Raw genomic sequence first — 45,526 nt, forward strand, 5'->3', positions numbered from 1 at the left:
AGGCAATGCCGCGTAGAATGCCCCTCTGTTCTGATTCCTGAGGTTGCAGTGGTGGATTTACCGCAGGGCTTCGTCCTGACCCGGCATTGGCGTGATACGTCGGCCGGCACCGAAGTCGAGTTCTGGTTGGCGACCGACGCCGGGCCACGCCGTGTGCGCCTGCCGCATCAACCGTCGGTGGCGTTTATCCCTGCCGAGCAGCGCGCCGCCGCCGAGCGTTTGCTGCACGACGAGAAGAACGTCGAACTGCGTCCGTTGGCCCTGCAGGATTTCCAGCATCGCCCGGTGCTTGGCCTCTATTGTCAGCAACACGGCCAGTTGATGCGCCTGGAAACCGCGCTCAGCCGCAGCGGTGTCGACGTCTATGAAGCCGACGTGCGCCCGCCGGAACGCTACCTGATGGAGCGTTTCATCACCGCCCCGGTGTTTTTCAGCGGGACAACGGATGCCGACGGCATCCTGCTCAACGCCCAGTTCAAACCAGCGCCGAGTTACCGGCCGAAGCTGCGGCTGGTCTCGCTGGACATCGAAACCACCGAAACCGGCGATCTGTATTCCATCGCCCTCGAGGGCTGCGGCCAGCGTCAGGTGTACATGCTCGGTACGCCCAACGGCGACGCGAGCATCGTCGACTTCGACCTCGAATACTGCGACTCGCGCACGCTGATTCTGAAGAAACTCAACGACTGGTTCGCGCTGCACGACCCCGACGCAATCATTGGCTGGAACGTCGTGCAGTTCGATTTGCGCATCCTTCACGAACACGCGCGGCGCCTCGGTGTGCCGCTGAAAATCGGTCGTGGCGGCGAAGAGATGCAGTGGCGCGAGCACGGCAGCCGCAATCATTACTTCGCCTCGGCGGCGGGGCGGCTGATCATCGACGGCATCGAATCCCTGCGTTCGGCGACCTGGAGCTTTCCGTCGTTCAGTCTGGAAAACGTTGCGCAGACCTTGCTCGGCGAAGGCAAAGCCATCAACAACCCGTACCAGCGCATGGACGAGATCAACCGCATGTTCGCCGAGGACAAACCGGCGCTGGCCAAGTACAACCTCAAGGACTGCGAACTGGTCACGCGAATCTTCGCCAAGACCGAGCTGCTGACGTTTTTGCTCGAACGCGCCAGCGTCACCGGACTGCCGGCGGATCGCAGTGGCGGCTCGGTGGCGGCGTTCACCCATTTGTACATGCCGTTGATGCACCGTCAGGGGTTTGTTGCGCCGAATCTGGGCACCAATCCACCGCAGGCCAGCCCCGGCGGCTTCGTCATGGATTCGCAACCGGGCCTGTACGAGTCGGTGCTGGTGCTGGATTACAAGAGCCTGTATCCGTCGATCATTCGTACGTTTCTGATCGACCCGGTCGGGTTGATCGAAGGTTTGCAGCATCCGGACGACGCCGATTCCGTGCCGGGTTTCCGTGGTGCCAGATTCTCGCGCACCCGCCATTGCCTGCCGTCGATCGTCTCGCGGGTGGCCGAAGGTCGTGAGACCGCCAAGCGCGACCACAACGCTCCGCTGTCGCAAGCGTTGAAGATCATCATGAACGCCTTCTACGGCGTGCTCGGCTCCAGCGGTTGCCGCTTCTTCGATACGCGGTTGGCCTCGTCGATCACTCTGCGCGGTCACGAAATCATGCTGCGCACGCGCAAGCTGATCGAAGAGCAAGGCCACGCGGTGATATACGGCGACACCGACTCAACGTTTGTCTGGCTGCGCCGCCCCCACGGCCAGGAAGAGGCGGCAGAGATCGGCCATGCGCTGGTCAAGCACGTCAATGATTGGTGGCGCGAGCATGTGCGCGACGAATATGGGCTGGAAAGCGCCCTCGAACTGCAGTTCGAGATTCACTACAAACGCTTCCTGATGCCGACCATTCGCGGTGCGGAGGAAGGCAGCAAAAAGCGTTATGCCGGCCTCGTCACCCGCGCCGATGGCCGCGACGAAATGGTCTACAAAGGCCTGGAAACCGTGCGCACCGATTGGTCGCTGCTGGCCCGGCAGTTTCAGCAGGAACTCTACGAGCGGATTTTCCAGCGCAAGCCCTATCAGGATTACGTGCGCGACTACGTGCGTAAAACCCTCGCCGGGGAATTCGATGATCGCCTGGTCTACCGCAAGCGCCTGCGCCGCACCCTCGATGACTACGAACGCAACGTGCCGCCGCATGTGCGCGCGGCGCGGCTGGCCGACGACTACAACGCGCAACACGGGCGCCCGCGGCAATACCAGAACGGTGGCTGGATCAGTTACGTCATCACCTTGGCCGGCCCGGAGCCGCTGGAAGTGCGCCGCGCCGCCATCGACTACGACCACTACATCACCCGCCAACTGCAACCGGTGGCGGACGCGATCCTGCCGTTTGTCGACGACGATTTCTCAACACTGATCGGTGGGCAACTGGGCCTGTTTTGAGTCGAGCAACTGCAGCGTCCATTCATCGAGGATGCCGTGGAAGTAGCGCTCCAGTGCCTGAGTGAACACGCTGTCTTCAGCGGTGAACTGCGCAAACAACGTCATCGATGAATGAAATTTCAGGTCATCGGGATGGCCGAAAATCTGCGCAATCGAACGCTGCTGCACAGCCAACACTAATTGCGTGCAGGTGCGCAGCCGTGCGCCCAGCAGTTCGTGAGCCAGATAGGCCTGCGCTTCTTCGGCCGAGCCGATGGCGAAGCGCCGCGACATCTCGCTGCCGCCCAGGCCGGCAAACTGCGGAAAGACAAACCACATCCAGTGGCTGCGTTTGCGGCCCTCGTCGAGCTCACGCTGCACGCGCTCGAACACCGGGTCCTGGGCCTGGATAAACCGTTGCAGGTTAAACGGGTCGTCCTGATCAGTGCTTCTCATTGCGAAGCCTCGCCAGTCCGCAGCGGCTCAGACCATGGCCAGCCGCTGCTTGCGTTGTGGCGCTTTGAACACGTGGTCGAGCGCCGCCAGATCCCCGGCTTCCAGTTGCAGCTGCGCCGCTTGTGCATTGAGTTGCACGTGTTCGGGTCGCACAGCCTTGGGAATCGCAATCACGCCATCCTGACGCAGAATCCACGCCAGCGAAACCTGTGCCGGGGTCACGCCATGACGAGCGGCGATTTCTTTCAACACCGGCTCGGCGAGCATCGCACCGCCCTGGCCGATCGGACAGTAGGCCATCAGCGGCATGCGCTGGTGCTGGCACCACGGCAACAGATCGAATTCGATGCCGCGCTCTTCGAGGTTGTAGAGCACCTGATTGGTCGCGCAGACCGAACTGGAGAGTTCTTCGAGGTCATCGACATCGAAATTCGACACGCCCCAACGACCGATCTTGCCGTCCTCGCGCAGGCGTTCGAAGGCTTCGACGGTTTCCTCCAGCGGATACTGACCGCGCCAGTGCAGCAGATAGAGATCGATGTAATCGGTGTCGAGCCGGCGCAGACTGCGCTCGCAGGCCTGCGGGATGCCTTTGCGGCTGGCGTTGTGTGGGTAGACTTTGCTGACCAGAAACACTTGATCGCGAATGCCGGCGATGGCTTCACCGACCACGCTTTCGGCGCCGCCCTCGGCGTACATTTCCGCGCTGTCGATCAGGGTCATGCCCAGTTCGATGCCCGTGCGCAGGGCCGCGACTTCACGCTTGTGCGCCGAACGATCCTCGCCCATGCGCCAGGTGCCCTGACCGATCACCGGAACCTGCACGCCGGCCAATTCAAGGGTACGCATTCAAACCTCCTAGTTGAAAGTGTCGATACCTTTAGTGGGCAGCAGGATAGACCAGATCGTTCCCACGCTTTGCGTGGGAACGCCTAAATGGACGCAGAGCGTCCCGGGCTGCATTCCCACGCGGAGCGTGGGAACGATCAGGCGGAGCGGGGCGGGTTATTTTGCGGAGAACTTGAGAATCACGCTGTGGCTGTAGCTCTGCCCCGGATCAAGCCGAGTGCTTGGGAAGTTCGCTTGATTCGGCGAATCCGGATAGTGCTGGGTTTCCAGCGTGAACGCGCCCCAGTGCGGATAGACCTTGCCGCCCTTGCCCTTGACGGTGCCGTCGAGGAAATTGCTGGTGTAGAACTGCACGCCCGGTTCCGTGGTGAACAGCTGCAGCACGCGACCGGACTGCGGATCACTGACCTCGGTGGCGACTTTGCTGATATCGCCTTTGGTGTCCAGCGCCCAGTTGAAATCGAAGCCGCCCTGTTTCGGTTCAGCGAATTTCAGCTGCGGGTGATCCGCCTTGATGTGCGTGCCAATCGCCGTTGGTTTGCTGAAATCCATCGGCGTGCCGGCCACGGGCGCCAGTTCGCCGGTTGGAATCAGTTTGGCCGTCACCGGCGTGTAATGGCTGGCGTGCAGGGTCGCGACCTGCTTGAGGATGTCGCCATTACCGGCACCGGCGAGGTTGAAGTAGCTGTGGTTGGTCAGGTTGAGCACGGTCGGTTTGTCGGTGCTGGCCTTGTAGTCGATGCGCAGTTCGTTGTTGTCGGTGAGGCGGTAGGTCACTTCGGTGGTGAGGTTGCCGGGGAAGCCCATCTCGCCGTCCGCCGACAGGTACGTCAGGGTCACGCCGACGGAATCCTTGTCTTTGGTTTCCTCGGCCTTCCAGACTTTCTTGTCAAAACCTTGAGTGCCGCCGTGCAGCGCGTTGGACTTGTCGTTCTGCGGCACTTGATAGCGCTTGCCGTCGAGTTCGAACGCGCCTTCGGCGAGGCGATTGCCGAAGCGGCCAATGGTCGCGCCGAAGTAGGCGGTGCCTTTCTGGTAGCCCTGCACATCGTCGAAACCGAGCACCACGTCGTCGAACTTGCCGTGCTTGTCCGCCACTTTCAGCGATTGCAGCGTCGCGCCGTAGGTGATGACGGTGGCTTGCATGCCGTGGCTGTTGCGCAGGATGTATTGCTCGACGGGTGTGCCGTCATTGGTTTTGCCGAAGGCTTTGTGTTCGGCGGTCAGGCCCGCCGCGTTGGCGGAAAGGGTGGCGATCATCAGGGACAGTCCGAGGCCGGAGAGCAGGTGACGGGATTGAAGCATGGTTGACCTTCCTTTTTGTTGTTGTTTTCAAAACGGCACAACTAGTCATTCTATTTACGTTTGCAGTGAAGATTTATAGTTGATTAATCGTTTACTTCAACAATAAAGACAGACTAATTGGCCTGAGGTCGATGCCGAAGGTCGGCTGGCCGTGCGCACCACTGCACTTTTTCGCAATCGGCGGCTCTATCCATGGCCAGGATGCGGTGACTCCCGCCGCACAGGAACGTGCCTGATCGAGAATTCATGCCGAGCGCTTTTCATCTGATTGCCCCTTTTTTCCGTCGTCCGTGCGTGTTGCTCGTCTGTTTGTCGTCGCTGTTGTTCAGCGGTTGCAGCCATCAGGACGGCAACGGTTTCTTCACCCAGATGCGTGACGGCAAGCCGCAGGAATTCTTGCAGACCAGCGTCGACCGCATGGCCACCCTGGCGATGCGCGACAACCTCAACAGCCTTTACCGCTTGCAAGCCAAGCTGTACCTGCGCAACCCGGAGGAGCTGCGCAAGTCGGGCTTTCTCAACATCCATGCCGCGGTGAAACAGGTTCGGCTGGCCATCGAGCAGCAACAACCTCTGCCGGTGCTGGGTGGCAGAAAGGATCTGGCAGCGCTCAGCTATGCGATGAGCCCGGAATTTCGCGGTGACCGTGTCGGCGCGTTCATCTATGCGATCGGCAGCATGCTGGTCACCGCCCACGGCAATCGCACCGAGTTCTACATGACCGACGCGATCAACCCGACCTTCGTCCACAACGCCGCGCGCAATATCGAAAAAGCCACGTGGATTCTGTCGCAACGGCAAAACACCGCCGGCCAGCCACTGTTGTTTTCCAATGAGATCTCGGAGGAGGGCACCAACCTGAGCTTCGCCACCGAGTTCGGTAAGATCGTCGCGCGACTGGACTTGATCACGCAGATGCTTGATGAGCGTTATCGGCGGATCGGCCTTAACTACGCGCAGAGCCTGCTCTTCCTCAATTTCCTGCCGGTGCAGTGAATTCCACGCAAGCCTGTGGCGTGCAGAGATCCATGTGGGAGCGAGCCTGCTCGCGAAAGCGGTAGATCAGTCACCGCTTCCATGCCTGAAAGACTGCATTCGCGAACAAGCTCGCTCCGACATTGATCGAATAATCAAGGTTATCTTTGTATACAATCCATCACCGTTATTGATCAAAATGGAGCTGCACCTGTCATGACCGACCCCGCAAGCGCCGATTTCACTCGCGTCGACCAAACCGTACGCGCTGACAAATTGCCCTACGCCGCGTTACTGGCCTTCGCCATGACCGGTTTCATCGCCATCCTCACCGAAACCCTGCCTGCCGGGCTGCTGCCGCAAATCGGCGCCGGGCTCAACGTCAGCGAGGTGCTCGCCGGGCAACTGGTGACCCTGTATGCGTTGGGCTCGATTGTCGCGGCGATTCCGCTGACGGTCGCTACACGCGGCTGGCCGCGGCGGCGAGTGTTGTTGATGACGGTGGGCGGGTTTCTGGTGTTCAACACCGTCACCACGTTCTCAAGCCATTACGGCCTGACGCTGGCCTCACGCTTTCTCGCCGGGATGGCGGCGGGGCTGTCATGGGGGATCATGGCCGGCTATGCGCGTGGCATCGTGCCGGTGCATCAGCAGGGGCGAGCACTGGCGATTGCCATGCTCGGCACGCCGGTGGCGTTGTCTCTGGGCACGCCGGCGGGAACGTGGCTGGGCAATCTGATCGGCTGGCGTGCGTCGTTCGGGATCATGTCGGCGCTGGCCCTGGTGCTGGCGGCGTGGATCGTCATCGCCGTGCCGGATCGTCCGGGACAAACCAGCGAGGAACGTCTGCCGCTGCTCGAATCGTTGCGCTTGCCCGGCGTGCGACCGGTGTTGTTCGTGGTGCTGACGTGGATGCTCGGGCACAACATTCTCTACACCTACATCGCACCGTTTCTGATGCAGGCCGGCCTCTCTGATCGGGTCGATCTGGTGCTGCTGGTGTTCGGCCTGTGTTCGCTGGGCGGGATCTGGATCATCGGCTTGCTGGTGGACCGCTGGTTGCGCTGGCTGACGCTGATCAGCCTCGCGGTGTTCGCCTTGACCGCATTGGTGCTGGCGCTGGCCGCGCCGTCACCGATGGTTATTTATGCGTGCATGGCGGTGTGGGGTTTGTCGTTTGGCGGCTCGGCAACCTTGTTGCTGACTTCGGCGGCTGACTCGGCGGGAGATCACGTCGACGTGGTGCAGGCGATGCTTACCACTTCGTGGAACGTGGCGATTGCCGGCGGCGGATTGTTCGGCGGGTTGCTGCTGGATCGGGCCGGGGCGATGTCGTTTCCGTGGGCATTGTTGATTCTGTCCGTGATCGCCCTGGCCACCGTGTGGATCAACAAAACCCACAGCTTCAAGCCGGGACGAAGGGTGCATTGATTCATCAGCCACCCCACAACCGCTGTGGGGTGGTGAGGTCGATATGGCATAACGATAGACCGCATCGATATATGTGGTTATATGAAAAATCGCTATGCTGCGGGCCAGATTTTTCCTGTCGTTTTCTGGACGTGTTAATGGAATTGGCGAATTTCGGCCTGGTGATTGCCGGGCTGGTGGTGGGTTTTATTGTCGGCATGACCGGTGTCGGCGGTGGTTCGTTGATGACGCCGATCCTGCTGTGGTTCGGCATCAACCCGGCAACGGCGGTCGGCACCGACCTGTTGTACGCCGCCATTACCAAATCCAGTGGCGTCCTCGTCCATCGCAAGAACAAGAACATCGACTGGGCCATTACCGGTTGGCTGACCCTCGGCAGCGTGCCGGCGGTGGCCATGACTTTGTGGTTTCTCAGCACCCTGCACACCGCGCCGGATGCGATGAACGCCATCATCAAACAGGCTTTGGGCTTTGTATTGTTCGCCACGGCGCTGGCGATTTTCTTCAAGAAGCGCTTGCTCGAATTCGCTCATAAACGCGCGGGCGGCAACTACAACCCGAGCGGTTCGCGGCTGAATGTGCTGACGGTGATCACCGGTCTGGTCCTCGGCACCATGGTCGCCCTGACCTCGATCGGTGCTGGCGCCCTCGGCACGGTCGCGCTGTTCATCCTTTATCCATTGCTGCCAACCCGCCGTCTGGTCGGCACCGAAATCGCCCACGCCGTACCGCTGACCCTGGTCGCCGGTCTGGGCCACGCGAGCATGGGCAACATGGATTGGGGCGTGCTGGGCTTTTTGCTGGTGGGTTCGTTGCCAGGCATCTGGCTAGGCAGCCACCTGACCGGGCGCATCTCCGATGAAGTCCTGCGCCCGTGCCTGGCGACGATGCTGGTGTTGATCGGTTACAAACTGGCGTTCTGAGTGGTGTATTTCATCACCGTCACCGGCAAGTCCTCGTACACCAGCTCTTCAACCACCTCCCAACCCAGTCGCGCATACAGCGACTGCGCCGCATCGGTGTACAGGTACAACTCCCGCACACCCAGCGCCGTCGCTTCAGCAACCACTCGATTGACCAGTTGCGAAGCGACGCCGCGACCGCGTTCCTCAGCCTTCACATAAACCCCGGCCAGCCAGGGTGTGAGATTGGGCCGCAGTTTCAGATCGCTCTCGATCAACAACGCACCACCGAGCAAACGCGAACCGTCCAGCGCGACTACGACGCTGGGAATCGCGCCTTTGCCGCAGGACGCGCGCATGTGCTCGATGCGGTCCCCGACGGTTTGCCCGGGACGAAACTCGCCCCATTCCTCAAAGTTGAGCGTGGCCAGTTCTTCGATCAATTCGGGGTGATCGCACAGGTAATCGATGTGCATGCGGGTGAACTCCATTTCGTTTGCGGAGCAGCCACCCTAATGCGGTCATAAAAGGTAATCAAATCCGGGTTGCGATCATGTCTGTGATGTTGCGCAATGTCGCGCCTGTCCTAAGCTTCTGACTGGGCGAGACATATTTGCCGGTTAGCCCCGGAACAATCGCCACGATGCGCAATCATTAGAGCGTGGATATCAAAAGGAGATGCGCATGCTCATCAGGTCACTGACCCTGACACTCTTGCTGGCGATTGCCGGCCCCTTGTTCGCCGCTGACAACGATTCGCCCATTGCTGGAGATCTGGGCCGCGCCCGACCGCTGATCGTGATCGCACAAAGCACCGTCGACCCCGTGTGGGTGAGCCTGAAAAAATCGCTGGAAGATCCCGCGAACAAAAAAGGCGTCACCGACCGCAACATCAAGGTCTACACCATCCTCAACATGTCCGGCCAACTCGACGGCAAGGACATGGGCCAGCAAGACACCATGGCGCTGCTGCGCTCGCTGAAGCTGGGCGCCGGGGCGTACCCGAAAGTGTTCCTGGTGGGCAAGGACGGCGAAACCAAACTCTCGGCGTCCGGCGATGAAGCGAAGGCGCTGGACCTGAAGAAAATCTTCGACACCATCGACGCCATGCCAATGGCCGAAAAAGAAGCCGCGGCCGCGGCCGCTGCTGCGGCTCAGGCACCAGCCGCTGCCGAGCCGGAACCGGCGAAAGGCGCGAAGAATGCCAAACCGACCAAGCCTGCTAAACCGACCAAGCCGCCGGAAATGCCGGATGACTGATCGCATAAGCGAGCAATGAAAAAATGGGCGATCTCCGCAAGATCGCCCATTTTTTTGCTCTTTATTCAGCTACAGCACTGAGGATTTTGTGCGCGATCTTCACCCGCTCGGGAATCGGAAAGTTCTTGTTAGCCATGATCACAATGCCAACATCCTTGCTCGGCACAAACGCTACGTAAGTCCCGAAGCCGCCTGTCGAGCCGGTCTTGTTGATCAGCACGTCATGCGGCTGCGGTCGCGGCGGATTCAGCCACTGCACTTTGTGCGCTTCCATGGCCATTTCTGTCGAGTTGCCGGCGAGCAAGCGGTCGAGGCTGATCGGGTAACGATACATTTCCCAGCCCAGGCCTTGGGTCATGTCGCCAACGCTGTAGTAACCGGTGTGAGTGTTGGCGATGGTTTTTTGCAGTGGCGCTTCCAGCGTTTCCGGCCTCAGGTTGGCCTGCACGTAACGCAGCATATCCACGGCGCTGGTTTTCACGCCGTAAGCCTGCGAATCCAGTGCGCCGGGGCTGACGCGCACCGGTTTGCCGTCCTTGTTGTAGCCCTGCGCATACAGGCCCATTTGTGCAGAGGGCACGCTGAGGTAGGTGTGCTGCAGACCGAGTTTCGGCAGCAGGGTTTGCGTCATCGCTTGATCAAACGGCTGGCCGAGGCTTTTTGCGGCCAGATAGCCGAACAGCCCAAGGCTCGGGTTGGAATACTGGCGATGGCTGCCGGCCGGATAGATCGGTTTCCACTGCTGGAAATAGCCGAGCATCTTGTCGGACGAATCCGCGCTTTCAGGGAATTGCAGCGGCAAGCCGCCGGCGCTGTAGGTGCCCAGTTGCAGCACGCTGATGTTGTCGAAGGCACTGCCTTTCAATTCCGGCCAGAGCTGGCTGGCGTTGGTCGACAGGTCCAGTTTGCCGGTGGCCTGGGCGTAGCCGGCGAGGGTGGCGGTGAAGGTTTTGCTCACCGAACCGATTTCAAACAAGGTGTTTTCGCTGACTTTCTGCCCGGTGTCTTTCGCCGCCACACCGTAGTTAAAGTAATGCGCCTGGCCGTTGATGGTCAGGGCCACGGTCAGCCCGGGAATGTCCTGTTGTTGCATCACTGGCGTGACCGCGTCGTTGACCAGCGCTTGAAGTTGCGCGTCGGTGGGCACGGCGGCCAGGCAGGACGCGGCGCCAAACAACAGGCCGAAAGCGCCGCAGGAAATGACTTTGCTCGCTTGAATGGATGACATGAATGAACCACTCTCCATGAGTGTTGATGGTGTTATCCCGCTACACTGCGGGCGATTTGTTCGGTGGGCGGCTGATAGCGCCGTCAATTTAGGCAGTGTCGCGAGGTTCGGCAAACGATGAAATCTCGCACGAGCCATTAGAAAAATTTGGGACTGGGCATGATTCGACCTCAATTGCCGCTCAACGCACTGCGCGCCTTCGAGGCCTCGGCGCGTCACCTGAGCTTCACCCGCGCGGCGGTGGAGCTGTGTGTCACCCAAGCGGCGGTCAGCCATCAGGTGAAAAGTCTGGAGGCGCAGCTCAACGTCACCCTGTTCAAACGCTTGCCCCGTGGGCTGATGTTGACCAGCGAAGGCGAGACGCTGCTGCCGGTGCTGAGTACCTCGTTCGATCATATCGCGCAGATGCTCGAGCGCCTCGCCGGTGGCCAGTACCGTGAGGTATTGACCGTTGGCGCGGTGGGGACGTTCGCGGTGGGCTGGTTGTTGCCGAGGCTGGCGGACTTTCGGGCGAAACATCCGCTGATAGATTTGCGCCTGTCGACCAACAATAACCGCGTGGATGTGGCGGCAGAAGGGCTGGATTACGCGATCCGCTTTGGCGCCGGGGCGTGGCATGGCATCGAGGCGACGCGTTTGCTGGAGGCGCCGCTGTCGGTATTGTGCGTGCCGGAAATCGCCCGGCAATTGCAGTCGCCGGGGGATCTTCTGCAGCAGACATTGCTGCGTTCCTATCGCACCGATGAATGGCCGGAATGGTTTCAGGCTGCGGGGCTGGCGACCCAGGCGGCGCCACCGCAGAGCATTGTGTTCGATTCGTCGCTGGCGATGATGGAAGCGGCGTTACAGGGTGGTGGGGTGGCGTTGGCGCCGCCGCTGATGTTCGCTCGGCAACTGGCGGCAGAGGCGATTTGTCAGCCGTTTGCGATTGAGATCACGACGGGGAGTTACTGGTTGACGCGGCTGCAGTCTCGGCCTGAAACAGCGGCGATGCTTGCCTTTAAAAACTGGCTGCTGCAGATCTCTGGTTAATACAAATTCCCCTGTGGGAGCGAGCCTGCTCGCGAAAGCGGTGTGTCAGTCGACAGACATGTTGGCTGTTGTACCGCATTCGCGAGCAGGTTCGCTCCCACAGGGACGTCAGTGGATTGGAGATCGAATTCAGCGCACCAGACACGGCCGCTTGTTATCAAACTTCCACCCCGGAATCAAAAACTGCATCGCCACGCTGTCATCCCGCGCGCCGAGGCCCATGCCTTTATACAGTTCATGAGCCTTGGCCACCTGGTCCATGTCCAGCTCGACCCCCAGCCCCGGTTTTTTCGGCACTTGCACGAGTCCGTCTACGATTTGCAGCGGCACTTTGGTCAACCGCTGGCCGTCCTGCCAGATCCAGTGAGTGTCGATCGCGGTGATGTCGCCCGGTGCGGCAGCCGCCACGTGAGTGAACATCGCCAGGGAAATATCGAAGTGATTGTTGGAATGTGAGCCCCAGGTCAGGCCCCACTCGTGGCACATCTGCGCCACCCGCACCGAACCCTGCATGGTCCAGAAATGCGGGTCGGCCAGCGGAATGTCGACTGACTGCAACTGGATCGCGTGACCCATTTCGCGCCAGTCGGTGGCGATCATGTTGGTGGCGGTTTTCAGGCCGGTGGCGCGACGGAATTCGGCCATCACCTCGCGCCCGGAATAACCGTTTTCCGCACCGCACGGATCTTCGGCATAGGCGAGGACCCGATGCTGATCGCGGCACAAACGGATGGCCTCTTTCAGTGACCAGGCGCCGTTTGGGTCGAGGGTAATCCGCGCGTCCGGGAAGCGTTCGGCGAGTGCGGTGACTGCTTCGATTTCCGCGTCGCCGCTGAGCACGCCGCCCTTGAGTTTGAAGTCCTTGAAACCGTACTTCGCATGGGCCGCTTCGGCGAGGCGCACCACCGCTTCGGCGGTCATCGCCTCCTCGTGACGCACGCGGAACCAGTCGTTGTCGGCGTCCGGTTCGCTGCGATAGGCGAGGTCGGTTTCGCGCTGATCACCGACGTAGAACAGGTAGCCGAGCATCTTCACTTCGTCGCGCTGTTGGCCTTCACCGAGCAGCGCCGCGACCGGCACATCAAGGTGCTGGCCGAGCAAGTCGAGCAGGGCGGCTTCAAGGCCGGTGACGGCGTGAATGGTGATGCGCAGATCAAACGTCTGCAAACCACGGCCACCAGCATCGCGGTCGGCGAAGGTCTGGCGCACCTGATTGAGGATCTTCTGATAGGTGCCGATCGGGCTGCCGACCACCAGGCTGCGCGCGTCTTCCAGCGTCTGGCGGATGCGCTCGCCACCGGGCACTTCGCCGACGCCGGTGTGGCCGGCGTTGTCCTTGAGAACGACGATGTTGCGGGTGAAAAACGGCCCGTGGGCGCCGCTCAGATTGAGCAGCATGCCGTCGTGGCCGGCCACCGGGATGACTTGCATGTCAGTGATGATCGGGGCTTTGGCAGTGTCGTGTGCGGTCATGTTCTTGTCCTTCTGATAAAGAATTCAGGCGTGCTTTGGCGCCGCTTCAACCACGGCAATTTCAGCAGCAGCTTTCGGCTGCGTGCGGGCGAAGAAGACAATGATCGCGGCGATGATCGAGGTCGCGGCCAGACCATAGAGGCCGCCCTGAATCGAACCGGTATGTTCTTCGAGCAGGCCGAATGTGGTCGGGGCGACGAAGCCGCCGAGGTTGCCTACCGAGTTGATCAGCGCGATCACCGCCGCAGCGATGCGGGCATCCAGATACGCCTGGGGAATCGGCCAGAACAACGACGAGGCCGATTTGAAACCCAACGCGGCAAAGCAGATCGCGACAAAGGCGAAAATCGGGCCGCCGGTGGTGGACATGAACATCCCCGCTGCGGCGATCAACAGCGCAGTGGCGACCCACGCTTGCTGGTGTTTCCACTTGGCCGAGAACGAGGCGAAGGCGTACATGCCGATGATCGACAGCAACCACGGAATCGAGTTGAACAGGCCGACCTGGAAGTCGCTCATCTCGCCCATTTTCTTGATGATGCTCGGCAGCCAGAACGTCGCCGCGTAGATGGTCAATTGAATGAAGAAATAGATCAGGCAGAACAGAATGATCTGGCGATCCTTGAGCAGTTTGCCCATCGATGGCCGGATCGGCGTCGCGGCTTCGCGGGCCTTTTGTTCGTCGTCGATGGCGTTGACCAGTGCGTCCTGTTCGGCGCGGGTCAGCCATTTCGCGTCATGGGGTTTGGCGTCGAGCCAGAACCACACGAACACGCACAGACACACCGAGAACATACCTTCAATGAAGTACATCCACTGCCAGCCGTGCATGCCCAACCCGTTGATTTGCAGGAGCAGGCCGGACAGCGGGCCGGAGATCAGCGAGGCCACGGCGGAGCCGCTGAGGAAGATTGCAATCGCTTTGCCGCGTTCGGCACCCGGCAGCCAGCGAGTGAAGTAGTAGATCACTCCGGGAAAGAACCCGGCCTCGGCCACGCCGAGCAAAAAGCGCAACACATAAAAGTGGGTTTCGTTCTGGATAAACGCCATGCCAGCGGCGACCAGACCCCAGGTGAACATGATGCGGGTCAGCCAGATACGTGCGCCGACTTTCTGCAGAAGCATGTTGGAGGGGACTTCGAACAGCGCGTAACCGATGAAGAACAGACCGGCGCCGAAGCCGTAAGCGGCGGCACCAATACCGAGGTCGTGTTCCATGTGGGTGCGGACGAAACCGATGTTCACCCGGTCAATGTAATTGACGATGAACATGATCACGAACAGCGGCAGGACGTGGCGTTTCACTTTCGAGATGGCCGACGCGAGTGTCGAATCGACGCCCTCGTTCATCCCGGAGACGGAGGTTTTCACTTGGTTTTCTCCCACTGATTATTTTTATGCGGGGTAGGGCTTTGTACTGCGTTGTTGATAGACATCATACAACTGAGATTTTTTGTCCTACAAGTGGGGTTGACCGATTAATTTTGTCTGGATCGGCGGCTTGTTATGCTTTTTTGTGGGCGTGTCCAATGTTTGTTGGCTTTTAAGGCTTGCGGGTCGCACTGCATCCCGACGGTTGCTCGCGAACAATCATCAGGATCATCCGACTTTTCTCCGCTGATCCTGAGTGTTGTCATACAAGTTGAGGCGCTAAAATCAATCTCAGCAACCCTCCGGGCGATGCTACGATCCGCAAGCCCCGATCACCGGAACCGACCATGCAAGAAGACCTCGACGCTCCCGCCCGCAAACGCGCGCACAACCTTGCCCATGACTTGGTGGAAAAACTCACCCAGAGCATCCTGCTTGGCCAGCTGTCGCCCGGCGACAAACTGCCGTCGGAGAATTCGATCGTTCAGGAACACGGCGTCAGCCGCACGGTGGTGCGCGAAGCAATTTCCAAATTGCAGGCTTCGGGACTGGTCGAGACGCGGCACGGCATCGGCACATTCGTGATCGAACGCGCAGCGGAGCAGGGCTTGCGCCTGAATGTCGATACTGCGCTCGGTGTGCGCAGCATTCTTGAACTGCGCCTGGGTCTGGAGACGCAAGCGGCGGCGTTGGCAGCGCAACGACGTAGCGAGCAGCAAGTGCTGCAAATGCGTCAGGCGCTGGACGACTATCAGCGCCTGCTGGACAACAACGACAGTTGCGTCGAGGCCGACCGGCGCTTTCATCTGCTGATTGCCGAGGCCACCGGCAACGTCTGCTTCAGCGAGATCATGCAGCACCTGGGCACTGCGATGATCCCGCGCAACCGCCTCAACGCTGCCGAACGAGGCGCGGCGGACCTGAGCAAACTTGGACAGTTGGCCCATCTGGAGCACGAGGCGATCCTGAATGCGATCAAGCGTCAGGACGCCGACGCCGCGCGCGCAGCGATGTGGCTGCACCTGACCAACAGCCGCGACCGCTTCTCTGCGCAGGGCTGATCGCCGTTGGTCTGTTCGATAGCACGCCGCGTAAGGCCGGGCTTCCAAGGTGTACGGCCCGGGTATTCCGGACCTCCTTGGTGAGGTGTGTCATGGCTAACGACTTGCTGTTTCAGGGTGGTGTTCTTCCCACTGATCCGACCCGGCCGATGCCCGGAACCGACGAGCCGACATTGGCTGATCAGGATTCGCCGATGGGAATGCCACCGGGGCGCGACCCGCTGAGCGATGCGGACCGGCCGGAAGACTGGAAGGATCCTGCGCCGGATGATGAAGACGTGCCGCCGGCGGATGAACCGACGCCGTTGTCGGATGATCGCCGCTAGGGCTTGAGTGTTGTGTTGAGTTGGCCGGCCGCTTCGCGAGCAGGCTCGCTCCCACATTTGAATGCATTCATCTGTGGGAGCGAGCTTGCTCGTGAAGACGGCATAAGCCTCATACCTATGCTGGATCAGACCTCTCCTCAGGCAACGCCTAAATCGCGCATCAACAACCCAAATCGAAATTCCACCACCTCCGGAATCGGCAGATACACCGTGTGCCCATCCCCCGGCGCCACGTTGATCGCTTGCCCGTGAGCGCTCTGCAACTCATGTAGATCAAAATGGAAATTGCCCTTGGGCGTCATCAATTCCATATGATCGCCGAGAGCAAAGCGGTTCTTCACTTTGACTTCGGCGAGCCGGTCACGCTGTTCGCCGGTCAACTCACCGACAAATTGCTGGCGCTCCGAGACCGGGCTGCCGTTCAAGATTAGCGTGATCGAATTCGTTGTTGCGCTCCCGCGCCTCGTGTAGATCCGCAACTATGCTCCATGAATAAAGATGGCACTCGCGCGCGCGCAGGTTGACTAAGGGTCGGGGCGTGCATGACGCCTGACTGAACATGGATCGGACATGAACGAAAAAAGCCTTCAATTCAAATCTCTCACCGTGCTGCTGGTGCTGGTCACGGTGGCGTTTATCTGGATCCTCTTGCCGTTCTACGGCGCAGTGTTCTGGGCGGTGATTCTCGGCATTCTGTTTGCGCCGATGCAACGCCGGCTGCAGGCGAAATTCGGCTGGCAGCGCAACCTGACATCCCTGTGCACCTTGTCGGTCTGTCTGGTGATCGCGATTCTGCCGGTGATCATCCTCAGTGTGTTGCTGGTGCAGGAAGGCGCCGCGGTTTACAAGAATATCGAAAGCGGCGAGCTGGACATCGCAGCGTATCTGGCGCAGTTCAAACACAGCTTGCCGCCGTACTTTCAGCATTTGCTCGACCGCTTTGGCATGGGCGAACTCAATGGCCTGCGCGAGAAAATCGTCAAATCGGCGATGCAGGGCAGCCAGGTGCTGGCGAGTCAGGCGTTCAGTTTTGGCCAGGGTACGTTCGAATTCGTGGTGAGTTTCTTCATCATGCTGTACCTGCTTTTTTTCTTTTTGCGTGACGGCGCAGATCTGGCGCGCAGGGTGCGTACTGCTGTGCCACTGGAAGAAAATCACAAACGTCGTCTGCAATTGAAATTCAATCGGGTGGTGCGAGCGACCGTGAAGGGCAATCTTGTCGTGGCGATCACGCAGGGCGCATTGGGTGGGGCGATTTTCTGGTTTCTCGACATCCCCAGCGCGCTGCTGTGGGCGGTGTTGATGGCGTTTCTGTCGCTGTTGCCGGCGGTCGGCGCGGGGATTGTCTGGGCGCCGGTCGCGGTTTACTTCCTGCTCAGCGGGATGATCTGGCAGGGCGTGGTGCTGGGGCTGTTCGGGGTGTTTGTGATCGGCTTGGTGGACAACGTGCTGCGCCCGATTCTGGTGGGCAAGGACACCAAAATGCCCGATTACATGATCCTGATCTCGACCCTTGGCGGTCTGGCGGTGTTTGGCCTCAACGGCTTTGTGATCGGGCCGTTGATCGCGGCCCTGTTCATGTCGAGCTGGGCGCTGTTCGCCGAAACCAAGCCCAAGGTGCAACTGCCTTAGGCGTGAAAGGCAGCGCTGACCATCTGTTGTGACAAGGCCTGCGCGGCAGGTAATGAAGTGAGCGGGCCGCTGATCGGCTCTCCGTCGCGCACCAGGTACCAGCAGGCGAGCAATCCCGACGCTCTGAGCGAAGCCGGAACGGCGCTGCCGATGACTGACATGATTTGAACCTGAGCCATGAAAAGTACCTCCATCAATCTGTGGGGCTACCTTAGGGACTCGGCGGGTTCAGCGACAATCAACTGTTTCGATAGTGGTCATTGATGCCAGTGAGGTCTGGCGTCAGTCGACCACTTGATCGAGCATGTGCATGACTTCGCGCTCGTTGAGCAGGCCTTTGTGTACAAGGTTTTCAGCCAGCAGCGAAAGAAATTTCGCGCAGCGGTGGCCTTCCAGGTGCTTGAGCTCGGTCAGCGCGCCATACACCTTGCTGGAGGTGCACAGGCCGACGATGCGGTGCGGGTTTTGTGTTGGCATGCGGTCGTCCTTGTTGTTATCAACCTGTTGTTTACGGACGGATTCAGAGTGCGGTTCCGTCATGACAAAGCGATGACCGTTTTGTGCAAAGGTACATAACGGTCAATCCATCATGCCGACTTTAGCCGCTGAAACTGTCCTCACAGCGACCTTGGCGAGATTTTTTCAGACGTTGGCCGACCAGCGGTCATAAAAAAGCCCCGCTATTAAAGCGGGGCTTTGTGTTTCGGTTACCAGCGCGGGCCACCGTAGTAATGCGGACGACCGTAGTAGCCACGAGGCGGGCCGTAATACACCGGGGCCGGTTGTACGTAGACCGGTTGTTGCACATACACCGGCGCTGGCTGGTAGTAGACCGGCGGCGGAGGCTGTTGCACATACACCGGTGGTGGCGGGGCGGCATACACCGGCGCCTGCTGCACATAAACCGGGCGATCCTGATTGATCAGTGCCGAGCCGATGATGGCCGAGCCGACGATCGCGCCAAACACCGCCGGACCCTGCCAGTAATTGCCGCCATGGGCTTCTGCTTGCCCTGCGACAGCGAATGCACCAATCAGCAGGGCCACGATAGGGAGTTTACGAATCATGATAATTCCTCGGTTCTTCGACCCGGCGGCAGGGCCTGCACCAGGCCCACAGTTGTCGCGGGGATACTTCTAAGACAGCGAAATTCTGAAATTCAGCACAGCCGCTGGGTAAATTTTGTGTAAGGTCTGTACCGGCTTCTTTACCGGGCCGTGCAAGGGCCGCGGAAACGTTTAAAACAGGCCTCTATGATCGTTCAGAACCCGATGGGCTGGCTAATCCCGTCTATCCGAAAGTGCGCTTGAAGGAGAAGTTTCATGCAGATGAATCCGAACAAAGACACCCAGCTGTGCATGTCCCTGTCCGGACGCCCGGGTAACTTCGGTCTGCGTTTTCATAACCATTTGTATGAGCAGTTGGGCCTGAATTTCTATTACAAGGCGTTCAGCAGCCAGGATCTGACCGGCGCTGTTGCCGGGATTCGCGCGCTGGGGATTCGCGGTTGCGGGGTGTCGATGCCGTTCAAGGAAGCCTGCATTGCGCTGGTCGACGAACTGGACGCGTCTGCTGCGGCGATCCAGTCGATCAACACCATCGTCAACACCGACGGTCACCTCAAGGCTTACAACACCGATTACATCGCCATCGAGCAGTTGCTGAAAACCCACGCGGTGCCCAAGGAATCGACCTTCGCCCTGCGCGGCAGCGGCGGCATGGCCAAAGCCGTGGCCAGTGCCCTGCGCGATGGCGGCTATAAAAACGGCTTGATCGTTGCGCGCAATGAGCGGGCAGGGCGGGCGCTGGCAGAATCGCTGGGGTATCGCTGGCAGGCGGAGCTGGGCGATGAGCAACCACAAATGTTGATCAACGTGACGCCAGTGGGCATGGACGGCGGGCCGGAGGCAGGGTTGTTGGCGTTTGAGCCCGACGTGATCAAAGCGGCGGATACCGTGTTTGATGTGGTGGCGATTCCATCGGAGACGCCGTTGATCGTGCGTGGCCGGGCTGAGGGTAAAAAGGTCATCACCGGGCTGGAAGTCATCGCGATTCAAGCGCTGGAGCAGTTTGTGCTGTACACCGGCGTGCGCCCGAATGAAGCGCAGTTTGCGGCGGCGGTGGCGTTTGCCCGCAGTTGATTTTGCGTTGAATTGACTGGCCTTATCGCCAGCAGGGCTGGCTCCCACACGGGATCGTGTTCACAACATCAATCCCTTGTGGGAGCCAGCCCAGCTAGCGATGACGGTGTGTCAGTCACATATTATTTGCATGCGTGGACGCCAGCGCTAGCAGGGCAAGCTCCCACAGGGGGTGCGCGGTGACTATTCGAGGCGGGCCAGGCGTTCTTCCAGCGCTGCGATCCGCGCTTCCAGTTCTTCGATGCGTTCTACGGAAACGCCGCTGCTTGAGCGCTCCTGCGGATTCTGCCGCGCCGCCATGATCGCCTCGATATCCGCCGGATCACCCAGCGCATGGGTGTAGCGATCTTCACGTTGCCCGGCCTGACGCGGAATCAGCACCGCCAAGCCACGCGCGATCAGGCGTTCGAGCTGATGCACCACTTGTTCGGCATCTTCGAAGTCATGCATGCGGCCGCTGCGGGTCAGCAGCTCATTGACCGTTTGCGGGCCGCGCAGAAACAGCAATCCGCTCAGAATGACCTGGGCCGGCACCAGTTCCAGCGCCTTGTCGACCTTGTGCTCCCAGCGGTCGGCGCGACTGCCCATCACCAGTTTGGCGAAGCCGCGACCTTCGAGGGCGCGCAGGCTCTGGCCGACCTGACCCTGGGTCAGGTTCATCACGGGTTCGCGGCTGGTTTTCTGATTGCACGCCGTGACCAGTGCGTTCAGCGTCAGCGGATAGGTTTCCGGGCTGGTCGCCTGTTTCTCGATCAACGAGCCGAGGATGCGGATTTCCGTGGCATTGAGCCGCGGCTCGTCGAAGGTGGATTCTGGTTCTGTGGTCATCGCGCGTTCCCTCTGCAGTCGAAGGCGCCTAGCCTAATCCTTGCCAAACAAAAGGCAAGCCGTGTGGTCATCAAGCATGGCTATAATCGCCTCCTTGTTCCACCCAGCCACCACACGAGACTGCCATGACCATTTCCCTGTACGCCGCATCCGTCCCGGTTTTTCAACAAATGCTCAACGCTCTGAGCGATGTTTTGAAAAAGGCTGAAGCCCACGCCACCGAGAAAAACATCGACCCGAACGCCTTCCTGCAAGCGCGTCTGTTCCCGGACATGTTCCCGCTGACCCGTCAGGTACAGATCGCCGTGGACTTTGCCAAAGGCGTTTCCTCGCGTCTGGCTGAAGTCGAAGTGCCGAAATACGAAGATACCGAAACCACTTTCGCCGAGCTGCAAGCCCTGATCGCCAAGGTGCTGGCCTACATCGGCGAGATCAAGCCAGAGCAGATCGACGGCAAGGAAGGCATCGAAATCGTCACCCGTCCGGGCACGCCTAAAGAGAAGCGCTTCAGCGGTCAGGCTTACCTGCTGACTTACGGTCTGCCGCAATTCTTCTTCCACGTCACCACCACGTATGCGCTGCTGCGTCATAACGGTGTTGAAGTGGGTAAACGCGATTACATGGGCGCGTTCTAAAACACCCAGATACACAAAAGCCCGCCAAGGTTTGCGCCTTGGCGGGCTTTTGTTTTCCCCTTTGGGAGCGAGGGGGTTACGCGGTACGTTGGGCTTTCGCTTCTTCGCCCAGGCACGCCGCTGCGGTAAACAGCACGTCCGTCGACGAGTTCAGCGCGGTCTCGGCGGAATCCTGCAACACGCCAATGATGAAACCGACCGCCACCACCTGCATGGCGATTTCGCTCGGAATGCCGAACAGGCTGCACGCCAACGGAATCAACAGCAGCGAACCACCGGCCACACCCGAAGCGCCACAGGCGCAGATCGCCGCCACCACGCTGAGCAGGATCGCGGTCGGAATATCCACGGCAATACCCAGCGTATGAACCGCCGCCAGGGTCAGCACGGTAATCGTGATCGCCGCGCCGGCCATGTTGATGGTCGCGCCCAGCGGAATCGATACCGAGTAGGTGTCTTCGTGCAGGCCCAGACGCTTGCTCAATTCCAGGTTGACCGGAATGTTCGCCGCCGAGCTGCGGGTGAAGAACGCGGTGATGCCGCTTTCGCGCAGGCACTTGAGAGTTAGCGGGTACGGGTTGCGGCGCAGTTTCCAGAACACGATCAGCGGGTTCATGACCAGTGCGACAAACAGCATGCAGCCGAGCAGCACGGCCAGCAGGTGCGCATAACCGATCAGCGCGCCAAAGCCGGAGGTGGCCAGCGTCGAAGCGACCAGGCCGAAAATACCCAGCGGCGCGAAGCGGATCACCACGCGCACGATCAACGTCACGCCATTGGACAGATCACTGACCACTTCGCGGGTGGTGTCGCCGGCATGCCGAATCGCCACGCCCATGCCGATTGCCCAGGCCAGAATGCCGATGAAGTTGGCTTCGATGAGTGCCTTGACCGGGTTATCCACCACGCTCAGCAGCAGGCTTTGCAGCACTTCAGCGATGCCGCCCGGCGCGGTCACTGCGATGTTTTCGGTGGACAGCACCAGATGCGACGGGAACGCCATGCTGGCAACCACGGCCACTACGGCTGCGGCGAAGGTGCCTAGCAGATAAAGGAACAGAATTGGACGGATGTGGGTTTCCTGACCGTGTTTATGGTTGGCAATCGACGCCATCACCAGCACGAACACCAGGATCGGCGCCACGGCTTTCAACGCCGACACAAACACTTTGCCGATGAACGCGGTGTCTTTCGCCACTTGCGGGGCAAACATCGCCAACGCGATACCGGCAATCAGGCCGATCAGGATCTGGGCGACGAGGCTCAGGTTCTTCAGGCGTTGCAATAGAGAAGGGGATGAAGCAGTCATAACGGCATCTCTGATTTTTTATAGGGTGCGAGGTGGCGTGAGGGCAGTGGAGATTCGGGGGCAGACCACCGTCACGCACCGAAGTGTTGGTGCGACATCAACGCCGATAAACCGGTCGTTGAATAGGCTGTACGTTTTTAAGGGCGCGGACTTTATCACAGCGTAGGCCTGATCCTTCAGGCCTGTGACGATCTGCCACCGGATCAGGCAACAAAGTCGGCAGGTTTGGGCAAGTCAGCCCGGACACACTCTGTTAAGATTGCTCATCCTTATTTTCAAGTCATGCCAGCGGGCCTCCGGGTCAACGCTGGTGTCGTCGTTTTGCTGGAGTTGCGCATGCTGTTGCCCATTCTTCTGTTGTCCGCCGCCGGTTTCACGGTGCTGACCACGGAATTCGTCATTGTCGGACTGTTGCCGGCGATTGCCCGCGACCTCGAAGTCACCATCCCGCAGGCCGGTTTGCTGGTGACTCTATTCGCTTTCACGGTGGCGTTGTTCGGGCCATTCCTTACCGCGTATTTCGCCCGCTTCGAGCGGCGCAAGCTGTTCATCAGCATCCTGATCATGTTTGGTCTGGCCAATACCGTGGCGGCGTTGGCACCAAACATCTGGGTGATGGCGATTGCCCGGTTGATCCCGGCGCTCGGTCTGCCGGTTTTCTGGGCCTTGGCCAGTGAGACTGCCGTGGACATCGTCGGTCCAGATTTTGCCGGTCGCGCAATTGCCAAAATCGGCTTCGGCATTGTTTGCGCCACGGTGTTCGGCATTCCGGTCGGCACGCTGATTTCTGATGCATTCGGTTGGCGCAGTGCCTTTGGCATTCTGGCGGTGATCGCCTTCGCCAAGGCCTTGCTGCTGTTTGTCTACTTACCGAAAACCAGCCTGCATCAGCATCAGGTCAGCTTTCGCTCGCAGTTCAAGATCCTGCGCAGCCCATTGATGATCGGTCACATCGTGCTGTCGATTCTGGTGTTCAGCGGCATGTTTACCGCTTACACGTATCTGGCCGACATTCTTGAACGCCTCGCCGGTTTCAACGGCACCGTGGTCGGTTGGTGCCTGATGGCTTTCGGCGCGGTCGGGCTGATCGGCAACTCGCTGGGCGGTCGTGCGGTGGATAAGCATCCGCTGGGCGCGTCGGTGTTGTTCTGTGCGTTCATGATTGCCGGTATGGTCTCGCTGGTGCCGAACATTCATTCGCCGCTGGGGCTCGCGGTGGCGATGGGCATCTGGGGTATAACCCAGGCCGCGTTGTTCCTGGTCAGCCATGTGCGCCTGATGAAAGCCGCGCCGGAAGCGCCGGCCTTTGCTGCCTCGCTGAACATCGCCGGGGCCAATCTGGGGATCGGCCTGGGCGCCATGGTTGGTGGTCGGGTTATCGACAGTGCGGGTCTGGGCTTCCTCGGTTTTGCCGCTGCCGGCTTTATTCTGCTGTCGGTGTTCCTCGCCATGGTGCTGATGACGCTCAAGCCGCGCGAGATCTGCGCCGAGGCCTCATAAGGCAGTAAACAGCTCGCGTCGGGCACCTTCGGTAATCGCAACGATGCCGGGGTGCTTGACCTTGCGCTCCACCGAAATGGCATAGAACGACTCGGTCACCGCGTCGGTCTGGCCAATCAGCTCGACGCCGTACTGGCGCTTCACCTCATCGGCAATCACGCTCGGGCCGATAAAAATCCCGCTTCCAGACTGGCCGAATGCCTGCATCAAGGCACTGTCATCAAACTCCCCAACGATCTGCGGCTGGATCTGCTGCTCGGCAAACCAGCGTTGCAAGCGGCTGCGCACCACGGTTTCTGCGCCGGGAATCAACAGCGGCGCGCCGTGCAGGCTGCGGGGGAAATCCTGACCGTACCTGGCCGCCAGTTCAGGGGTGGCGAAGAAACTGATCCCGCACTCGCCGAGCTTCTGGCTGTAGCCTTTGATGTCGAGGTGCGAGGGCATCGGGCTGTCGGAGATCACCAGATCCAGCCGCTGGATCGCCAGATCGGCGAGCAGGCGTTCGAGTTTGTCTTCGCGGCAGGTGATGCGCAGCGGCTCGTTCAATTCCATGGTCGGCGCGATCAGACGATAGACAATGGATTTCGGCACCACGTCCGCCACGCCGACGCGGAACAGAATTTGCTGTTCGTTGGGTTGCGCGCGCAGCATCAGTTCCAGTTCGCCGCCCAGTTGAAACATTTGCTCGGCGTAGGGCAGGGCTTGGCGCCCGGCTTCGGTCAACTCCAGTTGCCGGCCCACGCGTTTGAACAACTCGATGCCGTAGGTGTGTTCGAGCAGCGAAATCTGTCCGCTGATGGTCTGTGGCGTCAGGTTCAGCTGCTCGCAGGCGCGCACGATGCTGCCAGTCTTGGCCACAACCCAGAAGTAATGCAGTTGCCGGTAGTTGAGCATAACGGTCTTCACTTCGTTAAAACCGAAGTATAGCCGCTAAAAATACGAATTTTCCTGAAGTGTTTGTCTCCCTAGAATGCCCAGCCATCGACGGTCGGTCTGTGACCCTGTCTGTTCATTCGAAGGAAGCCACATGAAATACACAATCCCAGCATTGATGTTTACGTCTTTACTGCTTATGGCCGGTTGCGATCAGGCCGAAAAAAGTGCCCAGCAGTTGATGGGCAAGGCCGCCGAAACGGCCAAACAAGCGATCGACGATACCCATAAAGCCGCCGAGCAGGCGTTGAGCGACGCCACGGGCGGCTTGATCGAGAAAAAAGAAACACCGGAAAAAGACGCGGAAAACTCCGAATCTTCCTCCAAGACCATCTAAATCGTCTAACACAGAGTCAGGACTGACCCATGGAATATCTGTTACAGCTCGCCGCCAGCCCCACCGCTTGGGTTGCTTTGGCCACCTTGGTGGTGATGGAAATCGTGCTCGGCATCGATAACCTGATCTTTATCTCGATCCTGACCAACAAACTGCCCAAGCAGTACCAGCAGAAGGCCCGCCGCATCGGTATCGGCATGGCGTTGATCCTGCGTCTGGCGCTGTTGAGCACCATCGCATTCATCGTGCAGTTGACCGCACCGGTCATCGAAATCCTCGGCCAGGCGTTCTCATGGAAGGACATGATCCTGATCGCAGGTGGTCTGTTCCTGGTCTGGAAGGCGACGACCGAAATCCATCACAGCATGGACCCGGCGCCGGAAGATCCGAAGTCGGCGACCTCGACTGTGACCCTGGGTTTCGCCGCTGCTATTGGTCAGATCCTGATGCTCGACATGGTGTTCTCGATCGACAGCATCATTACTGCAGTCGGCATGACCGAACACTTGCCGATCATGATCATCGCGGTGGTAGCGTCGGTGCTGGTGATGCTGTTTGCAGCTGAGCCGCTGGCGAAGTTCATCAACGACAACCCGACGGTGGTGATGCTGGCGCTGGGCTTCCTGATCATGATCGGCATGACGCTGATCGCCGAAGGCTTCGGCGCCCATGTACCGAAAGGTTATGTCTATGCGGCCATGGCGTTCTCGGCAGCGATTGAGGTTCTGAACATGATGTCCCGCCGGGCGAAGCAGAAGAAACTGGCTGAGCAGGTGTAATCGCCAATAAGTCAAAAGGCCCCTTGGATTCTTTGAATTCAAGGGGCCTTTCTTATGGGTACAGATTTATTTCAGGGCGTCAGTGCGCCGTCGCGTGACGGACGCGATGCTTCTCGGCTTTGTCGACTCGGGTCGGCTGAACCGGATGATGATGACGCCGTGAAATCCGCAAAACACCCCACAACATGGCGGTGGCCACGGCCAGCCAGCCGGCTATCAACATTACGATGGTCATGGTCAGGCTCATTTGTGCCTCCTCTTCGCCCTGCGTCGGGCGCCCACTTCTATTCAGTTCGTTCTATTCCAGTGACAGTCTAGCCAACGGGGTGTTTCAAGCTATTGACCAAAGGTCGCTGATGACCAATCAGTTTGCTCTATGCAATCGACGGGTCTGCCGCTTAAGGCTATACCGCAAGCGCTTGCAGCCCTATGATCGCTGGCGTTGCCGGAACACGATGACCGGCGTCTGAACAGAGAGTGACGATGGTGCAGGTATTTTCTCGAATTCGTGCGGCGCTGATGGCGGCCGGTTGCGTGGTCGCGTTGGCCGGATGTGCGGGCACGGTGGCGCCGGAGGTCAAGCGTCTGCCGGAGCGGGTCGAGCTGAGCGGGACGTTCTATCGTGGCGAAGCCAATCAAAGCGGGCCGCAGGTTTTGGCCAGTCTGTTGTCGCAGCAGGGCATCGTGATCACTCCGGGGCTGCTGGAAAAACCCCTGCATTTGCCGGGGGCTGAAGACAAATTGCAGCATAATCTGCAAAACCTCGCGCGGGAATACGGCATGGTCGTCTATCCCTTGGACAGCAACTTGCCGGCGTTGCTGACGCAAGTCGCCGCGGGATACCCGGTGATGGTGCGCTTCAGCGAGGGCTCGGCATTCTGGGCTGAGCCGCGTTACGCCATCCTTTCTGGCTACGACCGCAATAAACAGAAAGTTCTGCTACGTGCCGGCATGAACCGTCGTGAACTGATGAGCTTCAGTTCCTTTGAATCGGCACTGGAAAAGTCCGGCGGCTGGGCAGTCCTGATCCAGAAGCCGACGCAGATCCCCGCTGCAGTTGACCGCCAGCGCTGGCTGAAGGCTGCTGATGAACTGGCCCAGGCCGGTCAGGAAAACGAAGCGGCGCAGGCGCGCAAGGCGTTGGCTGCTCACTGAGTCCCCGTTCGTCATCTGCCGGGCACGACGGCGCCCGGCAAGCCTCCTATTTATATATCCCGTGTTTTACGGGTGAATCAGGAGGCGATATGAAAGATTCCCCAGCAGCGAAAGGCCCGCATTCGTCCGAGCATTCCTCGGGAGACGATCTGGGATTCGATCCGGACTCGCCCGATCTTGATGATCCGCAGGTCGATCCTGTCGGCCCCGCCAAGGCCCCTCTCGACGTTGAGCCCGGCGAGGATCCCAAGAAGCCGGCCAAACCCTATGACCCGCTGGCCAATCTGAAACCTTGATGTGAGGTGCGTATGAGTACCGATTCAAGCTTCGACGACCAAAAAACACCGGACAGTGTTCCGACCACACCAGAGCCGGAGATTGATCCGGTGCTGGATCCGGACAGCCCCCTGCGCGATCCGATGGCTCGGCCGAATGTGCTGACGCCTGAGCCTTCACGGGATCCGAGCGCAGGGGATGGCATTCCCGATGACGACAAGATGCCGCTGCCCAACGACTGAAGTACAGGCGAAAACTGCAGGTAAAAAAAAGCCCCGATTATTCGGGGCTTTTTCATGTGTCGCCGATTACTTCGACGCTTCAACCACGCCGCTCTGGCGCGACTTGAGGTTCTTCTCAGCCTTGTATTGCTGAGCCACGGCAGGAACGCTGGCGCTCTTGCCGGTTTCCACCCAGCTGCGGATACGGCTGGCATCGGCAAAGTGAGTGTACTTGCCGAACGCATCGAGAATCACCAGCGCAACCGGACGGTTACCCATCTTCGTGACCAGCACCAGACAGTGACCGGCCGGATTGGTGAAGCCGGTTTTGGTGATCTTGATGTCCCAGTCGGCCTTGTTGACCAAGTGATCGGTGTTGCGGAAACCCAGGGTGTAGTTGGGTTTGCGGAACGACACGGTCTTTTCTTTGGTGGTGGTCAGTTCGCTGAGGATCGGGTATTTGCTCGCGGCCACCAGCAACTTGCTCAGGTCGCGCGCAGTAGAGACGTTGCGCTCGGACAGGCCGGTTGGCTCGACATAATGGGTGTTGGTCATGCCCAGCGCCTTGGCCTTGGCGTTCATCGCTGCGATAAAGGCCGCGTAACCGCCCGGATAGTGATGCGCGAGGCTGGCAGCGGCGCGGTTTTCCGAAGACATCAAGGCAATCAGCAGCATCTCGCGGCGCGGCAGTTCACTCTTGAGTTTGACTCGGGAGAACACACCCCTCATTTCCGGTGTGTTGCTGATATCGACATTGATCCATTCGTCCATGTTTTGCCGGGCTTCAACCACTACCAGTCCAGTCATCAGCTTGCTCACCGAAGCGATCGGCACGATCACGTCAGGGTTGCTGGAATAAATGACTTTGTTGGTCTGCATATCCATGAGCAGGGCGCTGCCGGAGGCGATCTTCAGGGTCGAAGCATCGCGCGGGGCAGCGGTGGTTTCCGCAGCGTTGATCGTTGGCGTGATGAATGTGCCTGTAAAAGCAAAAAACAGGCTCAGAATCGAAAGACGAATTTTCACGCGGGCGAACTCATAAAGGTTGGATATTCCGTTAGTTTGTAACGGGTTATTTCTTCAAAGCGTCGCATTCTAGGAGTATGGCTGAAGATCTGTCGATGGTTGTTTTAAGCACCTGAAAATCTCGTGAAAAGGCCTGTAAAAAGAGGGGTTTCCGGCGAACGGTTACAGTTTTTTCTCAGGCATGAAAAAACCCGCACAAGGCGGGTTTTTTTACGGCTGAAAACAACGACTCAAGCGTGCAGGGTTTCTGCCGCATACAGCGTGTTTTCCAGCAGGCATGCACGAGTCATCGGGCCAACGCCGCCTGGAACCGGAGTGATCCAGCCAGCGCGGGGCAGGGCGGTTTCGTAAACAACGTCACCGACCAGTTTGCCGTCGTCCTGACGGTTGATGCCGACGTCGATCACGATCGCGCCTTCCTTGATCCACTCGCCCTTGACCAGGCCCGGCTTGCCGGCGGCCACCACCACCAGATCGGCACGACCGACGTGGCCAGCCAGATCCTTGGTGAAGCGGTGGGTAACAGTCACGGTGCAGCCGGCGAGCAACAGCTCCATGGCCATCGGACGACCGACGATGTTGGACGCGCCGACCACCACTGCATCCATGCCGTACAGATCGGCACCGGTGCTTCCCAGCAGGGTCATGATGCCTTTCGGCGTGCATGGGCGCAGCAGCGGGATGCGTTGGGCCAGACGACCGACGTTATAAGGATGGAAACCGTCGACGTCTTTGTCCGGGCGGATGCGTTCCAGCAATTTGGAGGCATCGAGGTGCTCGGGCAGCGGCAGCTGGAGCAGCACGCCGTCGATCGCAGGGTCGTCGTTGAGGCGATCGATCAGATCGGTCAGCGCTTCTTGCGTGGTTTCAGAGGGCAGGTCGTAGGCTTGAGAGAGGAAGCCGACCTCTTCACAGTCTTTACGCTTGTGCGAGACATAAACCTGAGAGGCAGGATCGCTGCCGACCAGGATCACCGCGAGGCCGGGAGTGCGCAGGCCTTGCTGGCGACGCTCGGCAACTCGTTTGGCGATCTGCTGGCGCAGGCTGGCGGCGATCGATTTGCCGTCGATTAGTTGTGCAGTCATTGCGCGTGATTAACCATCGAGAGGGGAAAAAATGAGAACGCATTCTCGCATGTCGCGCGGTGAGGGCAAAGGCGCTTGGTCAGCAAATTCCCCTAACCCCTTTAATTAAATGAATTTTTTTCAAAAAGGATTTGACGACCTTTGGAGCGCTCTATACTATTCGTCGCACTTGTCGGGCACAGCCTAGCACTGGTTAAGAAGGTGAGGCGGAATGTATGTTCTGCGACACTGGAAAGCACTTAGTTTGTAGTCCTTTAAGAGTACAGATTAATAAGGCGCCCGTAGCTCAGCTGGATAGAGCATCCGCCTTCTAAGCGGATGGTCGCAGGTTCGAGTCCTGCCGGGTGCGCCATTAGGCAGCTTTGGCACAAGTAACGCGATATGGTGGGCGTAGCTCAGTTGGTAGAGCACGGGATTGTGACTCCCGTTGTCGTGGGTTCGATCCCCATCGTCCACCCCATATTTCGAAAAAACGCCAGATTTAACGGTCTGGCGTTTTTGCTTCAAAGGCTTCATCTGCGGATGTGGTGGAATTGGTAGACACACTGGATTTAGGTTCCAGCGCCGCGAGGCGTAAGAGTTCGAGTCTCTTCATCCGCACCAATTAAAGCTTCATTCGTGCCCTTGGGCTGGTGAGGTTCAACAAAGAAGTTATTTGGCTTTTTTGTTACGCAATATGGTGGGCGTAGCTCAGTTGGTAGAGCACGGGATTGTGACTCCCGTTGTCGTGGGTTCGATCCCCATCGTCCACCCCATATTTCGAAAGGCGCCAGATTTAACAGTCTGGCGCCTTTTTTGTTTTTTGCGCTTCTGAAACTGACGATTGTCGGTTCTCAGTACGCAGGGGCAGGGCGCTTCGTCGTATTTATGTTGCTCGATGATGCTGTGCTGTCCGCCGGACTTGCTTGCAAGAACGGCCGTCAGGGAGTGATGGGCAGTCCCTTCTATATATAGAAGAGGTCGGCGCAGAGCCTTGGCGTGATTGGTTGTATTCGCCTGGGGGATACGCTGCATCCGTGCATCGATCCCTATAAATTGCCTGCTGTTTTTTTACCCGTTTTCAGTAGGGTGACTTCTTGAGTTTGACCCACTAGAATGCATGCCCTTGATTCTGGGGTCGGAAACGGCCGGCTAACGTCTGTGCAACGAGGAATATCCATGCAAGTTTCTGTTGAAAATACTACTGCTCTCGAGCGCCGCATGAGCGTCACCGTGCCGGCTGAGCGCATCGAGACTCAGGTCAACAAGCGTCTGCAGCAGACTGCCCAAAAGGCCAAGATTGCTGGGTTCCGTCCAGGCAAAGTGCCAATGAGTGAAATCAAGCGCCGTTTCGGTGCTGATGCGCGTCAGGAAGCTGTAGGCGACGTGATCCAGTCCTCCTTCTACGAAGCTGTGGTTGAGCAGAAGCTGAACCCGGCTGGTTCGCCTTCGATCGAGCCTAAGTCGCTCGAAGCTGGCAAGGATCTGGAATACGTTGCTGTATTCGAAGTGTTCCCTGAGTTCACCGTTGCTGGTTTCGAAGGCATCACCGTTGAGCGCCTGAGCGCTGACGTGGCTGACGCTGACCTGGACAAGATGCTCGACATCCTGCGCAAGCAGAACACCCGTTTTGAAGTGGCCGATCGCGCTGCCCAGAACGAAGACCAACTGAACATCGATTTCGTTGGCAAGGTTGACGGCGAAGTATTCGCTGGCGGCTCCGCCAAAGGCACTCAGCTGGTACTGGGTTCCGGCCGCATGATCCCGGGCTTCGAAGAAGGCCTGGTTGGCGCCAAGGCTGGCGAAGAGCGCGTTCTGAACCTGACCTTCCCTGAGGACTATCAGAACCTGGACCTGGCTGGCAAAACCGCCGAGTTCACCGTGACCGTCAACACTGTCTCCGAGCCTAAGCTGCCAGAGCTGAACGAAGAGTTCTTCGCTCAATTCGGCATCAAGGAAAGCGGCATCGACGGTTTCCGCACCGAAGTTCGCAAGAACATGGAGCGTGAACTGCGTCAGGCGATCAAATCCAAGGTCAAGAATCAGGTTATGGACGGTCTGCTGGCCACCAACCCGATCGAAGTGCCTAAGGCCCTGCTGTCCAACGAAGTTGACCGTCTGCGCGTGCAGGCTGTTCAGCAATTCGGTGGCAACATCAAGCCTGACCAACTGCCGGCCGAGCTGTTCGAAGAGCAAGCCAAGCGTCGCGTAGTGCTGGGTCTGATCGTGGCTGAAGTGGTCAAGCAGTTCGACCTGAAGCCTGACGAAGATCGCGTTCGCGAAATGATTCAGGAAATGGCCTCGGCTTACCAGGAGCCTGAGCAGGTTGTGTCGTGGTACTACAAAAACGAGCAGCAACTGAACGAAGTGCGTTCGGTTGTGCTTGAAGAACAAGTTGTGGATACTGTTCTGCAGAAAGCTAGCGTGACCGACAAATCGGTCTCTTACGAAGAAGCGGTCAAGCCGGTAGAAGCTCCAACAGCCGACTGATTGTTTTTGCGTTAAGAAGTACACACATAAGCCAGCTTTCGAGCTGGCTTATGCGTATTCAAGACATAACTATTTGGGAGTGACTGCAGAGCATGTTCCGTAATTCGTATATTCAGCAGAACTCTGATATCCAGGCCGCAGGCGGCTTGGTCCCGATGGTTGTCGAGCAATCTGCTCGTGGCGAACGCGCCTATGACATCTATTCGCGCCTGCTCAAGGAGCGAGTGATCTTTCTGGTTGGTCCGGTAGAGGACTACATGGCCAACCTGATCTGTGCGCAACTGCTGTTCCTTGAAGCGGAAAACCCGGACAAGGACATCCATCTCTATATCAACTCCCCGGGCGGTTCGGTGACAGCGGGCATGTCGATCTACGACACCATGCAGTTCATCAAACCCAACGTATCGACCACTTGCATCGGCCAGGCTTGCAGCATGGGCGCTTTCCTGCTGACCGCAGGTGCCCCAGGCAAGCGTTTCTGCCTGCCGAACTCGCGTGTGATGATTCACCAGCCACTGGGCGGTTTCCAGGGCCAGGCATCGGATATCGAAATCCATGCCAAGGAAATCCTCTTCATCCGCGAACGTCTGAACATGCTGATGGCCAAGCACAGCGGGCGCACTCTGGAAGAAATCGAGCGCGATACCAACCGCGACAACTTCATGAGTGCAGAAGCTGCGAAGGAATACGGTCTGATCGACGAAGTGATCAACCAGCGCCCAGCTTAAAAATAAGCAGCACAAAATAGGCCTGGTCGGCTGGTCTGATCAGCAGCGGGCTTGAAAAAGCCCGCAATAGCCTTCATCTTGTGTTGCAAGCCTATCGGATTTGGATCGAACGAATGACTGACACCCGCAACGGCGAGGACAACGGCAAGCTGCTCTATTGCTCCTTCTGTGGCAAAAGCCAGCATGAAGTGCGCAAATTGATTGCCGGCCCCTCGGTCTTTATCTGCGACGAGTGCGTCGACCTGTGCAATGACATCATCCGCGAGGAGGTGCAGGAAGCCCAGGCCGAAAGCAGCGCGCATAAATTGCCTTCGCCTAAAGAAATCAGCGGCATCCTTGATCAATACGTCATTGGTCAGGAGCGTGCGAAAAAGGTTTTGGCCGTAGCGGTGTACAACCACTACAAGCGTCTGAACCAGCGTGACAAAAAGGCTGACGACGTCGAGCTCGGCAAGAGCAACATCCTGCTGATCGGCCCGACCGGCTCGGGTAAAACCCTGCTGGCCGAAACGCTGGCCCGCTTGCTGAACGTTCCGTTCACCATCGCCGACGCAACCACCCTCACCGAGGCGGGTTATGTAGGTGAAGATGTCGAGAACATCATTCAGAAGCTGTTGCAGAAATGCGATTACGACGTAGAGAAGGCCCAGATGGGTATTGTCTACATCGACGAAATCGACAAGATTTCCCGCAAGTCCGACAACCCGTCGATCACCCGCGATGTTTCCGGTGAAGGCGTGCAGCAGGCATTGCTGAAGTTGATCGAAGGCACGGTCGCTTCCGTACCGCCGCAAGGTGGCCGCAAGCACCCGCAGCAGGAATTCCTGCAGGTCGACACCCGTAACATCCTGTTCATCTGCGGTGGTGCATTCTCCGGTCTGGAAAAGGTGATTCAAAACCGTTCCACCAAGGGCGGCATCGGCTTCAACGCAGAAGTGCGCAGCAAGGAAGAAGGCAAGAAAGTCGGTGAATCCCTGCGTGAAGTCGAGCCTGACGATCTGGTCAAGTTCGGTCTGATCCCGGAATTCGTCGGTCGTCTGCCGGTCCTCGCGACGCTGGACGAACTCGATGAAGCTGCGCTGATGCAGATTCTCACCGAGCCGAAAAATGCTCTGACCAAACAGTATGCCAAGCTGTTCGAGATGGAAGGCGTGGATCTGGAGTTCCGGACCGACGCACTGAAATCGGTCGCCAAGCGTGCCCTGGAACGTAAAACCGGTGCTCGTGGCCTGCGCTCGATTCTCGAAGGTGTGCTGCTCGACACGATGTATGAAATCCCCTCGCAGTCCGAGGTGAGCAAAGTCGTGATCGATGAAAGCGTGATCGAAGGCAAATCCAAGCCACTGTATATCTACGAAAACAGTGAGCCGACTGCCAAGGCAGCGCCGGACGCGTAAGCGTCCACCGCGCCGCAACAAAGAAGGGGCCTTCGGGCCTCTTTTTTTTTATGTCATTTTTTACATCCGCTTTGCGCTTGTTTTTTTTCAAGGCAGCCCCCATCTTGGTTTCAAGCTCAATTCCATCTGATTACGGCCATATGGCCGCCGTAGAGGCGAAATCATGAAGACAACCATCGAATTGCCTCTCCTGCCATTGCGTGATGTTGTGGTTTATCCGCACATGGTTATCCCGCTGTTCGTGGGGCGCGAGAAATCCATCGAAGCCCTCGAGGCCGCGATGACGGGCGACAAGCAGATCCTCCTGCTGGCCCAGAGAAACCCGGCTGACGATGATCCCGGTGAAGACGCTCTCTATCGCGTAGGTACCATCGCCACTGTTCTGCAGCTTCTGAAGCTGCCTGACGGCACCGTCAAGGTTCTGGTCGAGGGTGAGCAGCGTGGCACCGTCGAACGCTTCAGCGAAGTCGACGGCCACTGCCGTGCCGAAGTGTCGCTGATCGAAGAAGTCGACGCGGCCGAGCGCGAGTCCGAAGTGTTCGTGCGCACGTTGCTGTCGCAGTTCGAGCAATATGTGCAGCTGGGCAAGAAAGTCCCGGCTGAAGTCCTGTCGTCTCTCAACAGCATCGATGAGCCGGGTCGTCTGGTTGACACCATGGCTGCGCACATGGCGCTGAAAATCGAGCAGAAGCAGGAAATCCTCGAAATCATCGATTTGTCGGCCCGTGTCGAGCACGTGCTGGCGCTACTGGATGCCGAAATCGATCTGCTGCAAGTCGAAAAACGCATTCGCGGTCGCGTTAAAAAGCAGATGGAGCGCAGCCAGCGCGAGTACTACCTGAATGAGCAGATGAAGGCCATTCAGAAAGAGCTGGGTGACGGTGACGAAGGTCACAACGAAATCGAAGAGCTGAAAAAGCGCATCGATGCTGCCGGCCTGCCGAAAGACGCCTTGACCAAAGCCACAGCCGAGCTGAACAAACTCAAGCAAATGTCGCCGATGTCGGCTGAAGCCACCGTGGTGCGCTCGTACATCGACTGGCTGGTGCAAGTGCCGTGGAAAGCGCAGAGCAAAGTGCGTCTGGATCTGGCGCGTGCCGAAGACATTCTCGATGCCGATCACTACGGCCTCGAAGAGGTCAAGGAGCGCATCCTTGAATACCTCGCCGTGCAAAAGCGCGTGAAGAAAATCCGTGGCCCGGTGCTGTGCCTGGTCGGTCCTCCTGGTGTAGGTAAAACCTCGCTGGCGGAGTCGATTGCCCATGCTACCAACCGTAAATTCGTGCGTATGGCCCTCGGTGGTGTGCGTGACGAAGCGGAAATTCGTGGTCACCGCCGGACTTACATCGGTTCGATGCCGGGAAGATTGATTCAAAAGATGACAAAAGTGGGCGTTCGCAACCCGCTGTTCCTGCTCGATGAAATCGACAAAATGGGCAGCGACATGCGTGGCGATCCGGCGTCGGCGTTGCTGGAAGTGCTCGATCCCGAGCAGAACCACAACTTCAACGATCACTATCTGGAAGTCGATTACGACCTTTCCGATGTGATGTTCCTCTGCACCTCGAACTCGATGAACATCCCACCGGCATTGCTGGACCGGATGGAAGTCATCCGTCTGCCGGGTTACACCGAAGACGAGAAGATCAACATTGCCGTTAAATACCTCTCGCCAAAACAGATCGCTGCCAATGGTCTGAAGAAGGGCGAGCTGGAATTCGACGCCGAGGCGATCCGCGACATCATCCGTTATTACACCCGCGAAGCCGGTGTGCGTGGCCTCGAACGTCAGATCGCCAAGGTCTGCCGCAAGGCTGTGAAAGAGCATGCACTGGAAAAACGCTTCTCGGTGAAAGTGACAGCTGATCTGCTGGAACACTTCCTCGGTGTGCGCAAATTCCGCTACGGCCTGGCCGAGCAGCAGGATCAGATCGGTCAGGTGACCGGCCTTGCCTGGACTCAGGTGGGTGGCGAATTGCTGACCATCGAAGCCGCTGTCGTACCGGGCAAAGGTCAATTGATCAAGACCGGTTCGCTGGGCGATGTAATGGTCGAATCGATCACTGCAGCACTGACCGTGGTTCGCAGTCGTGCCAAGAGCCTGGGCATTCCCCTGGACTTCCACGAGAAGCGTGACACCCACATTCACATGCCGGAAGGGGCGACGCCGAAAGACGGTCCTAGCGCCGGTGTGGGCATGTGCACGGCGCTGGTTTCTGCATTGACTGGCATTCCGGTGCGTGCCGATGTGGCCATGACCGGTGAAATCACTCTGCGTGGTCAAGTGCTGGCAATTGGTGGCCTGAAGGAAAAACTGCTCGCTGCACATCGCGGCGGAATCAAGATTGTGATTATTCCGGAAGAGAACGTGCGCGATCTGAAGGAGATTCCTGACAATATCAAGCAGGATCTGCAGATTAAACCGGTTAAATGGATTGACGAGGTCCTGCAAATTGCGCTGCAATACGCGCCGGAGCCCTTGCCGGATGTGGCTCCCGAGATAGTTGCCAAGGACGAAAAACGTGAGTCTGACTCTAAGGAAAGAATTAGCACGCATTAATACGTTTTTGCCTGGGTGGCTTCCTTGACAGCTTTTTAGAGCCCTTGTTATAAAGCGGCTCTTAAGTGTCTGTAGGCCATTCAGCACTCGTTTTTGCTTTCACCAAAAAACTTAGAATCATCTCAAAATAGATATAAGGGGACTTAGAGTGAACAAGTCGGAACTGATTGATGCTATCGCTGCATCCGCTGATATCCCGAAAGCTGCTGCTGGCCGTGCGCTGGACGCTGTAATCGAATCCGTCACTGGCGCTCTCAAGGCTGGCGACTCCGTTGTTCTGGTTGGTTTCGGTACTTTCTCCGTGACTGATCGTCCGGCTCGTACTGGTCGCAACCCTCAGACCGGCAAGACTCTGGAAATCCCGGCTGCCAAGAAGCCAGGTTTCAAAGCCGGTAAAGCACTGAAAGAAGCTGTTAACTAAGTTTTCAGGTTTTTACCCATCCGGGTCGGGGTCAAGCCTGACTTGGCAGCGGAGCGGTAGAGCAGGTGGCTGGAACAGGCACCTGTAACGCCGGGATCGAGGGTTCGAGCCCTGTCCGCTCCGCCAGTTACGAGAAGGCGCATCCTCGGATGCGCCTTTCTTCTATCCGGATTCTACCCACGCTCCACGGTTGCCTAATTTTGAAGTTCAACCGTTTCTGGGGGACGCATGCTGCAGAATATCAGGGACAATTCACAAGGCTGGATTGCCAAGACCATTATCGGGGTCATCGTTGCACTGATGGCCCTGACCGGTTTCGACGCCATTTTCCAGGCCACGACTCACAAGAATGAGGCGGCCAAGGTCAACGGGGAAGAAATCAGCCAGAACGAGCTGAGCCAGGCCGTTGACATGCAACGCCGTCAGCTGATGCAACAACTGGGCAAAGACTTCGATGCTTCTTTGCTCGACGAAAAAATGCTCCGTGAATCGGCCCTCAAGGGTTTGATTGATCGCAAGCTGCTGCTGCAAGGCGCCGAACAAGCCAAGTTCGCCTTCTCTGAAGGTGCGCTGGATCAGGTGATCCTGATGACGCCTGAATTCCAGGTAGACGGCAAGTTCAGCTCCGAGCGTTTTGACCAAGTGATCCGTCAACTGGGTTACAGCCGCATGCAGTTCCGCCAGATGCTGGCTCAGGAAATGCTGATCGGCCAACTGCGCGCCGGTGTGGCGGGCAGTGGTTTCGTGACTGACGCTGAAGTGCTGGCATTCGCCCGTCTGGAAAAACAGACCCGCGATTTTGCGACCATGACCGTCAAGGCTGATCCTGCGGCAGTCAAGCTGACTGACGATGAGGTCAAGGCTTACTACGACGAACACGCCAAGGAATTCATGACCCCGGATCAAGTGGTCATCGATTATCTGGAGCTGAAGAAGTCGTCGTTCTTCGACCAGGTCGCCGTCAAGGATGAAGACTTGCAGGCGGCGTATCAGAAAGAGATCGCCAACCTGTCGGAACAGCGTCGTGCCGCGCACATCCTGATCGAAGTGAACGACAAGACCACGGAAGCTCAGGCCAAAGCGAAAATCGACGAAGTCCAGGCGCGTCTGGCCAAGGGCGAGAAATTCGAAGCGCTGGCCAAAGAGTTCTCGCAGGACCCGGGCTCGGCCAACAATGGCGGTGACCTCGGTTTCGCAGGGCCTGGCGTTTACGATCCAGCCTTCGAGAAAGCCCTGTACTCGCTGAACAAAGATCAGGTGTCCGAGCCGATTCGCACTGACTTCGGTTATCACCTGATCAAGCTGCTGGGCGTTGAAGCACCTGAAGTGCCGACCCTGGCCAGCCTGAAAGACAAGCTGACCCGCGATCTGAAAGCCGCGCAAGTCGAGCAGCGTTTCGTCGAGGCGACCAAGCAACTGGAAGACTCGGCGTTCGAAGCGTCCGATCTGGCTCAGCCAGCGGCGGATCTGAAGCTGACCGTCCATACCTCCAAGCCATTTGGCCGTGAAGGTGGCGAAGGTGTTGCGGCCAACCGTGCCGTTGTGACCGCTGCATTCAGCACCGAAGTGATTGATGAGGGTGCCAACAGCACCGCCATCGAGCTGGATCCGGACACCGTGATCGTGCTGCGCTCCAAGGAGCACTTGAAGCCTGCGCAACTGCCTCTGGAAAGCGTGAATGCGGCCATCCGCACTCAACTGACCAAAGAGCACGCCAGTGCCGCTGCCAAGACCAAAGCCGAGAAGCTGATCGCTGATCTGCGCGATGGCAAGGCGCCGTTGGACAAGGCGATTGAAGGCCAGAACTGGAAAGCCACTGAAGCGGCTACCCGCGCTCAGGAAGGCGTTGATCCGTCGGTGCTGCAAGCCCTGTTCCGCATGCCGAAACCGGCTGCCAAGGACAAGCCAACGTTCACCAGCGTCACCCTGCCGGACGGCAGTCTGATGATCGTGCGCCTCAATGGCGTCAACGAAGCAGCGGCCCCGACCGACGAAGAGAAGGCGCAATACCGTCGCTTCCTCGCGTCCCGTGAAGGTCAGCAAGACTTCGCGGCGTACCGCAAGCAGTTGGAAGCTCAGGCCGAGATCAAGCGTTTCTGATCCCTGACTGAGTTGCAAGACCAGAAGCCCCGGCCGCAACGCCGGGGCTTTTTTGTGGTCGACTGACAGCAAATGACCGAATCTTCATGGATTCACAGTGAAGGTGACTTTTGCCTGCCATTCATTGTCGATAGCGTTGTAACTGTTTTAAGACACTAATCCATGCGCCGCAGGGCCGCGATCTGTTGCACAATACGCCCCGGACTGTTTTCCCTCAGGATGTTCAATGTTGATTTCCACTCCCATGCGTGTTTTCGGGCTGGCGCTATTATTGACCGCTGTTGCTGGCTGTTCGAAAGACAAGCCGATGTACGAGCATGAGAACTTCGATGACTCCGGTACATTTTCGCGCAATTACCCGGTAACCGATGCGGTCAGCTGCGAAGCGGCCCGTCGCGCGTTGCTCAGCCAGGGTTACATCATCACCAGCAGCGACCCGAAAATCGTCAGCGGCCACAAGAGCTTCCAGCAAACCGGCGAAACCCACATGGAGATCAGCTTCAATGTGGTCTGCGCCGACGACGGCAGCGCCGGGCACCATGCGACGATGTTCGCCAACGCCTTGCAGGACCGTTATGCGCTGAAGAAAACCAACAACTCCGCCAGCCTCGGGGTCGGCGTGTTGGGCTCGGTGTCGATGCCAATCGGTTCGTCTGACGATTCGATGGTCAAAGTGGCCAGCGAAACAGTAACGGCACAAAAATTCTACGAGCGTTTCTTTACCTTGGTCGAGCAGTTCATGCCGGCTGAAGCGAAGAAGGCGGCACATATCGAAGACAAGCCGAAGGCCGATCTGGGTGTGCCAGAGCCAAAGCCTGCGCCTGCTCCGGCGGCGTTGACGCCTACGCCGGCCGCCGAGCCTGCGGCAACCCCTGTACCTGCTGCTGAGCCGGCTCCGGCACCGGCAGAAACGGCGCCAGTGAGTTCGGAGCCAGTGGTGCCCCCAGCGGAGTCTGCGCCGATCACACCAGCGCCAGCTGCAGAGCCCGCGCCGGCGACCGAAGTCATCACGCCACCAGCGAATCCGGATATCCCGCCGCCGACTGAGCCAATCCCGGCGATGCCAGCGTCCGGTCAATAATCCAGCAATACCTTGCAGGAGTGAGCCTGCTCGCGATAGCGGTAGATCGGTCATTAATAATGTGACTGATCTACCGCTATCGCGAGCAGGCTCACTCCTGCTTCGTTTTCGAACCGGCTTAAAATTTAGTTACATTCCCCCGACAAAAATCCCGCGATAAATTCCTGACCTGCTGCTACGTTTTAATCATGAAGGACGGGTTTCACTTTTCCTTCACACGGGCAGTTTATGCTCGAGGCACTGGGCATTTGCCCGGGCCCATTTTTAGCGAGCAGTAGGGGGATTACGTGATGGATGAATATCAAGAAGAGCTGCTCGAGTACCAGGCATTTGAACTGGATCAACCCGAGCCCGCCGATGACGCCACCGAGCTTTGACTGGTAGCTTGCCGCTCATGGCTTGTGGCTGCGTCTATGCCGTTTTGCGGTGACTGCGGCGGAATTCGCCGGGTGTCTGTCCGCTCCAGCGTTTGAACGCACGCTGAAAGGCTTCGGCTGAGGCAAAGCCCAGCAGGTAAGCGATTTCGCCGAATGCCAGTTCGGTGTCGCGGATGTAGGTCATTGCCAAGTCACGGCGAGTGTCATTGAGAATCGCGCGAAACTGCGTGCCTTCCTCGGTCAGCTTGCGCCGCAACGTCCAGGTCGGCAGCTTCAGGCGTGCCGCCACTTCTTCCAGGTCGGGTTCCCGGCCACCGTTGAGCAACGGCCCCAGCAATTGCGTGATGCGCTCGCGCAGACTGCGGGTGCGGGTCAACTGCTCCAGTTCTCGCTCACACAATTGCAGCAGATGCCGCCAGGTACTCGGGCAATGCTCGGGGTTGCGCTGCGCCAGGCTGTCCAGACTCAGTCGCAGTTGATTGCGCTCGGCGCCAAACTGGATTGGACAATCACCTAGTGCAGCGTAGGCGGCGCGATAATCCGGCTCGTCGAATTCGATGTCGATACGTTCGGCCCGCAGCGGTTCAGGGCTGACGGACGAGAGCTGGTGCAGCCAGCCGGCAATGATCGAATCCACCACAAAGCGGTTGTAAGCGTTATAGGGGCTGATCGAATAGAACCGCAGCCAGGCGCCTTGGGCATCTTCATGAAAACTCGATTGCCCGCGGTAATTGGAGCCGTACAGCGGTTCAAAACGGATCAGGCAACGCGCAGCTTCGCGCACGGTGGGCGCTTGTGACGCCGTGACCCCGGCCAGTCCGGCCTGACTCAGGCGACTGAGCTGGCCCATGCGCAAACCCAGCGCCGGATCACCGGTCAACTGAATCGCGCTGTGGCCCAAGCGCATATAGCGTGGAATCGATAACCGCGCTCCGGCCTCGGCCAGTCGCGCGGCATCCAGCCCATATTGCTCAAGCAGCGGCTGCGGATCGGCCGCATGGCTGCGCACGGCATCGGCGAGGCTGTGGACGAAACCCACCGACAAATCCCCGAGGCGCATCGGCAGCGGCTTCATGGCTTACAACCAGACGTTCAGCAGGCGTGCGCCACGGGCCTCGCCATCGGCGAACTGCTGGCCATTGCTGCTGAGAAAGCTCTGTCCGGAACTCAACTTGTCCCAGAACTGCCCACGCAGGAACACGCTGACACCGGCGACGGCATTGCTGCTCGGCGGTTGCGCAATCAAGGTCAGACGGTGCCAGGCCTGGCCTTCGCTGAGTTCGCCCGGTTTGAGGCTGACCGAGCCCGGTGTGCTCGAGCCTTTGTAGCCTCTCCACGGTTTATCCCAGGCATTGTGGCCAACCACGAACGCCGGCACCGCCACCAGTTGCGCGTGTTGTTCATCGAGCTTGCGATAGTTGTCGGGATACCAGCTGTCGCTGCCGATCAGAATGCCGAGACGCCCGGCCGGGGTGTCGACCACGTTGATTGCATGTTTGTCCTCGGCCTCGATCACGTCACGCTGATCGAAGATCGGGTGCATCTGCCGTTGCGGTTGCCCGAGCGGCACGCCGTCGCGACCGAACACCACGCTGCTGTTGAACAACGCACCGCTGCCGGGTTTGAGCTGGCCGTCACGGATGCTCGGCTCGGGCAGCACAATCGTGCCGGCCACCAGCGTCACCTGAAATTCTTTCGCCAGACCGCCGAACAGCGCTTGGTAATCCTTGGCCATGGACTTGGATTTCATGCGCAGGTGGGCGTCATCCAAACGATTGTTGCCCTTGGCACTGAGCCAGGCGCGGGCGAACAACAGCGGGTTGCTCGCGGCCAGCCAGTTCATCGCCTCGCCGATGGTCGGTGCCTGATACAGCTCGTCCTTTTCGCCGCTGATCATCAGCCAGGTGCCGACGTGTTCCGGCAACACCACCACGGTTTTGTCATTCAACAAGCCCTGATCCTGCGCTTGTTGCAGATACGCCGCGAGTTTGCGGTGCAGACGCTCCGGGCTTTGATAGTCGGTAGGAAACAGCTCGGGCTGGATGCCCAGCAGATTGCCACGGTCGGCGGGCGTGCCCTGGTCGACCGCGAGTTTGATCCGCAGATCCGACAGGTAATGCCCCGCCGGCCGGTCTGCCGCCCACATGGCGTAGGAAGCAAGGACAGCCACGAGGGCCATGGAAAACGTCAGGTACAAAAGTTTGCGCATGAAAACCAACAACAACCGGGTACAGGGTGTGGCGACTAGGGTAGGGCCCATGGCCGCGGTTGCCAAGGGGCGCTGCGCATTTGGATCAATAAGTTGTCAGTTACGGTCATTGAGAGACAGCGGTGCGACTCTTAGTCTGTTGCACATGACTGATGGGGGACGCAGAGCTCCCGCACTTTTTCCGTGATCGATCGTTGTGGAGTTACTGATGACCGCCGCCCATTACCCGCACCTGCTGGCCCCGCTAGACCTGGGATTCACCACGCTGCGCAACCGCACCTTGATGGGTTCGATGCACACGGGGCTTGAAGAAAAACCGGGCGGCTTCGAGCGCATGGCGGCGTACTTCGCCGAGCGTGCCCGTGGCGGCGTTGGCCTGATGGTCACCGGCGGCATTGGTCCGAACGACGAGGGCGGTGTGTATTCCGGCGCGGCCAAGCTGACCACCGAGGAAGAAGCGCTCAAGCACCGCATCGTCACCCGTGCGGTGCACGATGCGGGCGGCAAGATCTGCATGCAGATTCTGCACGCCGGTCGTTATGCCTACAGCCCGAAGCAGGTCGCACCGAGCGCGATTCAGGCGCCGATCAACCCGTTCAAGCCGAAAGAACTGGACGAGGAAGGCATCGAGAAGCAGATCAGCGATTTCGTCACCTGCTCGGTCCTCGCGCAAACCGCCGAATACGACGGCGTCGAGATCATGGGCTCGGAAGGTTATTTCATTAACCAGTTCCTCGCCGCGCACACTAACCAGCGCACCGACCGCTGGGGCGGCAGCTACGAAAACCGCATGCGCCTGCCGGTGGAAATCGTTCGTCGCGTACGTGAAGCGGTGGGGCCGAACTTCATCATCATTTTCCGTCTGTCGATGCTCGACTTGGTCGAGGGCGGCAGCACTTGGGATGAGATCGTCACCCTGGCCAAAGCCATCGAGCAGGCCGGCGCGACCATCATCAACACCGGCATCGGCTGGCACGAAGCGCGGATTCCGACCATCGCCACCAAAGTGCCGCGTGCGGCGTTCAGCAAAGTCACGGCCAAGTTGCGCGGCTCGGTGAGCATTCCGCTGATCACCACCAACCGTATCAACACCCCGGAAATCGCCGAGCAGATTCTGGCTGAAGGCGACGCCGACATGGTCTCGATGGCGCGGCCGTTTCTCGCCGATCCGGATTTCGTCAACAAGGCTGCCGAAGGCCGCGCTGACGAGATCAACACCTGCATCGGCTGCAATCAGGCCTGCCTCGACCACACGTTCGGCGGCAAGCTCACCACTTGCCTGGTCAACCCGCGTGCGTGCCACGAGACCGAACTCAACTATTTGCCGGTCAAGCAGATCAAGAAGATTGCCGTGGTTGGCGCCGGCCCTGCCGGTTTGTCCGCTGCCACCGTGGCCGCCGAGCGTGGACATCAAGTGACCTTGTTCGATTCCGCCAGCGAAATCGGCGGCCAGTTCAACATCGCCAAGCGCGTGCCGGGCAAGGAAGAGTTTTTCGAAACCCTGCGTTACTTCAAGCGCAAGTTGCAGACCACCAACGTCGAGGTGTGCCTGAAAACCCGCGTCGATGTGGCAAAACTGCTCGAGGGCGGTTACGACGAAATCATTCTCGCCACTGGTATTGCGCCGCGTGTGCCGGCGATTCCGGGTGTCGAGAACGCCAAGGTGCTGAGTTACCTGGACGTCATCCTTGAGCGCAAACCGGTCGGCAAGCGTGTCGCGGTGATTGGCGCGGGTGGTATCGGCTTCGACGTCTCGGAATTTCTGGTTCACCAAGGCGTGGCCACCAGTCAGGATCGCGCCGCATTCTGGAAAGAGTGGGGCATCGATGCGCAACTGGAGGCTCGCGGTGGCGTGGCCGGGATCAAAGCCGCACCACATGCGCCGGCCCGTGAAGTGTTCCTGCTGCAACGCAAGAAAACCAAGGTTGGCGATGGTCTGGGTAAAACCACCGGCTGGATTCACCGTACCGGTCTGAAGAACAAGCAGGTGCAGATGCTCAACAGCGTTGAATACCTGAGCATCGATGATCAAGGCCTGCACATTCGCATCGGCGACAGCGGCGAGCCGCAATTGCTGGCGGTGGACAATATCGTGATTTGCGCGGGTCAGGATCCGCTGCGTGAGTTGCATGACGGGTTGGTCGAGGCTGGGCAGAACGTGCATCTGATCGGCGGCGCCGATGTCGCGGCAGAGTTGGATGCCAAACGCGCGATCAATCAGGGTTCACGCCTCGCGGCAGAACTCTAAGCCCCACCGCTGAACCTGT

Annotated in this window: 43 protein-coding genes, 4 tRNA genes and 1 pseudogene; 29 read left to right on the forward strand and 19 right to left on the reverse strand. The window is 58.8% G+C overall.

Annotated elements, in window-relative coordinates; genetic code table 11:
• Positions 1-51 precede the first annotated feature (51 nt).
• Positions 52-2,412 carry a DNA polymerase II gene (locus ACQ4OE_RS17585; protein ID WP_430947384.1) on the forward strand — a complete coding sequence of 787 codons (2,361 nt, stop codon included), beginning with the start codon at positions 52-54 and terminating at the stop codon, positions 2,410-2,412.
• Here the strand turns inward: ACQ4OE_RS17585 and ACQ4OE_RS17590 are convergent.
• The 3 genes from ACQ4OE_RS17590 to ACQ4OE_RS17600 form a co-directional block, all read right to left on the reverse strand.
• Positions 2,377-2,847, reverse strand: coding sequence for a DUF1810 domain-containing protein (locus tag ACQ4OE_RS17590; RefSeq protein ID WP_430947385.1), 471 nt, complete (start codon positions 2,845-2,847; stop codon positions 2,377-2,379). The genes ACQ4OE_RS17585 and ACQ4OE_RS17590 overlap by 36 nt on opposite strands.
• A 27-nt stretch (positions 2,848-2,874) precedes the next feature.
• Positions 2,875-3,696 carry an aldo/keto reductase gene (locus tag ACQ4OE_RS17595; protein WP_430947386.1) on the reverse strand — a complete coding sequence of 274 codons (822 nt, stop codon included), beginning with the start codon at positions 3,694-3,696 and terminating at the stop codon, positions 2,875-2,877.
• A gap of 156 nt (positions 3,697-3,852) precedes the next feature.
• Positions 3,853-5,001, reverse strand: a complete 1,149-nt coding sequence (locus tag ACQ4OE_RS17600) for an aldose epimerase family protein (protein WP_430947388.1) — start codon at positions 4,999-5,001, stop codon at positions 3,853-3,855.
• 246 nt (positions 5,002-5,247) lie between these two features.
• Between ACQ4OE_RS17600 and ACQ4OE_RS17605 the strand changes: the two genes are divergently transcribed.
• The 3 genes from ACQ4OE_RS17605 to ACQ4OE_RS17615 all read left to right on the forward strand — a co-directional run bounded on the left by ACQ4OE_RS17605 (position 5,248) and on the right by ACQ4OE_RS17615 (position 8,330).
• Complete coding sequence (locus ACQ4OE_RS17605) at positions 5,248-5,997, forward strand: hypothetical protein (RefSeq protein WP_430947389.1); 750 nt, start codon at positions 5,248-5,250, stop codon at positions 5,995-5,997.
• Positions 5,998-6,192: 195 nt separating this feature from the next.
• Positions 6,193-7,407 (forward strand): MFS transporter, encoded by a 1,215-nt coding sequence (locus ACQ4OE_RS17610; RefSeq protein WP_430947390.1) that lies wholly within the window; start codon positions 6,193-6,195, stop codon positions 7,405-7,407.
• Between the two features lie 137 nt (positions 7,408-7,544).
• Positions 7,545-8,330 carry a sulfite exporter TauE/SafE family protein gene (locus ACQ4OE_RS17615; RefSeq protein ID WP_122590450.1) on the forward strand — a complete coding sequence of 262 codons (786 nt, stop codon included), beginning with the start codon at positions 7,545-7,547 and terminating at the stop codon, positions 8,328-8,330.
• Here the strand turns inward: ACQ4OE_RS17615 and ACQ4OE_RS17620 are convergent.
• Positions 8,312-8,785 carry a GNAT family N-acetyltransferase gene (locus tag ACQ4OE_RS17620; RefSeq protein ID WP_430947391.1) on the reverse strand — a complete coding sequence of 158 codons (474 nt, stop codon included), beginning with the start codon at positions 8,783-8,785 and terminating at the stop codon, positions 8,312-8,314. The genes ACQ4OE_RS17615 and ACQ4OE_RS17620 overlap by 19 nt on opposite strands.
• A gap of 208 nt (positions 8,786-8,993) precedes the next feature.
• On the opposite strand from ACQ4OE_RS17620, the gene ACQ4OE_RS17625 reads away from it, so the two are divergent.
• Positions 8,994-9,569, forward strand: a complete 576-nt coding sequence (locus ACQ4OE_RS17625) for a DUF4174 domain-containing protein (protein WP_430947392.1) — start codon at positions 8,994-8,996, stop codon at positions 9,567-9,569.
• 61 nt (positions 9,570-9,630) lie between these two features.
• Here ACQ4OE_RS17625 and ampC read toward each other — a convergent pair whose 3' ends face one another.
• Positions 9,631-10,797, reverse strand: coding sequence for a class C beta-lactamase (gene ampC / locus ACQ4OE_RS17630; RefSeq protein WP_430947393.1), 1,167 nt, complete (start codon positions 10,795-10,797; stop codon positions 9,631-9,633).
• Positions 10,798-10,956: 159 nt separating this feature from the next.
• Between ampC and ACQ4OE_RS17635 the strand changes: the two genes are divergently transcribed.
• Entirely contained in the window at positions 10,957-11,829 is an 873-nt protein-coding gene (locus tag ACQ4OE_RS17635; RefSeq protein ID WP_122590437.1) for a LysR family transcriptional regulator, read from the forward strand.
• Positions 11,830-11,958: 129 nt separating this feature from the next.
• Here ACQ4OE_RS17635 and gudD read toward each other — a convergent pair whose 3' ends face one another.
• On the reverse strand, positions 11,959-13,302 hold the full coding sequence (gene gudD, locus ACQ4OE_RS17640) for a glucarate dehydratase (protein ID WP_430947394.1): 1,344 nt from the start codon (positions 13,300-13,302) through the stop codon (positions 11,959-11,961).
• A gap of 24 nt (positions 13,303-13,326) precedes the next feature.
• Positions 13,327-14,673, reverse strand: a complete 1,347-nt coding sequence (locus ACQ4OE_RS17645) for an MFS transporter (RefSeq protein WP_430947395.1) — start codon at positions 14,671-14,673, stop codon at positions 13,327-13,329.
• Positions 14,674-15,020: 347 nt separating this feature from the next.
• Here ACQ4OE_RS17645 and ACQ4OE_RS17650 point away from each other — a divergent pair, with 347 nt between their 5' ends.
• Together ACQ4OE_RS17650 and ACQ4OE_RS17655 are read left to right on the forward strand one after the other, a co-directional pair.
• On the forward strand, positions 15,021-15,734 hold the full coding sequence (locus ACQ4OE_RS17650; protein ID WP_430947396.1) for a FadR/GntR family transcriptional regulator: 714 nt from the start codon (positions 15,021-15,023) through the stop codon (positions 15,732-15,734).
• A gap of 92 nt (positions 15,735-15,826) precedes the next feature.
• Positions 15,827-16,060, forward strand: a complete 234-nt coding sequence (locus ACQ4OE_RS17655) for a hypothetical protein (protein ID WP_430947397.1) — start codon at positions 15,827-15,829, stop codon at positions 16,058-16,060.
• 137 nt (positions 16,061-16,197) lie between these two features.
• Here ACQ4OE_RS17655 and ACQ4OE_RS17660 read toward each other — a convergent pair.
• A pseudogene (locus ACQ4OE_RS17660) lies at positions 16,198-16,482 on the reverse strand (U32 family peptidase C-terminal domain-containing protein); the annotation flags it as partial.
• A 148-nt stretch (positions 16,483-16,630) separates the two neighbouring features.
• Between ACQ4OE_RS17660 and ACQ4OE_RS17665 the strand changes: the two are divergent.
• Positions 16,631-17,692: an AI-2E family transporter gene (locus ACQ4OE_RS17665; RefSeq protein WP_122590429.1), complete on the forward strand. Its 1,062-nt coding sequence runs from the start codon at positions 16,631-16,633 to the stop codon at positions 17,690-17,692.
• On the opposite strand, the gene ACQ4OE_RS17670 is transcribed toward ACQ4OE_RS17665, so the two are convergent.
• The 3 genes from ACQ4OE_RS17670 to ACQ4OE_RS17680 form a co-directional block, all read right to left on the reverse strand.
• The gene (locus tag ACQ4OE_RS17670) at positions 17,689-17,871 is read right to left on the reverse strand and encodes a hypothetical protein (protein WP_158959900.1); all 183 of its coding nucleotides are present in this window, start codon (positions 17,869-17,871) and stop codon (positions 17,689-17,691) included. The two genes, ACQ4OE_RS17665 and ACQ4OE_RS17670, sit on opposite strands and share 4 nt — an antisense overlap.
• A 103-nt stretch (positions 17,872-17,974) precedes the next feature.
• Positions 17,975-18,169, reverse strand: coding sequence for a hypothetical protein (locus tag ACQ4OE_RS17675; protein ID WP_007917358.1), 195 nt, complete (start codon positions 18,167-18,169; stop codon positions 17,975-17,977).
• 230 nt (positions 18,170-18,399) lie between these two features.
• Complete coding sequence (locus ACQ4OE_RS17680; RefSeq protein ID WP_034154666.1) at positions 18,400-18,759, reverse strand: hypothetical protein; 360 nt, start codon at positions 18,757-18,759, stop codon at positions 18,400-18,402.
• A gap of 255 nt (positions 18,760-19,014) precedes the next feature.
• Here ACQ4OE_RS17680 and ACQ4OE_RS17685 point away from each other — a divergent pair, with 255 nt between their 5' ends.
• Positions 19,015-19,833, forward strand: coding sequence for a shikimate 5-dehydrogenase (locus ACQ4OE_RS17685; RefSeq protein WP_430947398.1), 819 nt, complete (start codon positions 19,015-19,017; stop codon positions 19,831-19,833).
• Positions 19,834-20,016: 183 nt separating this feature from the next.
• On the opposite strand, the gene ACQ4OE_RS17690 is transcribed toward ACQ4OE_RS17685, so the two are convergent.
• Complete coding sequence (locus ACQ4OE_RS17690) at positions 20,017-20,661, reverse strand: YceH family protein (protein WP_430947399.1); 645 nt, start codon at positions 20,659-20,661, stop codon at positions 20,017-20,019.
• 125 nt (positions 20,662-20,786) lie between these two features.
• Here ACQ4OE_RS17690 and ACQ4OE_RS17695 point away from each other — a divergent pair, with 125 nt between their 5' ends.
• Positions 20,787-21,296, forward strand: a complete 510-nt coding sequence (locus tag ACQ4OE_RS17695; protein ID WP_122590423.1) for a DUF1993 domain-containing protein — start codon at positions 20,787-20,789, stop codon at positions 21,294-21,296.
• 76 nt (positions 21,297-21,372) lie between these two features.
• On the opposite strand, the gene sstT is transcribed toward ACQ4OE_RS17695, so the two are convergent.
• The gene (gene sstT, locus ACQ4OE_RS17700) at positions 21,373-22,605 is read right to left on the reverse strand and encodes a serine/threonine transporter SstT (protein ID WP_122590421.1); all 1,233 of its coding nucleotides are present in this window, start codon (positions 22,603-22,605) and stop codon (positions 21,373-21,375) included.
• A 336-nt stretch (positions 22,606-22,941) separates the two neighbouring features.
• Here sstT and ACQ4OE_RS17705 point away from each other — a divergent pair, with 336 nt between their 5' ends.
• The gene (locus ACQ4OE_RS17705) at positions 22,942-24,105 is read left to right on the forward strand and encodes an MFS transporter (RefSeq protein WP_430947400.1); all 1,164 of its coding nucleotides are present in this window, start codon (positions 22,942-22,944) and stop codon (positions 24,103-24,105) included.
• Here ACQ4OE_RS17705 and nhaR read toward each other — a convergent pair.
• Complete coding sequence (gene nhaR, locus ACQ4OE_RS17710; protein WP_122590418.1) at positions 24,100-24,999, reverse strand: transcriptional activator NhaR; 900 nt, start codon at positions 24,997-24,999, stop codon at positions 24,100-24,102. The two genes, ACQ4OE_RS17705 and nhaR, sit on opposite strands and share 6 nt — an antisense overlap.
• A 133-nt stretch (positions 25,000-25,132) precedes the next feature.
• On the opposite strand from nhaR, the gene ACQ4OE_RS17715 reads away from it, so the two are divergent.
• On the forward strand, positions 25,133-25,375 hold the full coding sequence (locus ACQ4OE_RS17715) for a hypothetical protein (protein ID WP_122590416.1): 243 nt from the start codon (positions 25,133-25,135) through the stop codon (positions 25,373-25,375).
• A gap of 29 nt (positions 25,376-25,404) precedes the next feature.
• On the forward strand, positions 25,405-26,154 hold the full coding sequence (locus tag ACQ4OE_RS17720) for a TerC family protein (RefSeq protein WP_122590415.1): 750 nt from the start codon (positions 25,405-25,407) through the stop codon (positions 26,152-26,154).
• A gap of 79 nt (positions 26,155-26,233) precedes the next feature.
• Here ACQ4OE_RS17720 and ACQ4OE_RS17725 read toward each other — a convergent pair whose 3' ends face one another.
• Positions 26,234-26,401 carry a hypothetical protein gene (locus tag ACQ4OE_RS17725; RefSeq protein WP_163004938.1) on the reverse strand — a complete coding sequence of 56 codons (168 nt, stop codon included), beginning with the start codon at positions 26,399-26,401 and terminating at the stop codon, positions 26,234-26,236.
• 236 nt (positions 26,402-26,637) lie between these two features.
• Here ACQ4OE_RS17725 and ACQ4OE_RS17730 point away from each other — a divergent pair, with 236 nt between their 5' ends.
• The 3 genes from ACQ4OE_RS17730 to ACQ4OE_RS17740 all read left to right on the forward strand — a co-directional run bounded on the left by ACQ4OE_RS17730 (position 26,638) and on the right by ACQ4OE_RS17740 (position 27,827).
• A complete protein-coding gene (locus ACQ4OE_RS17730) occupies positions 26,638-27,309 on the forward strand; it encodes a peptidase C39 family protein (protein WP_430947401.1) in 672 nt (223 codons plus the stop codon).
• Between the two features lie 89 nt (positions 27,310-27,398).
• On the forward strand, positions 27,399-27,605 hold the full coding sequence (locus ACQ4OE_RS17735) for a DUF6021 family protein (protein ID WP_122590412.1): 207 nt from the start codon (positions 27,399-27,401) through the stop codon (positions 27,603-27,605).
• A gap of 12 nt (positions 27,606-27,617) precedes the next feature.
• On the forward strand, positions 27,618-27,827 hold the full coding sequence (locus ACQ4OE_RS17740; RefSeq protein WP_430947402.1) for a hypothetical protein: 210 nt from the start codon (positions 27,618-27,620) through the stop codon (positions 27,825-27,827).
• A gap of 66 nt (positions 27,828-27,893) precedes the next feature.
• Here the strand turns inward: ACQ4OE_RS17740 and pbpG are convergent, their stop codons facing one another.
• Together pbpG and folD are read right to left on the reverse strand one after the other, a co-directional pair.
• Positions 27,894-28,832 (reverse strand): D-alanyl-D-alanine endopeptidase, encoded by a 939-nt coding sequence (pbpG, locus tag ACQ4OE_RS17745; protein WP_430947403.1) that lies wholly within the window; start codon positions 28,830-28,832, stop codon positions 27,894-27,896.
• Positions 28,833-29,062: 230 nt separating this feature from the next.
• Positions 29,063-29,917 (reverse strand): bifunctional methylenetetrahydrofolate dehydrogenase/methenyltetrahydrofolate cyclohydrolase FolD, encoded by an 855-nt coding sequence (gene folD, locus ACQ4OE_RS17750; RefSeq protein WP_430947404.1) that lies wholly within the window; start codon positions 29,915-29,917, stop codon positions 29,063-29,065.
• Positions 29,918-30,192: 275 nt separating this feature from the next.
• Here folD and ACQ4OE_RS17755 point away from each other — a divergent pair.
• The 11 genes from ACQ4OE_RS17755 (at position 30,193) to ACQ4OE_RS17805 (ending at position 40,673) form a co-directional block, all read left to right on the forward strand.
• Positions 30,193-30,269 (forward strand) — tRNA-Arg (locus tag ACQ4OE_RS17755).
• 32 nt (positions 30,270-30,301) lie between these two features.
• Positions 30,302-30,377 (forward strand) — tRNA-His (locus ACQ4OE_RS17760).
• 58 nt (positions 30,378-30,435) lie between these two features.
• Positions 30,436-30,520: transfer RNA gene (locus tag ACQ4OE_RS17765), tRNA-Leu, on the forward strand.
• A 76-nt stretch (positions 30,521-30,596) separates the two neighbouring features.
• Positions 30,597-30,672, forward strand: a tRNA-His gene (locus ACQ4OE_RS17770).
• A 403-nt stretch (positions 30,673-31,075) separates the two neighbouring features.
• Positions 31,076-32,386: a trigger factor gene (gene tig, locus ACQ4OE_RS17775; RefSeq protein WP_430947405.1), complete on the forward strand. Its 1,311-nt coding sequence runs from the start codon at positions 31,076-31,078 to the stop codon at positions 32,384-32,386.
• A gap of 92 nt (positions 32,387-32,478) precedes the next feature.
• Complete coding sequence (gene clpP, locus ACQ4OE_RS17780; RefSeq protein ID WP_016775336.1) at positions 32,479-33,114, forward strand: ATP-dependent Clp endopeptidase proteolytic subunit ClpP; 636 nt, start codon at positions 32,479-32,481, stop codon at positions 33,112-33,114.
• Between the two features lie 113 nt (positions 33,115-33,227).
• Complete coding sequence (gene clpX / locus ACQ4OE_RS17785) at positions 33,228-34,511, forward strand: ATP-dependent Clp protease ATP-binding subunit ClpX (protein ID WP_003223632.1); 1,284 nt, start codon at positions 33,228-33,230, stop codon at positions 34,509-34,511.
• A gap of 163 nt (positions 34,512-34,674) precedes the next feature.
• The gene (gene lon / locus ACQ4OE_RS17790) at positions 34,675-37,071 is read left to right on the forward strand and encodes an endopeptidase La (RefSeq protein ID WP_122590404.1); all 2,397 of its coding nucleotides are present in this window, start codon (positions 34,675-34,677) and stop codon (positions 37,069-37,071) included.
• 148 nt (positions 37,072-37,219) lie between these two features.
• Complete coding sequence (locus ACQ4OE_RS17795) at positions 37,220-37,492, forward strand: HU family DNA-binding protein (RefSeq protein ID WP_003183171.1); 273 nt, start codon at positions 37,220-37,222, stop codon at positions 37,490-37,492.
• Positions 37,493-37,720: 228 nt separating this feature from the next.
• Positions 37,721-39,592, forward strand: a complete 1,872-nt coding sequence (locus ACQ4OE_RS17800; RefSeq protein ID WP_122590402.1) for a SurA N-terminal domain-containing protein — start codon at positions 37,721-37,723, stop codon at positions 39,590-39,592.
• Positions 39,593-39,818: 226 nt separating this feature from the next.
• Positions 39,819-40,673 (forward strand): DUF2242 domain-containing protein, encoded by an 855-nt coding sequence (locus tag ACQ4OE_RS17805; protein ID WP_430947406.1) that lies wholly within the window; start codon positions 39,819-39,821, stop codon positions 40,671-40,673.
• 411 nt (positions 40,674-41,084) lie between these two features.
• Here the strand turns inward: ACQ4OE_RS17805 and ACQ4OE_RS17810 are convergent, their stop codons facing one another.
• Both ACQ4OE_RS17810 and ACQ4OE_RS17815 read right to left on the reverse strand, forming a co-directional pair.
• Entirely contained in the window at positions 41,085-42,125 is a 1,041-nt protein-coding gene (locus tag ACQ4OE_RS17810; protein ID WP_122590399.1) for an AraC family transcriptional regulator, read from the reverse strand.
• 3 nt (positions 42,126-42,128) lie between these two features.
• On the reverse strand, positions 42,129-43,259 hold the full coding sequence (locus tag ACQ4OE_RS17815) for a carbon-nitrogen hydrolase family protein (protein ID WP_430947407.1): 1,131 nt from the start codon (positions 43,257-43,259) through the stop codon (positions 42,129-42,131).
• Positions 43,260-43,467: 208 nt separating this feature from the next.
• On the opposite strand from ACQ4OE_RS17815, the gene ACQ4OE_RS17820 reads away from it, so the two are divergent.
• Entirely contained in the window at positions 43,468-45,507 is a 2,040-nt protein-coding gene (locus ACQ4OE_RS17820; RefSeq protein ID WP_430947408.1) for an FAD-dependent oxidoreductase, read from the forward strand.
• The last annotated feature ends 19 nt before the right edge of the window (positions 45,508-45,526 follow it).

The sequence above is a fragment of the Pseudomonas sp. WC2 genome, from assembly GCF_050586545.1.
Lineage (GTDB): Bacteria > Pseudomonadota > Gammaproteobacteria > Pseudomonadales > Pseudomonadaceae > Aquipseudomonas.

Coding starts and splice junctions, on each gene's coding strand:
- ACQ4OE_RS17590 (WP_430947385.1), bottom strand. CDS start 2,847: ATGAGAAGCACTGATCAGGACGACCCGTTTAACCTGCAACGGTTTATC.
- ACQ4OE_RS17595 (WP_430947386.1), bottom strand. CDS start 3,696: ATGCGTACCCTTGAATTGGCCGGCGTGCAGGTTCCGGTGATCGGTCAG.
- ACQ4OE_RS17600 (WP_430947388.1), bottom strand. CDS start 5,001: ATGCTTCAATCCCGTCACCTGCTCTCCGGCCTCGGACTGTCCCTGATG.
- ACQ4OE_RS17605 (WP_430947389.1), top strand. CDS start 5,248: ATGCCGAGCGCTTTTCATCTGATTGCCCCTTTTTTCCGTCGTCCGTGC.
- ACQ4OE_RS17610 (WP_430947390.1), top strand. CDS start 6,193: ATGACCGACCCCGCAAGCGCCGATTTCACTCGCGTCGACCAAACCGTA.
- ACQ4OE_RS17615 (WP_122590450.1), top strand. CDS start 7,545: ATGGAATTGGCGAATTTCGGCCTGGTGATTGCCGGGCTGGTGGTGGGT.
- ACQ4OE_RS17620 (WP_430947391.1), bottom strand. CDS start 8,785: ATGCACATCGATTACCTGTGCGATCACCCCGAATTGATCGAAGAACTG.
- ACQ4OE_RS17625 (WP_430947392.1), top strand. CDS start 8,994: ATGCTCATCAGGTCACTGACCCTGACACTCTTGCTGGCGATTGCCGGC.
- ampC (WP_430947393.1), bottom strand. CDS start 10,797: ATGTCATCCATTCAAGCGAGCAAAGTCATTTCCTGCGGCGCTTTCGGC.
- ACQ4OE_RS17635 (WP_122590437.1), top strand. CDS start 10,957: ATGATTCGACCTCAATTGCCGCTCAACGCACTGCGCGCCTTCGAGGCC.
- gudD (WP_430947394.1), bottom strand. CDS start 13,302: ATGACCGCACACGACACTGCCAAAGCCCCGATCATCACTGACATGCAA.
- ACQ4OE_RS17650 (WP_430947396.1), top strand. CDS start 15,021: ATGCAAGAAGACCTCGACGCTCCCGCCCGCAAACGCGCGCACAACCTT.
- ACQ4OE_RS17655 (WP_430947397.1), top strand. CDS start 15,827: ATGGCTAACGACTTGCTGTTTCAGGGTGGTGTTCTTCCCACTGATCCG.
- ACQ4OE_RS17665 (WP_122590429.1), top strand. CDS start 16,631: ATGAACGAAAAAAGCCTTCAATTCAAATCTCTCACCGTGCTGCTGGTG.
- ACQ4OE_RS17670 (WP_158959900.1), bottom strand. CDS start 17,871: ATGGCTCAGGTTCAAATCATGTCAGTCATCGGCAGCGCCGTTCCGGCT.
- ACQ4OE_RS17675 (WP_007917358.1), bottom strand. CDS start 18,169: ATGCCAACACAAAACCCGCACCGCATCGTCGGCCTGTGCACCTCCAGC.
- ACQ4OE_RS17680 (WP_034154666.1), bottom strand. CDS start 18,759: ATGATTCGTAAACTCCCTATCGTGGCCCTGCTGATTGGTGCATTCGCT.
- ACQ4OE_RS17685 (WP_430947398.1), top strand. CDS start 19,015: ATGCAGATGAATCCGAACAAAGACACCCAGCTGTGCATGTCCCTGTCC.
- ACQ4OE_RS17690 (WP_430947399.1), bottom strand. CDS start 20,661: ATGACCACAGAACCAGAATCCACCTTCGACGAGCCGCGGCTCAATGCC.
- ACQ4OE_RS17695 (WP_122590423.1), top strand. CDS start 20,787: ATGACCATTTCCCTGTACGCCGCATCCGTCCCGGTTTTTCAACAAATG.
- sstT (WP_122590421.1), bottom strand. CDS start 22,605: ATGACTGCTTCATCCCCTTCTCTATTGCAACGCCTGAAGAACCTGAGC.
- ACQ4OE_RS17705 (WP_430947400.1), top strand. CDS start 22,942: ATGCTGTTGCCCATTCTTCTGTTGTCCGCCGCCGGTTTCACGGTGCTG.
- nhaR (WP_122590418.1), bottom strand. CDS start 24,999: ATGCTCAACTACCGGCAACTGCATTACTTCTGGGTTGTGGCCAAGACT.
- ACQ4OE_RS17715 (WP_122590416.1), top strand. CDS start 25,133: ATGAAATACACAATCCCAGCATTGATGTTTACGTCTTTACTGCTTATG.
- ACQ4OE_RS17720 (WP_122590415.1), top strand. CDS start 25,405: ATGGAATATCTGTTACAGCTCGCCGCCAGCCCCACCGCTTGGGTTGCT.
- ACQ4OE_RS17725 (WP_163004938.1), bottom strand. CDS start 26,401: ATGAGCCTGACCATGACCATCGTAATGTTGATAGCCGGCTGGCTGGCC.
- ACQ4OE_RS17730 (WP_430947401.1), top strand. CDS start 26,638: ATGGTGCAGGTATTTTCTCGAATTCGTGCGGCGCTGATGGCGGCCGGT.
- ACQ4OE_RS17735 (WP_122590412.1), top strand. CDS start 27,399: ATGAAAGATTCCCCAGCAGCGAAAGGCCCGCATTCGTCCGAGCATTCC.
- ACQ4OE_RS17740 (WP_430947402.1), top strand. CDS start 27,618: ATGAGTACCGATTCAAGCTTCGACGACCAAAAAACACCGGACAGTGTT.
- folD (WP_430947404.1), bottom strand. CDS start 29,917: ATGACTGCACAACTAATCGACGGCAAATCGATCGCCGCCAGCCTGCGC.
- tig (WP_430947405.1), top strand. CDS start 31,076: ATGCAAGTTTCTGTTGAAAATACTACTGCTCTCGAGCGCCGCATGAGC.
- clpP (WP_016775336.1), top strand. CDS start 32,479: ATGTTCCGTAATTCGTATATTCAGCAGAACTCTGATATCCAGGCCGCA.
- clpX (WP_003223632.1), top strand. CDS start 33,228: ATGACTGACACCCGCAACGGCGAGGACAACGGCAAGCTGCTCTATTGC.
- lon (WP_122590404.1), top strand. CDS start 34,675: ATGAAGACAACCATCGAATTGCCTCTCCTGCCATTGCGTGATGTTGTG.
- ACQ4OE_RS17800 (WP_122590402.1), top strand. CDS start 37,721: ATGCTGCAGAATATCAGGGACAATTCACAAGGCTGGATTGCCAAGACC.
- ACQ4OE_RS17805 (WP_430947406.1), top strand. CDS start 39,819: ATGTTGATTTCCACTCCCATGCGTGTTTTCGGGCTGGCGCTATTATTG.
- ACQ4OE_RS17810 (WP_122590399.1), bottom strand. CDS start 42,125: ATGAAGCCGCTGCCGATGCGCCTCGGGGATTTGTCGGTGGGTTTCGTC.
- ACQ4OE_RS17815 (WP_430947407.1), bottom strand. CDS start 43,259: ATGCGCAAACTTTTGTACCTGACGTTTTCCATGGCCCTCGTGGCTGTC.
- ACQ4OE_RS17820 (WP_430947408.1), top strand. CDS start 43,468: ATGACCGCCGCCCATTACCCGCACCTGCTGGCCCCGCTAGACCTGGGA.